This window comes from Pseudomonas sp. RIT357 (genome assembly GCF_000632245.1).
Classification (GTDB): Bacteria; Pseudomonadota; Gammaproteobacteria; order Pseudomonadales; family Pseudomonadaceae; genus Aquipseudomonas; species Aquipseudomonas sivasensis.
Genome location: NZ_JFYX01000020.1, coordinates 1 through 57,671 on the forward strand (window position 1 = coordinate 1; position 57,671 = coordinate 57,671).

Annotated in this window: 48 protein-coding genes (1 of these 48 running past the window's edge); 31 read left to right on the forward strand and 17 right to left on the reverse strand. The window is 60.8% G+C overall.

Going from position 1 to position 57,671, the window contains the following annotated elements:
• Positions 1–1,553: 1,553 nt before the first annotated feature.
• Positions 1,554–1,976 (reverse strand): MAPEG family protein, encoded by a 423-nt coding sequence (locus BW43_RS13390; protein WP_032887164.1) that lies wholly within the window; start codon positions 1,974–1,976, stop codon positions 1,554–1,556.
• Complete coding sequence (locus BW43_RS13385) at positions 1,969–2,274, reverse strand: DUF2834 domain-containing protein (protein ID WP_032887165.1); 306 nt, start codon at positions 2,272–2,274, stop codon at positions 1,969–1,971. Before BW43_RS13385 ends, BW43_RS13390 begins: the two co-directional genes overlap by 8 nt.
• Positions 2,275–2,357: 83 nt before the next feature.
• On the opposite strand from BW43_RS13385, the gene BW43_RS13380 reads away from it, so the two are divergent.
• Together BW43_RS13380 and BW43_RS13375 are read left to right on the forward strand one after the other, a co-directional pair.
• Positions 2,358–3,146, forward strand: a complete 789-nt coding sequence (locus BW43_RS13380; RefSeq protein ID WP_032887167.1) for a helix-turn-helix domain-containing protein — start codon at positions 2,358–2,360, stop codon at positions 3,144–3,146.
• Between the two features lie 57 nt (positions 3,147–3,203).
• Entirely contained in the window at positions 3,204–4,910 is a 1,707-nt protein-coding gene (locus BW43_RS13375) for an amidase (protein WP_032887168.1), read from the forward strand.
• Between the two features lie 134 nt (positions 4,911–5,044).
• Here BW43_RS13375 and BW43_RS28805 read toward each other — a convergent pair whose 3' ends face one another.
• Both BW43_RS28805 and BW43_RS13370 read right to left on the reverse strand, forming a co-directional pair.
• Positions 5,045–5,167, reverse strand: coding sequence for a hypothetical protein (locus BW43_RS28805; RefSeq protein WP_256226401.1), 123 nt, complete (start codon positions 5,165–5,167; stop codon positions 5,045–5,047).
• Complete coding sequence (locus BW43_RS13370; RefSeq protein ID WP_032887169.1) at positions 5,164–5,382, reverse strand: DUF6434 domain-containing protein; 219 nt, start codon at positions 5,380–5,382, stop codon at positions 5,164–5,166. Before BW43_RS13370 ends, BW43_RS28805 begins: the two co-directional genes overlap by 4 nt.
• A gap of 246 nt (positions 5,383–5,628) precedes the next feature.
• On the opposite strand from BW43_RS13370, the gene BW43_RS13365 reads away from it, so the two are divergent.
• Positions 5,629–6,054 (forward strand): nuclear transport factor 2 family protein, encoded by a 426-nt coding sequence (locus tag BW43_RS13365; protein WP_032887170.1) that lies wholly within the window; start codon positions 5,629–5,631, stop codon positions 6,052–6,054.
• Positions 6,055–6,068: 14 nt separating this feature from the next.
• On the opposite strand, the gene BW43_RS13360 is transcribed toward BW43_RS13365, so the two are convergent.
• The gene (locus BW43_RS13360) at positions 6,069–7,394 is read right to left on the reverse strand and encodes a PLP-dependent aminotransferase family protein (protein ID WP_032887171.1); all 1,326 of its coding nucleotides are present in this window, start codon (positions 7,392–7,394) and stop codon (positions 6,069–6,071) included.
• Between the two features lie 90 nt (positions 7,395–7,484).
• Here BW43_RS13360 and BW43_RS13355 point away from each other — a divergent pair, with 90 nt between their 5' ends.
• A complete protein-coding gene (locus BW43_RS13355) occupies positions 7,485–8,375 on the forward strand; it encodes a DMT family transporter (RefSeq protein ID WP_032887172.1) in 891 nt (296 codons plus the stop codon).
• Here BW43_RS13355 and BW43_RS13350 read toward each other — a convergent pair.
• Complete coding sequence (locus BW43_RS13350; RefSeq protein ID WP_032887173.1) at positions 8,372–8,929, reverse strand: YceI family protein; 558 nt, start codon at positions 8,927–8,929, stop codon at positions 8,372–8,374. The two genes, BW43_RS13355 and BW43_RS13350, sit on opposite strands and share 4 nt — an antisense overlap.
• An 86-nt stretch (positions 8,930–9,015) precedes the next feature.
• On the opposite strand from BW43_RS13350, the gene BW43_RS13345 reads away from it, so the two are divergent.
• On the forward strand, positions 9,016–9,504 hold the full coding sequence (locus tag BW43_RS13345; protein WP_032887175.1) for a PaaI family thioesterase: 489 nt from the start codon (positions 9,016–9,018) through the stop codon (positions 9,502–9,504).
• A 44-nt stretch (positions 9,505–9,548) separates the two neighbouring features.
• A complete protein-coding gene (yghX, locus tag BW43_RS13340; RefSeq protein WP_032887176.1) occupies positions 9,549–10,436 on the forward strand; it encodes a YghX family hydrolase in 888 nt (295 codons plus the stop codon).
• 459 nt (positions 10,437–10,895) lie between these two features.
• Here the strand turns inward: yghX and BW43_RS13335 are convergent, their stop codons facing one another.
• A complete protein-coding gene (locus tag BW43_RS13335) occupies positions 10,896–12,080 on the reverse strand; it encodes a DUF2252 family protein (protein WP_032887177.1) in 1,185 nt (394 codons plus the stop codon).
• Positions 12,081–12,283: 203 nt separating this feature from the next.
• Between BW43_RS13335 and ampC the strand changes: the two genes are divergently transcribed.
• A complete protein-coding gene (ampC, locus tag BW43_RS13330; RefSeq protein ID WP_032887178.1) occupies positions 12,284–13,438 on the forward strand; it encodes a class C beta-lactamase in 1,155 nt (384 codons plus the stop codon).
• A gap of 89 nt (positions 13,439–13,527) precedes the next feature.
• On the opposite strand, the gene BW43_RS13325 is transcribed toward ampC, so the two are convergent.
• Both BW43_RS13325 and BW43_RS13320 read right to left on the reverse strand, forming a co-directional pair.
• Positions 13,528–14,805, reverse strand: coding sequence for an ATP-binding protein (locus BW43_RS13325; protein ID WP_032887179.1), 1,278 nt, complete (start codon positions 14,803–14,805; stop codon positions 13,528–13,530).
• Positions 14,806–15,513, reverse strand: a complete 708-nt coding sequence (locus BW43_RS13320) for a winged helix-turn-helix domain-containing protein (RefSeq protein ID WP_032887180.1) — start codon at positions 15,511–15,513, stop codon at positions 14,806–14,808.
• A 157-nt stretch (positions 15,514–15,670) separates the two neighbouring features.
• Between BW43_RS13320 and BW43_RS13315 the strand changes: the two genes are divergently transcribed.
• Positions 15,671–16,870 (forward strand): MFS transporter, encoded by a 1,200-nt coding sequence (locus BW43_RS13315; RefSeq protein WP_032887181.1) that lies wholly within the window; start codon positions 15,671–15,673, stop codon positions 16,868–16,870.
• Here the strand turns inward: BW43_RS13315 and BW43_RS13310 are convergent.
• Positions 16,826–17,428 carry a tRNA-(ms[2]io[6]A)-hydroxylase gene (locus BW43_RS13310; protein WP_032887182.1) on the reverse strand — a complete coding sequence of 201 codons (603 nt, stop codon included), beginning with the start codon at positions 17,426–17,428 and terminating at the stop codon, positions 16,826–16,828. The two genes, BW43_RS13315 and BW43_RS13310, sit on opposite strands and share 45 nt — an antisense overlap.
• 150 nt (positions 17,429–17,578) lie before the next feature.
• Here BW43_RS13310 and BW43_RS13305 point away from each other — a divergent pair, with 150 nt between their 5' ends.
• Entirely contained in the window at positions 17,579–18,442 is an 864-nt protein-coding gene (locus BW43_RS13305) for a universal stress protein (RefSeq protein WP_032887183.1), read from the forward strand.
• A 72-nt stretch (positions 18,443–18,514) separates the two neighbouring features.
• On the opposite strand, the gene BW43_RS13300 is transcribed toward BW43_RS13305, so the two are convergent.
• Entirely contained in the window at positions 18,515–18,985 is a 471-nt protein-coding gene (locus tag BW43_RS13300) for a DUF1289 domain-containing protein (RefSeq protein ID WP_032887184.1), read from the reverse strand.
• 396 nt (positions 18,986–19,381) lie between these two features.
• Between BW43_RS13300 and acnB the strand changes: the two genes are divergently transcribed.
• Complete coding sequence (gene acnB, locus BW43_RS13295) at positions 19,382–21,991, forward strand: bifunctional aconitate hydratase 2/2-methylisocitrate dehydratase (RefSeq protein WP_032887185.1); 2,610 nt, start codon at positions 19,382–19,384, stop codon at positions 21,989–21,991.
• 529 nt (positions 21,992–22,520) lie between these two features.
• Here acnB and BW43_RS13290 read toward each other — a convergent pair.
• Positions 22,521–24,170 (reverse strand): SulP family inorganic anion transporter, encoded by a 1,650-nt coding sequence (locus tag BW43_RS13290; RefSeq protein ID WP_032887186.1) that lies wholly within the window; start codon positions 24,168–24,170, stop codon positions 22,521–22,523.
• Positions 24,171–24,314: 144 nt separating this feature from the next.
• Positions 24,315–25,592, reverse strand: a complete 1,278-nt coding sequence (locus BW43_RS13285; protein ID WP_032887187.1) for a serine/threonine transporter — start codon at positions 25,590–25,592, stop codon at positions 24,315–24,317.
• Positions 25,593–25,829: 237 nt separating this feature from the next.
• Here BW43_RS13285 and BW43_RS13280 point away from each other — a divergent pair, with 237 nt between their 5' ends.
• From BW43_RS13280 to BW43_RS13255, 6 genes are all read left to right on the forward strand, one after another.
• On the forward strand, positions 25,830–26,024 hold the full coding sequence (locus BW43_RS13280; protein ID WP_032887188.1) for a hypothetical protein: 195 nt from the start codon (positions 25,830–25,832) through the stop codon (positions 26,022–26,024).
• A 139-nt stretch (positions 26,025–26,163) separates the two neighbouring features.
• Positions 26,164–27,117 carry a 2-hydroxyacid dehydrogenase gene (locus BW43_RS13275; protein WP_032887189.1) on the forward strand — a complete coding sequence of 318 codons (954 nt, stop codon included), beginning with the start codon at positions 26,164–26,166 and terminating at the stop codon, positions 27,115–27,117.
• Positions 27,118–27,246: 129 nt separating this feature from the next.
• Complete coding sequence (locus BW43_RS13270) at positions 27,247–28,314, forward strand: phosphotransferase family protein (protein WP_032887190.1); 1,068 nt, start codon at positions 27,247–27,249, stop codon at positions 28,312–28,314.
• A gap of 23 nt (positions 28,315–28,337) precedes the next feature.
• Positions 28,338–29,105 carry an SDR family oxidoreductase gene (locus tag BW43_RS13265; RefSeq protein WP_032887191.1) on the forward strand — a complete coding sequence of 256 codons (768 nt, stop codon included), beginning with the start codon at positions 28,338–28,340 and terminating at the stop codon, positions 29,103–29,105.
• Positions 29,106–29,175: 70 nt separating this feature from the next.
• Positions 29,176–30,609 carry a PLP-dependent aminotransferase family protein gene (locus tag BW43_RS13260; protein WP_032887192.1) on the forward strand — a complete coding sequence of 478 codons (1,434 nt, stop codon included), beginning with the start codon at positions 29,176–29,178 and terminating at the stop codon, positions 30,607–30,609.
• A gap of 84 nt (positions 30,610–30,693) precedes the next feature.
• Positions 30,694–31,095, forward strand: a complete 402-nt coding sequence (locus BW43_RS13255; RefSeq protein WP_032887193.1) for a cupin domain-containing protein — start codon at positions 30,694–30,696, stop codon at positions 31,093–31,095.
• Positions 31,096–31,246: 151 nt separating this feature from the next.
• Here BW43_RS13255 and BW43_RS13250 read toward each other — a convergent pair whose 3' ends face one another.
• Positions 31,247–31,876: a DNA-3-methyladenine glycosylase I gene (locus BW43_RS13250; protein ID WP_032887195.1), complete on the reverse strand. Its 630-nt coding sequence runs from the start codon at positions 31,874–31,876 to the stop codon at positions 31,247–31,249.
• A 217-nt stretch (positions 31,877–32,093) separates the two neighbouring features.
• Here BW43_RS13250 and BW43_RS13245 point away from each other — a divergent pair, with 217 nt between their 5' ends.
• The 3 genes from BW43_RS13245 to BW43_RS13235 all read left to right on the forward strand — a co-directional run bounded on the left by BW43_RS13245 (position 32,094) and on the right by BW43_RS13235 (position 34,972).
• A complete protein-coding gene (locus BW43_RS13245) occupies positions 32,094–33,419 on the forward strand; it encodes a C4-dicarboxylate transporter DctA (protein ID WP_177326439.1) in 1,326 nt (441 codons plus the stop codon).
• Positions 33,420–33,567: 148 nt separating this feature from the next.
• The gene (locus BW43_RS13240; RefSeq protein WP_032887198.1) at positions 33,568–34,269 is read left to right on the forward strand and encodes a FadR/GntR family transcriptional regulator; all 702 of its coding nucleotides are present in this window, start codon (positions 33,568–33,570) and stop codon (positions 34,267–34,269) included.
• 16 nt (positions 34,270–34,285) lie between these two features.
• Positions 34,286–34,972 (forward strand): GntR family transcriptional regulator, encoded by a 687-nt coding sequence (locus tag BW43_RS13235; RefSeq protein WP_032887200.1) that lies wholly within the window; start codon positions 34,286–34,288, stop codon positions 34,970–34,972.
• A 108-nt stretch (positions 34,973–35,080) separates the two neighbouring features.
• Here BW43_RS13235 and BW43_RS13230 read toward each other — a convergent pair whose 3' ends face one another.
• Entirely contained in the window at positions 35,081–39,949 is a 4,869-nt protein-coding gene (locus BW43_RS13230) for an NAD-glutamate dehydrogenase (RefSeq protein WP_032887202.1), read from the reverse strand.
• Between the two features lie 501 nt (positions 39,950–40,450).
• Between BW43_RS13230 and BW43_RS13225 the strand changes: the two genes are divergently transcribed.
• The 12 genes from BW43_RS13225 to BW43_RS13175 all read left to right on the forward strand — a co-directional run bounded on the left by BW43_RS13225 (position 40,451) and on the right by BW43_RS13175 (position 56,896).
• The gene (locus BW43_RS13225) at positions 40,451–40,804 is read left to right on the forward strand and encodes a hypothetical protein (RefSeq protein ID WP_032887204.1); all 354 of its coding nucleotides are present in this window, start codon (positions 40,451–40,453) and stop codon (positions 40,802–40,804) included.
• Positions 40,805–40,941: 137 nt separating this feature from the next.
• Positions 40,942–43,515: a S8 family serine peptidase gene (locus BW43_RS27970; RefSeq protein ID WP_050442836.1), complete on the forward strand. Its 2,574-nt coding sequence runs from the start codon at positions 40,942–40,944 to the stop codon at positions 43,513–43,515.
• A gap of 186 nt (positions 43,516–43,701) precedes the next feature.
• Positions 43,702–44,661: a MoxR family ATPase gene (locus tag BW43_RS13220; protein ID WP_017739127.1), complete on the forward strand. Its 960-nt coding sequence runs from the start codon at positions 43,702–43,704 to the stop codon at positions 44,659–44,661.
• Positions 44,662–44,666: 5 nt separating this feature from the next.
• Complete coding sequence (locus BW43_RS13215; protein WP_032887206.1) at positions 44,667–45,599, forward strand: DUF58 domain-containing protein; 933 nt, start codon at positions 44,667–44,669, stop codon at positions 45,597–45,599.
• On the forward strand, positions 45,596–46,090 hold the full coding sequence (locus BW43_RS13210; protein WP_032887208.1) for a DUF4381 domain-containing protein: 495 nt from the start codon (positions 45,596–45,598) through the stop codon (positions 46,088–46,090). The genes BW43_RS13215 and BW43_RS13210 overlap by 4 nt, the downstream gene beginning before the upstream one ends.
• On the forward strand, positions 46,083–47,171 hold the full coding sequence (locus BW43_RS13205) for a VWA domain-containing protein (protein WP_032887209.1): 1,089 nt from the start codon (positions 46,083–46,085) through the stop codon (positions 47,169–47,171). The genes BW43_RS13210 and BW43_RS13205 overlap by 8 nt, the downstream gene beginning before the upstream one ends.
• Positions 47,168–48,907 carry a tetratricopeptide repeat protein gene (locus BW43_RS13200; RefSeq protein WP_032887211.1) on the forward strand — a complete coding sequence of 580 codons (1,740 nt, stop codon included), beginning with the start codon at positions 47,168–47,170 and terminating at the stop codon, positions 48,905–48,907. Before BW43_RS13205 ends, BW43_RS13200 begins: the two co-directional genes overlap by 4 nt.
• Positions 48,904–50,544 (forward strand): BatD family protein, encoded by a 1,641-nt coding sequence (locus tag BW43_RS13195; protein WP_032887212.1) that lies wholly within the window; start codon positions 48,904–48,906, stop codon positions 50,542–50,544. Before BW43_RS13200 ends, BW43_RS13195 begins: the two co-directional genes overlap by 4 nt.
• Positions 50,545–50,725: 181 nt before the next feature.
• Complete coding sequence (locus tag BW43_RS13190) at positions 50,726–51,262, forward strand: hypothetical protein (protein ID WP_032887214.1); 537 nt, start codon at positions 50,726–50,728, stop codon at positions 51,260–51,262.
• A 167-nt stretch (positions 51,263–51,429) separates the two neighbouring features.
• Positions 51,430–52,671 carry an exonuclease SbcCD subunit D C-terminal domain-containing protein gene (locus BW43_RS13185; protein WP_032887216.1) on the forward strand — a complete coding sequence of 414 codons (1,242 nt, stop codon included), beginning with the start codon at positions 51,430–51,432 and terminating at the stop codon, positions 52,669–52,671.
• On the forward strand, positions 52,668–56,306 hold the full coding sequence (locus tag BW43_RS13180) for an AAA family ATPase (protein WP_032887218.1): 3,639 nt from the start codon (positions 52,668–52,670) through the stop codon (positions 56,304–56,306). The genes BW43_RS13185 and BW43_RS13180 overlap by 4 nt, the downstream gene beginning before the upstream one ends.
• Positions 56,303–56,896, forward strand: a complete 594-nt coding sequence (locus BW43_RS13175; RefSeq protein ID WP_032887219.1) for a glutathione S-transferase — start codon at positions 56,303–56,305, stop codon at positions 56,894–56,896. Before BW43_RS13180 ends, BW43_RS13175 begins: the two co-directional genes overlap by 4 nt.
• A gap of 33 nt (positions 56,897–56,929) precedes the next feature.
• On the opposite strand, the gene BW43_RS13170 is transcribed toward BW43_RS13175, so the two are convergent.
• Together BW43_RS13170 and BW43_RS13165 are read right to left on the reverse strand one after the other, a co-directional pair.
• The gene (locus BW43_RS13170) at positions 56,930–57,109 is read right to left on the reverse strand and encodes a hypothetical protein (protein WP_032887221.1); all 180 of its coding nucleotides are present in this window, start codon (positions 57,107–57,109) and stop codon (positions 56,930–56,932) included.
• Positions 57,110–57,265: 156 nt separating this feature from the next.
• Positions 57,266–57,671, reverse strand: partial view of a lactonase family protein gene (locus BW43_RS13165; RefSeq protein ID WP_032887222.1) — the 3' portion only. It continues 770 nt past the right edge of the window; only the last 406 of its 1,176 coding nucleotides appear in the window; the start codon falls outside the window, past its right edge; its stop codon occupies positions 57,266–57,268.

The following is a 57,671-nucleotide window of genomic DNA, read 5'->3' on the forward strand; positions in this document are numbered from 1 at the left end:
CCCGCGCGAGGCAAGCTCGCTCACTACAGAAGTAAGCGGGATGCCGCTGAACTTCATACAAGCCTTAAACAGGTCATCGCGCCAAGCCCGAGCAAACAAATCACCCCGACCCCATACGACTTCAAGGCCAGTTAAAGGTCATGGCGTATCAAGACAACCAAAGGCAGGCGATGGGTTTGAGTTAGTAAGGCGCTTTTGTGGTGAGCGGGCTTGCCCCGCGCGAGGCAAGCTCGCTCACTACAGAAGTAAGCGGGATGCCGCTGAACTTCATACAAGCCTTAAACAGGTCATCGCGCCAAGCCCGAGCAAACAAATCACCCCGACCCCATACGACTTCAAGGCCAGTTAAAGGTCATGGCGTATCAAGACAACCAAAGGCAGGCGATGGGTTTGAGTTAGTAAGGCGCTTTTGTGGTGAGCGGGCTTGCCCCGCGCGAGGCAAGCTCGCTCACTACAGAAGTAAGCGGGAGGCCGCTGAACTTCATACAAGCCTTAAACAGGTCATAGCGCCAAGCCCGAGCAAGCAGATCACCCCGACCCCATACGACTTCAAGGCCAGTTGCAGGTGACGGCGTATCAAGACAACCAAAGGCAGGCGATGGGTTTGAGTCAGTAGGCGCTATTGTGGTGAGCGGGCTTGCCCCGCGCGAGGCAAGCTCGCTCACTACAGAAGTGAGCGGGATGCCGCTGAATTTCAGACAAGCCTGCAACAAGTCATCGCGCCAAGCCCGAGCAAACAGATCACCCCGACCCCATACGACTTCAAGGCCAGTTACAGGTCACGGCGTATCAAGACAACCAAAGGCAGGCGATGGGTTTGAGTCCGTGAGGCGCTTTTTGTGGTGAGCGGGCTTGCCCCGCGCGAGGCAAGCTCGCTCACTACAGAAGTGAGCGGGAGGCCGCTGAATTTCAGACAAGCCTGCAACAAGTCATCGCGCCAAGCCCGAGCAAACAGATCACCCCGACCCCATACGACTTCAAGGCCAGTTACAGGTCACGGCGTATCAAGACAACCAAAGGCAGGCGATGGGTTTGAGTCCGTGAGGCGCTTTTTGTGGTGAGCGGGCTTGCCCCGCGCGAGGCAAGCTCGCTCACTACAGAAGTGAGCGGGAGGCCGCTGAATTTCAGACAAGCCTGCAACAAGTCATCGCGCCAAGCCCGAGCAAACAGATCACCCCGACCCCATACGACTTCAAGGCCAGTTACAGGTCACGGCGTATCAAGACAACCAAAGGCAGGCGATGGGTTTGAGTCCGTGAGGCGCTTTTTGTGGTGAGCGGGCTTGCCCCGCGCGAGGCAAGCTCGCTCACTACAGAAGTGAGCGGGAGGCCGCTGAATTTCAGACAAGCCTGCAACAAGTCATCGCGCCAAGCCCGAGCAAACAGATCACCCCGACCCCATACGACTTCAAGGCCAGTTAAAGGTCATGGCGTATCAAGACAACCAAAGGCAGGCGATGGGTTTGAGTTAGTAAGGCGCTTTTGTGGTGAGCGGGCTTGCCCCGCGCGAGGCGAGCTCGCTCACTACAGACGTAAGCGGGATGCCGCTGAACTTCATACAAGCCTTAAACAGGTCATAGCGCCAAGCCCGAGCAAACAGATCACCCCGACCCCATACGCCAGCGTTCGCCAAGGTTGCCAACCCGCCAGATACGTCACCGTATGCGCCAGACGGGCCAAGGTAAAACCGCCAAACAACCACGCACTCGCCACAGCGGGCGCCTCCAGCGCAACACACAGCCCTCCCAGCACAAAAAACATGGGGATGTTTTCCAGATCATTGGCCCACGCTCTGCTCGCTCGGCCAACCGGTGGCAGCTCTATCGAATGCCTGGCGCGCTTAAAGAAAGCCGCATCTTCAGCGTTGGTGAATGCCAGGCCTCGAATGCGGAAATACCCTTGGTAGCAGGAAACCGCAAACATCTTCAGGCATAGCACCAGTACACACAGGGCATAGACTGTCAGGAGGTCATTCATCCCTGACTCCCTGCACCACGATATAGAGCAGCGGCCCCACTGACACAAACACCGCCGTCAATAAAAAGTACGGCATCACCGAACGCACTGACCGCCCTCGCCCGCGCGCATCCCGATACATCCATATACACGCCAATACCGCCATCAGGTAAAGGTCGATCACCACTTGCGCGGTGTCCGGTCGAGACATCAGCTCGCGCCCAAAGGCCAGCAGCGATTGCTCGGCAGTCAGCATCGTAACCAGGGTGTATAGCGAAAAACCGAGCAAGCCGGCCAGGGCAATATAAGGTCTGTGCATGGTGTCGTCCTTGGGGTGATGGAGGCCCACCTTAGTGATAAGGTTTGGCCCCTCGCAATGACCTCGGAGGTCATGAACACGTCATGGAAAACCCTGCTAGCGCCGGTGAACACCTGCGCCAACTGCGCCGACAGGCCAAGTTGAGCCAACTGGACCTCGCCCTGATCACCGGGATTTCTCAGCGTCATCTCAGTTGCCTCGAAACCGGTCGCGCCACACCTAGTCCGGGGACACTGCACAACCTGTTGACGGCACTGGAGACCCCACTGGAGCAATCCAACCGCGTGTTCCTCGCCGCCGGTTACGCCCCGCGCTACACCGCGACCCCGCTTGCCTCACCGGCCATGGCCGCGGTTCGCGAAGCGGTCAACCATGTGCTGCACGCCAACAACCCCGCGCCTGCGATTCTGCTGGGCAGCGAGTGGCAAGTGCTGGCGGCGAATGTCAGTACCGGGCTGTTGTTTGAACGGGTGGGCATCAAAGCAGATGCAGCCGATGGCTTGAACCTGCTGACCACCCTGCTGCAAACCGGTGGCCTGGGCGACCACCTGATCAACGCCGAAGAGATCCGCACCCTGGCCTGGCAACGGGCAACCCGCGAGGCGCTGGGCAATCCGGCATTGGCTGCCCTGCTGGCGAGTTTGCCAGCGCCAACTCACACCCAATTACCCACCGAAATGCCGCCGCTGGTGCTCACGCGCATCCGCTCACTCGAAGGCGAGCTGAACTTTCTGTCGACCTTCACCACGTTCGGCATGCCCCAGGACATCACCCTCACCTCGCTGCGCATCGAGCATCTGATTCCGGCTGACGAGGCGACCTGGCAGGTGATGCGCGCTGCCTTCGCGGACTATTCGGCGCTGGTTTTGTGAAATATCTGTACGTAGACTGCGGCCATACCTCCATCTGAAGGCGGCGAAGAAAACGTCATGCAAGTTACCGAAGTCTCCATTGCCCAATTGCGCGCGGCGCTTGAATCCGGCCAGACCACTGCCGTTGAATTGGTCCAAGCTTACCTCGCACGGATCGACGCGTACGACGGCCCGCAGACCGCCACCGCGCTTAACGCTGTGGTGGTGCGCAACCCACACGCGCTCAAAGAGGCCGAGGCGTCCGATGCACGCCGGGCCAAGGGCGAAACGCTTGGGCCATTGGATGGCATTCCCTACACCGCCAAGGACAGTTACCTGGTCAAAGGCCTGACTGCGGCCTCCGGCAGCCCGGCATTTGCCAAACTGACCGCCCAGCGCGACGCGTTCACCATCGAACGCCTGCGCGCCGGTGGCGCCATTTGCCTGGGCAAGACCAATATGCCGCCGATGGCCAATGGCGGCATGCAGCGTGGCGTATATGGCCGCGCCGAAAGCCCCTATAACGCTGACTACCTCACCGCACCGTTCGCCTCCGGCTCGTCCAACGGCGCGGGTACTGCAACCGCCGCCAGTTTCGCGGCATTCGGCCTTGCAGAAGAAACCTGGTCCAGCGGACGCGGTCCGGCGTCCAACAATGGCCTGTGCGCTTACACCCCCTCCCGTGGGGTGATTTCGGTGCGTGGCAACTGGCCGCTGACGCCAACCATGGACGTGGTGGTGCCATACGCCCGCACCATGGCCGACCTGCTGGAAGTCCTCGATGTGGTGGTCGCTGAAGACCCCGACACCCGTGGCGACCTGTGGCGCCTGCAACCCTGGGTGCCGATCCCCAGCGTCGCCTCGGTGCGCCCGGCGTCTTACGCTGAACTGGCTGCGACGGCTGAATCCCTCGCGGGCAAACGCCTGGGTGTACCGCGCATGTACATCAATGCCGACCCCGACGCCGGCACCAGCGAAAAACCCGGCATCGGCGGCCCGACCGGGCAACAGATCAACACCCGCGCCAGCGTGATCGACCTGTGGAAAGACGCCCGCAAGGCGCTGGAAGCGGCTGGCGCCGAAGTCATCGAAGTGGATTTCCCCCTTGTGTCCAACTGCGAAGGCGATCGCCCCGGCGCGCCGACGGTGTTCACCCGAGGTTTGGTGTCCAAGGAATTCCTGCACGACGAGTTATGGGAACTGTCCGCCTGGGCTTTCGATGATTTCCTGCGCGCCAACAACGACCCAGCCCTCAACCGCCTGGCGGATGTGGACGGCCCGAAAATCTTCCCCCACGACCCCGGCACCCTGCCCAACCGTGAAGACGACCTCGCCGCCGGCATGGACGAATACGTGCGTATGGCCCAGCGCGGCATCACGCCCTGGAATGAAATCAGCACCGTGCCCGATGGCCTGCGCGGCCTGGAGCAAACCCGGCGGATCGACCTGGAAGACTGGATGGAAACACTCGGCCTCGACGCCGTGCTGTTCCCCACCGTCGCCGACGTGGGCCCGGCGGATGCCGATGTAAACGAAGCCAGCGCCGATATCGCCTGGAGCAATGGTATCTGGGTGGCCAACGGCAACCTCGCCATCCGCCACCTGGGCGTGCCAACCGTCACCGTGCCGATGGGCGTGATGGCGGACATCGGCATGCCGGTAGGGCTGACATTTGCCGGGCGCGCTTATGATGACTCGGCATTGCTGCGGTTGGCGGCGGCGTATGAAGCGACCGGCAGCAAGCGATTGATCCCCCCGCGCACCCCGCCACTGATCACAAACTAACGATTTACCCTGTGGGAGGGGGCTTGCTCCCGATGGCGGTGTATCAGGCAAAGCTGTTCCAACTGAACCACCGCCATCGGGAGCAAGCCCCCTCCCACATTTTGATCCTCATCGTTTCAGTACCGGCTTTGTCTTCACGACAAATGCCGGCAGCACAAAGCGGCACCTGGCAGCGATTTGGGGGTGAGGGCAAACCACAGGCCGGACGCCAGGTGAATGCCGTAGTTGATCAGTACAACCAGTCCCTGGGTGATCATGGGCGGTTGTCATGGTTCAGGCGCTGCCATTCATCCACCACGTCGCCCAGGGTCTTGGGGATATCGTTGCGAATCCAGGCCATGAAGGGACGATCGAACTTGAAGGTCGGCCCGCAGTGCTCACGCATGAAGCGCCGCACGTTCTGGGTGTTTTTGTAGTGTGCGGTCACCGGGGTGGCGCGGGTGATGGGGTCGCTGTGCCAGTCAAAATCCATTTTGTCACTCGGGCAGGTGTTGGGTCGGCGTTAGCATAGCGATGTGCCAGCCACCCAGGAAGTGCCAAAACCTGCCGCGTACGAGCACCCCGCGTGTTGGGACATCGTATAAGGCGCTAAAACCTAAAAATACCAATCTTGTCAGGGTATTTCAAAATTTTACTTTCCTTAGACCCGGCAAATATTGCATGGTTGTACGACGACTATAGCTGTCGTGCACACCCCAACAACAATAAGGAAACACCCATGCAAAACGTCAAAGTGCTGATCGGTTTTCTGTGCCTGTTCAGCGGCTACGTGGCCGCTGCCCCCGCCGACAACGACGTAGCCCAAGCGGTCGATCACCTGACCCAAGCCATGCTGCACAAAGACATCAAGCAGCTCCAGGCCCTCACCGCCGAGCAACTCACCTACGGCCACTCCAGCGGCAAAATTCAGAACAAACAGGAATTCATCGCCGATATCGAGACCGGTCGCAGCGGCTTCAAGACTCTGGAAATGCAAAAACAAACCATCACTCTGCAAGGCGACACGGCACTGGTGCGCAACCACTTTCACGCACAGGCGGTGAACAGTGGCGTCGAAGTGCCTACCGACATCGAAAACTTCCAGGTCTGGCAAAAGCAGAAAGGCCACTGGCTGCTGATCGGTCGCCAGGCCTTTAAATTCTGATGGCTAGCGGTGGCTCACCACGCCACCACGTTGCGCACCTTGAGCAACGCCTCGCGCAGCGACGGCATGTCCACCGACCCCAACGCCAGGCGTAGCGCATGGGGCACCTGGGCCGAAACGGCAAAGGGCTCAGCGGTGGACACGGAAACGCCCTCGCGCTGCAAGGCCATGGCGACTTGATCGGCGCGGGCATCTTCCGCCAGGGGCAGCCACAAAAAATACGATGACGGGTGGCCGGTGTGGGCCACCCCCTTCAACACCTGCGCAGCCAAGGCTTGCCGAGCCCGGGCATCCTGGCGCTTTTGTGCTTCCAAGTGGGCAACGGTGCCATCCTCGATCCAGGCCACGGCAATCGCGCTCATCACCCCGGGCACGTTCCAGGTGGTCGCCATGATGGTGCGCTCCAACGCCTTCATCCACGCAACAGGCGCCGCGACAAATCCCACGCGCAGCCCTGTGGCGACACTCTTCGACAACCCACCCACATACACCGTACGTTCCGGTGCCAGGCTCGCCAGGGGCGGTGGCGCGTCCTCAACTAAAAACGCGTAGGCCGCGTCTTCAATGATCATCAGGTTGTGCTGGCGGGCGATGGCGACCAGCTGCTCGCGCTGCGCCATGCCCATCACCCAGCCCAGCGGATTGTGCAGGGTCGGCATGCTGTACACCGCGCGAACCGGACGCTTGCGACACACGCTATGCAGATATTCCAGGTCCGGGCCGCTGGCGGTGACGGGAATCGCGACGATTTCCAGATGCAGGGTCTCTGCCAACACCTTGAACCCCGAATAGGTCAACGCGTCCACCGCGATCACATCCCCCGGTTTGAGCAACGCCATCATCGCCACCGCCAACCCATGTTGGGCGCCGCTGACCACCAACACCTGCTCGGCCTGCACTGTCAGCCCTCGGCTCAGCAGGTGGCGGGCAATGGTGGCGCGCTCATGCAGGCGACCGGCGTGGGGCTGATAACGCAGCAGCGCTTCGAGGTCACCGGACAGCGCCAATTGGCGCAACGCAGTGCGCAGCAAGTCCGCCTGACCCGGCAACGAGGGGTAATTGAAGTTGAGGTCGAGCATGCCCGCCGCAATGGTCATCTGCCCACTGCCCTGCCCTGGCGGCAACGCAATCTCGCGCACGAAGGTGCCGCGCCCGGTTTCTCCGCTGACCAGACCCATGGCCTCCAGCTCGGCGTACACCCGACTGGCGGTGACCAGCGCCAAGCCATGATCCGCGGCCAATTGGCGATGGGTAGGCAATCGCATGCCGGGGGGCAGTTTCCCGCTGCGAATGTCTTCGGCAAAGGTGTCGACCAGTGACTTGTAACGGGCGCGGGACATTGGCGATGTATCCATGACAATTTTTTGATTGTCTTGATTCTCGATCCTAGGATGGGCACCACGCAACTCTTCTTTTTCGGGACAGCCCCCATGGAACGTACGTCTCCCCTCAACGCCCTGGACAACAGCACTCAGGGTTGGATCAATGGCTTTATCGGCGTGGTGATTTTCAGCGGCTCACTGCCCGCTACGCGCTTGGCGGTCATGGAATTCGATCCGGTGTTTCTGACGATGATTCGCGCCGCCATCGCTGCCGCATTGGGGCTGCTTCTGCTGTGGCTGTTCAAGGAAAAACGCCCCGCGCGCACTCAATGGGTGCCCCTGCTGATCGTCTCCCTCGGCGTGGTGATCGGCTTCCCCCTGCTCACCGCGCTGGCCCTGCAATACGTAACCTCCGCCCATTCCATTGTGTTTATCGGCCTGCTCCCCCTGGCCACGGCGGTGTTTGGCGTACTGCGCGGCGGCGAGCGGCCGCGACCGGTGTTCTGGGTGTTTTCGATTCTGGGCAGTGCCCTGGTGATGGGTTATGCCTTCGCCCAGGGCGTGAGCGCCGCACCGGCCGGCGATTTGCTGATGCTCCTGGCGGTGTTGGTGTGCGGCTTGGGCTATGCCGAGGGCGCGAAACTGTCGCGCAGCCTGGGCGGCTGGCAGGTGATCTGCTGGGCGCTGGTGGTGTCGCTGCCAGTGGTGCTGCCGTTAGGCCTGCTCCTTGCTCCGCCAAGCTTTGCCGGCATCAGCCTGACAGCCTGGCTGAGCCTGGGCTATGTGGCGCTGTTCAGCATGTTGATCGGCTTTGTGTTCTGGTATCGCGGCCTGGCTCAAGGTGGCATCGCGGCCGTCGGCCAGTTGCAGTTGCTGCAACCGTTCTTCGGCCTGGCGCTGGCAGCGGGCCTGCTGCATGAACAGGTCAGTCTCGGCATGGTGCTGGTGACGGTGGCGGTGATCGCCTGCGTGGCCGGTGCGAAGAAGTTCGCCCGCTAGCGCTGCGGTGCGACCATCTTGAATTTGATATGGATGTCGTTGGAAACCACGCTGTTGCCGGCCCATTCACCCTCACCGATCTTGAAATCGCCGCGATTGAGGATGAATTCGCCGTCGAACACGCCAATGCCATCCAGCTCCTTGAGCACCACCTTTACATCAACCGGGCGTGTGGTGCCCTTGATGGTCAGGTTGCCGCTGATCCTGAAGCGGTTATCCCCCAGCGCCTTGACCCCAGTGGATTCATACACCCCGACCGGATAGGTCGCGGTGTCAAACCAGGACGCGCGTTGCAGGGTGTCATTGGCATCGTCACTGCCGGCGCTGATGCTGGTGAGCTGGATCTTGAGCAGCGCGTGTCCCGCCTCCGGCGCCTGCGTATCAAAGGCCAAGGTGCCCTCGAATTCCTTGAACGTCCCATACATCCGCTGCCCCAGTTGTTCGTAGGTGAAACTGATCTGGCTGGCAGTGTGATTGACGTCCTTGTACTCCACCGCCTGGGCGCTGGCGATAAAGCCCAGGACAAGCGCAACCGGCAAAAATCCACGTTTCATGCACCACTCCGCAAAGTCTGGATGTATTCCCATCACGCGTTTGTCCTGCTAAACAGAATAGTCGCCCACAACAATAAGGACGTTGCATGCAAGCGCTACAAGACATCACCGCCCCGGAAGGCATCTGCTACGGCTGCGGGGGCAGCAACCCTCACGGGCTGCACATCAAGAGCCGCTGGGACGCAGACGGCATCCATTTGATCGCCCAACACGCGCCAGAAGCTCACTTCACTGGCTGGCCGGACCTGGTCTACGGCGGCCTGATCGCCATGCTGGTGGACTGCCATTCCAACTGGACCGCCATGGCCTACCACTACCGCACCGAGCAACGCGAACCCGGCAGCCTGCCACGCATCGACTGCGTGACCGGCAACCTCGGCATCAAATTCATCAAGCCCACGCCCATGGGTGTCACCCTCACCTTGCGCGCCAGGGTCGAAGGCGATGTGGAGCGCAAAACCCGCGTGGTCTGCGAGGTATACGCCGGCGACGTGCTCACGGCAATCGGCGACTCGGTGTTCGTGCGCGTCGACACCGGGCAACTGGCCGCTGCCGCCCATGGCCGCGAGGACTGAAGCTGGTCTACATTGACTGTCACCGCTAATCGAGGATTGCACCGATGACTCGTCTCACCGCGAAAGACTTTGCCCCCGAACTGCTGGAACTCTACGACGGCTACGCCCACGGCAAGATCAACCGCCGTGAGTTTCTCGACCGCGCTGCGCTGTTCACTTTTGGCGGCCTGACCGCTTCCGCTCTGCTCGCCTCCCTGAGCCCTAACTACGCCCTGGCCGAGCAAGTGAAATTCACCGACCCGGACATCGTCGCCGACTACGTCACCTACCCTTCACCCAAGGGCAACGGCACGGTACGCGGCTACCTGGTACGCCCGGCCAAGGCTGCGGGCAAGTTGCCGGCGGTGGTGGTGGTCCACGAAAACCGCGGCCTGAACCCGTATATCGAAGACGTCGCCCGACGCCTGGCCAAAGCCGGCTTCATCGCCCTGGCCCCGGACGGTCTGACCTCGGTCGGCGGCTACCCCGGCAATGACGAAAAAGGCGTAGCGCTGCAACAGACCGTCGACCCGACCAAACTGATGAACGACTTCTTCGCCGCCATCGAATGGCTGATGCACCACGACAGCAGCACCGGAAAAGTCGGCATCACCGGCTTCTGCTACGGCGGTGGCGTGACCAACGCAGCAGCGGTGGCCTACCCCGAACTGGGCGCAGCCGTCTCCTTCTACGGCCGCCAACCGGAAGCCAAGGACGTACCGCGGATCAAGGCGCCGATCATGCTGCACTTCGGCGAGCTGGATACACGTATCAACGAAGGCTGGCCGCCCTACGAGGCAGCCTTGAAAGCGGCCGGCACAACCTATGAAGCGTTCATCTACAAGGGCGCCAATCACGGCTTCCACAATGACTCGACGCCACGTTATGACGAAGCAGCCGCCAACCTGGCATGGGAAAGAACACTGGGGTGGTTCAACAAATACCTGGCATGACTGGCGCTGCTCTGGCTGTTGCTCCTGCTTTGGATCTTGATCCAAAGCGCCCCGTCAAACGCGCTGGCCGAACGCAGGCTTGAATCCGTGGGCAACCCGGCAGGACGCCGGGTTAGCCGCACTGGGCCATAGATCCAAGCCGGAGTGAGGGCATGCCGATTCCAGACGAAGCACCGAGTGTTGGGGCGAAGGCCTTTTGGTTACTTCTGGCTGGGCCGGCATTCCGGCCTTTCCGAAAGTGCCCCGCTGTAAGCGCGGAGCCCTAAGCCGCCGTTACCGCAGAGATGGCTATGTACCCCAACCAACATATGAGTCGACTGTCAGGCCGCCATCGGGAGCAAGCCCCCTCCCACATTTGGATAGGGGACCATCAGTCAAATGGCGTAACCCTGGCCGCCGTTGACGCAGAAACAGACATCTACCAGCTCTCCTACGCAAAACCCATCATCCCCCTCGACATCAATGCTCCAAAGCATACCGCCGGCAATGATCCAAATACCCCTGCTCATGACTCCCCACCAGCTGCACCACGCTGGTCCACAACCACGAAGGCGCATCCAACTCCCTTGACCGGTTTTCCTGCAAAACCGCCATCCAATCCTTACGAGTCGCCCGATCCATCTGCCGGGCATGAGCAACGCCAACCACCCGAGCCAAATAACCCGCAGCGTGCATCGCGTCGGTCTCACTCAACTCATCCAACTCCAACTTCATGTCCTGAGGCAGCAGTTCGCGAATAAAAAACCCGTGATCCAGAAACCGCGTCGCCACCATCCGCTCTCCAAGGCCCGGCGACAACTGACGCGCAGCTTCCACAACCCGGCGGGCGTTGTCCCTCGGCATCTTCGCCCGTGCGGCCCGGGGCGCAGCGGCGCCGACCGCCTCCTTGATATCGATCAGGCAATACGCCTGATCATCCTTATCACCAACACCGAGCAAGGCCGCGTAGCGCAACAAGCCAAGGGAGCTGCAGCCCTTGACCCAATAAGCGCAATCCAAAAGTTCGACCTTGGCATCCTTGGGCCGGCCTTTGAGCGAAGTAACCAACTGGTGGATCTCGTCCGACGCGCAGACGACTTTCAGCGCACTTTTTTCGGCCCGCGACAACGGCCAGAAATGCTTGCCTAACGGGATGGTCGGCCGGGCGCTTTCGATGCGCTCACGGGCCAAGTGCTTCCAGGTACGCGCCACGGCGTTGCGCATCCCCGCCTTGACCTGGGACGGGCGTGGCGGCGTTTCATCGGGCTTGTCTTTGAAGGCTTGTTCGTAGCCCACCATCATTTCTTCAAGCATGCGTGCGGTGGTTACCCCCGGCAGGTCCGAGCCTCGCGCGGCGGTCGCCAGGGACAAGGCCAGGCGCACCAGGTCGTGGGCCGGGTTGCCAATCACTGCCTGGTCCAGGTCGCGGATATGCATATCGATGCGCCCCTTGGTATCGCCGGTGGGGCCAAGGTTGCCAGCGTGGCAGTCGCCGCAGATCCAGATCGCTGGCCCGCGGGGCAAACGGCGTCCAGGCAAGCTGTGCAGCCACTCGTAGAATTGAACAGTACTGCCGCGCACATAAGCGTGAGCCGAGCGCGCCATCTTGAGGTTTCGCAGTTGGGTCAGGTGGGGCATGCGAGCGGAGGGGCGCGGTGTTTTCATGGAATAACTCAGTACAGGTGTAGCGGTAGAGCGGTGCGCCTCGGAGAATGTTTCATTATGTTTCTAAAAAAATTATCACGTTGGCCTTCTCCCGTTATACCCAGGCAAGAGACTTCATCGTTTGCCCAGAGCAGGCGAACTGCCTATATTTGCCTCCCCCGCGAGGGTTTTTTTTAATCGATCACTTTCATGGAAACACTCTCATGCCCCTATCTATGTTCTCAGGCATGCGCAATCTCACGGCGGCAGCCGCTCTTTTCGCTACCGGCCACTGCCTGGCCGCGACCGATCTGCAGGCGGTGGTGGACGCGAGTGTCAAGCCGCTGATGCAGCAACAGGCCATTGCCGGTCTTGTGGTCGGCGTGGTTCAGGACGGCAAAGCGCACTATTTCAACTACGGCGTCGCCTCCCAGGAGACGGGGCAGCCCGTCAGCGAGAACACCCTGTTCGAAGTCGGGTCGGTGAGCAAAACCTTCACCGCCACCCTCGCCGGTTATGCGGCGGCCACCGGCAAACTCAAGCTTTCGGCCCCGGCCAGCGACTACCTGCCAGCCTTGGGTGGCGGCAAGTTTGATCACATCAGCATTCTTAACCTCGGCACCTACACCGCCGGCGGCCTGCCTCTGCAATTTCCACCGGAGGCTGACAACAATCAGCACATGATCAGCTACTTCCAGCAGTGGAAACCCGACTTCGCCCCAGGCACCCAGCGTTTGTATTCCAACCCTAGCCTGGGCCTGTTCGGCTACCTGACGGCGCAGAGCCTCAAGCAACCGTTCGATCAGGCGATGGAAAAAACCCTGCTGCCCAAACTTGGGCTCAAGCACACCTTCGTCAAGGTGCCGCCGAGTCAGATGAGCCTCTACGCACAAGGCTACGGCAAGGATGGCAAACCGGTGCGCGTCGGCCCCGGCGCCATGGACAGTGAGGCTTACGGCATCAAGACCAGCGCCTCGGACTTGCTGCGTTATGTGCAAGCCAACATGAACCCGGCGAAGCTGGAAAGCGCCGTGCAACGCGCGGTCAGCATCACTCATACCGGCTACTACACCGTCGACGGCATGACCCAAGGGCTGGGCTGGGAAATGTATCCTTATCCCATCACGCTCGATGCGTTGACTGACGGCAACTCCACACCAATGGCCATGGAACCGCACAAGGTGAACTGGCTAACCCCTGCCCAGACGCCCCACGCCAACACGCTGGTGAACAAGACCGGCTCCACCAATGGTTTTGGCGCCTATGTGGCCTACGTGCCGAGCAAGGGATTAGGCGTGGTGATTCTGGCGAACAAGAACTACCCGAATGCAGAGCGGGTGAAAGCCGCCCATGCAGTGTTGAGTGCGCTGGACCATTAAAGCCGGACACGAGCCCACCCTGTGATGAAGGGCTTGCTCAGCCACAGCAAGCCCTCCACCACATTTGACCTTCATCGTGTTCATAAACGTTATTCAGCATTCGCCCACGTCATCCGAAACGACGCCCCGCCCCGCTCCGAATCCTGCACATGCACCTGCCCGCCATGCCATTGGGACACTCGCTGCACCAGCGCCAGGCCCAGGCCGAAGCCGCCGGTACGGCGATCACGGCTGGCATCCAGGCGCATAAAAGGTTGGAAGATCTTCGCCCGGCTCTCCTCGGGTACACCCGGGCCGTCGTCACATACCCGCACTTCATAACCATTGCCGAATTTGATCAGTGAAATGTCCACACGGTGCTCGGCGTAACGGATGGCATTGCGCAGCAGGTTGATCACCGCTCGCGCCATGAAACGCGGCTCGATCTGGATCACGTCCACTTCGCAGGTGCGCAACGACAGGTGTATGCCCGCCGCCTCCGCCTCCAGGGCCACGCTACCGATCACGCTGTCGAGCCAGCTATGGGCTTCGATGCGCTCGCGAGTGACCTGGGTCGCGCCGCGTTCCAGGCTGGCGTAGGTCAGCAGTTCGGAGACCATTTCCTCCAGCTCGCCCAGGTCGGCGTACATATCGGCGATCAATTCGCTGCGCTGACGCGGGTCGGCCTGCTGCTTGAGTTGGTCGAGCTCAAACGACAATCGTGCTATTGGCGTACGCAGCTCATGGGACACCGCATTGGTGAGTTCGCGCTGGTTGGCGATCAGGCTCTCGATACGCTCGGCCATCTGATTGAAGTGCCCGGCCAGTTCGCGCACGGTGGAGCGGCGCGGCAGCAGGATGCGCGAGCCGAGGTCGTTGTCGCCAAAACGTTGTGCGGCCAGACGGATGTGCTCCAAGTCACGCCAATGCGGACGCACCCAGAAATACAGCACTACCGCCAGGCACAGACCCAGCAGGCTGTAGGCCCACAGGTATAGCCATTTCGGCTCTGCCGGCAGTTTGATTTCGAGCAGTTGTGGACCGCTGTCGACCGAGGCGATGAACTCCATGAAATCGCCACGCACTACCAAGTGGCCGGCCGCCAACAATTGTTGTTCACGGGGGGTCAGGGCCAATTCATCACGCTGGACCAGTTTCAGCAGCAAACCATAATGTGGCTGCAATTGGGCCAGCCGCGCCGGACGCGCATCGGCCGGCAACGGGCGCAACTGCTCCACCAGACCGTACGCCGGGCCACGCATGGCTTCGCGATTATAGGTTTCGTTGGCTTCGGGCAGCAGTTCATCAAAGGTGTAGTTGACCAGCCAAATCGCCCCCGCCAACCCCAGCGCGAGGATGATGTACAGGCGCATGTATAAGCGCAGCATCTAGACCTCCCAAGCAAACGGATTGAACAGATACCCCTTGCCCCAGATCGTCTTGATACACACCGGCTCACGTGGGTTGTCATTGAGTTTGCCGCGCAGTTTGCTGATGTAGACGTCGACGCTGCGGTTAAGGCCGTCGAACGCGATGCCGCGCATGCGGTTGAGAATGTCATCGCGAGAAAGAATGGTGCCGGCGTTGCTGGCCAGCAACCACAGCAATTCGAACTCCATGGTGGTGAGGTCGATCTTTTCGTCCCCCAGGCTGACGACCCGGCAACTGCGGTCGATGGCCAACCGACCGAACGCCAGCGCCCCGCGTACAGTAGGCTCCGGCAATTGGCGGCGTTGCAGCGCACGCAGGCGCGCCAGCAGCACCGGCGGTTTGATCGGTTTGATCACGTAGTCGTCGGCGCCGGATTCCAGGCCGAGGATATGGTCCAGGTCATCCTCCTTGGCGGTGAGGATCACGATGGGAGTGTCGGACACACTGCGAATCTCGCGGCACACCTGTAGGCCGCTCTGGCCCGGCAGCATCAGGTCGAGTACGACCATTTTCGGTTTGAACGCCAAGAACGCCGCCAGGGCTTCATCACCTCGGTGTACCACGCGAGGCTCGAAGCCATGTTGTGATAAAAAATGCGCGATCAGCCCCGCCAGCTTCTCGTCGTCCTCAACAAGCAGAACCTTACCCTGACCCAGGTTTTCCATACGTTCTCAGTGCGCGCACGCGGATTGAAGAGGCGGCATTATAGGTGGCAAGCTGGGCAACTGAAGCAGATAGCCAACGGGCGTCCCTGAAGCTTCATGTTTTTAAGAGTTTTTTACAAATAGCCTGCATTCTTTAACGCCAACCACAGGGAGTTGTATGCGTAAGGATTACCTGGCGTTCTTTGTTTCGCTGTTCCTGTCGCGTCTGGCGGATCAGATCCTGTTGTTTATCGTGCCGCTGATCGTATTTCAAACCACCCAAAGTGCGTCGTGGGCAGGCCTGGCCTTTTTTATCGAGTCGCTGCCACGCTTCCTGGCCTTCCCGGTGTCCGGCGCCGTGTGCGACAAGTATTCGCCCGTGCGTATCCTGCATATCAGCCAGGTCTACCGGGCGCTGGCCTGTGTGGTGGCTGTGGCGCTTTACGGGATGTTCGACGGTATCTACTGGCTGGTGCTGCTGTCCGCGCTATGTGGGGTGCTGACCACCCAAGGCATCATGGCCCGGGAGGTGCTGATGCCGCATATCTTTGCGCAATACAGCTATGCCAAGACGTTGTCCTACTCCCAGATCGCCGACCAATCCGGCCTGGTACTGGGGCCGTTGTTGGCCGCGCTGATGCTGGAGGTGTGGGCCTGGCATTGGGTAGTGCTGGGGGTTGCAGGGCTGTTCGTGTTGGCAGACCTGGCGATGCGCGCGTGGCAACGTAACACCTCAGTCAACCCGCAGCCCCATCAGCAGCACCGTGATATCTGGCTGCAACCGCTGCGCATCGCCGTCGCGCATATCCGCAACCTGCCGGGGTTGAAACGCCTGATTGCGCTGACGGTGGGCGTGAACCTGCTCATTGGCGCCACCCTGGCTACTTCCGCCGCCATGGTCACTGGCGATTTCAACGCCGACAAGGATGCCTACGCGCTGCTGCAAGCGGCAGGTGCGCTGGTGACTATCGTGATTCTGTTTTACCTGTCGCGCACGACCTTGCCGTTAAAACGCCTCGGCGGCGTGTCTTACGGACTGATCACTGTGGGCGCGCTGATCATGGCGGTCAGCCCCAACCTGTGGGTCTACAGTCTTGGCTTCCTGCTGGTTATAGGCTTCGACAAGATGTACAGCGTGTATATGCGCAGCGTTCGCCAGCAGGTCATCCCGGTAGAGGACTTTGGCAAGACCGTCGGCATGATCACCCTACTCAATAACCTGCCACAGCCCCTGGCCGGCCTGGTGATTGCCGTGCTGGCAGCGCCCTTGGGCACGCAAACGGTGATCCTGCTGCTGACCGGGATCACCGCACTGATCGGCGTGGCCGTCGCCTCAGGCCGGCACACCACTGTGAAAGCGAAACTCGACGTCAGGTGACTCGATCAATTCCTGCTCGGCCGCCCTCACCCGCTCGATTACCTGAGCGATATCCTTTGCATCGCCATACTGGTAGGCCAGCTTCAGGTAACCCTGGAAATGCCTCGCTTCGCTTTTCAGCAGGCCGAAGTAGAACTTGCTGAGTTCTTCGTCCAAATGCGGCACCAACGCTTCGAAACGCTCGCAACTGCGCGCCTCGATAAACGCCCCGACTACCAACGTATCCACCAATTTCACTGGCTCATGGTTGCGCACGACTTTGCGCAAGCCCGAGGCATAACGGCTGGCGTGCAACTGGCGCAGTTCAATCTTGCGCTTTTTCATCAGGCGCATGACCTGTTCGTGGTGCACCAGTTCTTCGCGGGCCAGGCGCGACATCATGTTAATCAGGTCGACATGGCCGTGATACTTGGCGATCAGGCTCAAGGCGGTGCTCGCGGCCTTGAATTCGCAGTTCTTGTGGTCGATCAGCAGCGTTTCCTGATCGGCCAACGCGGCCTGGACCCAGGCGTCGGGGGTGCGGCAACCGAGGAATTCGTGGATTTCTGGCAGGTTCATCGGGCTCACGGGCAAAAGGATCACAAAAGGCCGGCGATTATACCGACCACGCCGCAGACCACCAGCCACCGGCCTTGATGTGCATCAACATGACGGCTGCCGGGCAGCAACTATAGTTATTCCACGCCCACTCTTTTGGAGATCCCGACCATGCAAGCCATCCGCAGTATCCTGGTGGTCATCGAGCCCGAGCATTCGGAAAGCCTGGCCCTCAAGCGCGCCAAGCTGATCGCCGAGGTAACCGGCGCGCACCTGCACTTGCTGGTCTGCGATAAAAACCATGAGCATTCGGCGCTGTTGAGCCTGCTCAAGGCCGGATTGCAGGAGGATGGCTACAGCGTGACCACCGAACAGGCGTGGAATGCCAGCCTGCATGAAACCATCATTGATGTGCAGCAGGCTGAGGGCTGCGGTTTGGTGATCAAGCAACATTTTCCCGACAGCCCGCTGAAGAAGGCGCTGCTGACACCGGCGGACTGGAAGCTGCTGCGCTTTTGCCCGACACCGGTGTTGCTGGTCAAGACGTCCACGCCATGGGCTGGCGGGGTGATCCTGGCAGCAATTGATGTGGGCAATACCGACAGCGAGCACCGTTCGCTGCACAATTCGATCATTGATCATGGCTTCGACATCGCCAGCCTCGCCAAGGCGCAGTTGCATGTGATCAGCGCCCATCCGTCGCCGATGCTGTCAGCGGCGGACCCGACGTTCCAACTCAAGGAAACCATCGAAGCGCGCTACCGCGAGCAGTGCCAGGCGTTCCAGGCTGAGTTCGACGTGGATGACGCGCACCTGCATATAGAGGAAGGCCCGGCGGATGTGCTGATTCCCTTCGCGGCGCACAAGTGGCAGGCAGCAGTGACCATCATCGGTACCGTAGCGCGCACCGGAATTTCCGGTGCACTGATCGGCAACACGGCGGAGGTGGTGCTGGATGCTGTGGAAAGTGATGTGTTGGTGCTCAAGCCGCAGACATTGATGGATCACCTGGAAGAGCTGGTCACCAAACCCTGACGCCTATCCTCCAGATAACCGACGTCCAATGTGGGGGGCGGCTTGCCCCCTCCCACATTCCGATTTTTGCCGTCAGGTAGAGAGCGCATCCCTGAGGAACCCTGGGGCGATATAGCGCTGGTAGTGGGCCTCGGACAGGATAAAGAACTCACGGTCGATGGCATCGCGCAGTTCCGGCAACGCCCAATCACGAAACTCCGGCAACAGCACCATGCCGTACGCCTCCAGGTTATTGATGACCCGCGCCCCGCGCGCAATCAACTGGTATGCCCAGCAGTACTCGGATTGGTGCGGCACGAAGCGGATCTTGCGCTGCTCCAACTGACCGCGCAGGGTCTTGGGGTCGAAAATCTCCAGTTTGCCGGCCATCACCTGCACCAGCAGTTGCTCCAGGCGCAGCCATACCGCACGTTTTTCTTCTTCGCTATAGCCATTCCACAGGATTACTTCGTGGTGGAAGCGCTTGCAGCCACGGCACACCAGATCGCCGTAAACCGTGGAGCACAGGCCGACGCAGGGGGTCTTGATGGTTTGGTTGGACATGGGCAACGACACGCAAATCAGCGAAACAGTGCGCCATGTTAGCCCTTTGTCTAAGGTTGATCACCCAGCAAACTTGCCATGGCAACTTACCTTTAGAAATTTTTTGCCGTAGAATCATCCGGCCTTGTAAGGCGCCAATAATCCGCTGGAAGCTGTTTTCAAAGCGTCACGAGCACAGTCGTTCCTTCAGAACGGTGTTGGCGCGGACTTGACCCCGGTAGGTCAACAACCGCGCCAACCCTCATCAGCTCCGTTCTGCAGGCGTAAAACTTTGAAAGCAGCTTCTGTGAGGAATGCCGGCAGCGCTGGCTTTGCGGCCCAAAAAGCCCCCGAGCGCATGCGTGCCGTTCATTTCTGGATGAGCGTCCCGTGGGACCACTGATGAGGGTAATAACTGTGCTTGAAGCCTACCGCAAACATATCGAAGAGCGTGCAGCCCTGGGTATTGTTCCCCAGCCGCTTAACGCCGAACAAACCGCAGGCCTGGTCGAGCTGCTGAAAAATCCTCCAGCCGGCGAAGAAGAATTCCTCGTTGACCTGATCACCAACCGCATTCCACCTGGTGTTGACGAAGCTGCCTACGTCAAGGCCGGTTTCCTGTCTGCCCTGGCCAAGGGCGAAGCCACTTCCCCCCTGATCGACAAGAAACGCGCTGTTGAACTGCTCGGCACCATGCAAGGCGGCTACAACATCGTGACGTTGGTCGAGCTGCTGGACGACGCCGAGCTGGCGCCTGTCGCCGCGGCCCAACTCAAGCACACCCTGCTGATGTTCGACGCGTTCCACGACGTCGCCGAAAAAGCCCGCAACGGCAACGAGCACGCTAAAGCCGTAATCCAGTCCTGGGCTGACGGCGAATGGTTCCGCAACCGCCCTACCCTGGCCGACAAGATCAGCCTGCGCGTATTCAAGGTCACCGGCGAAACCAACACCGACGACCTGTCCCCTGCTCCGGACGCCTGGTCCCGCCCTGACATCCCGCTGCACGCCCTGGCCATGCTGAAAATGGCTCGCGAAGGCATCGTGCCGGACGAGCAAGGCAAGACCGGCCCGATGAAGCAGATCGAAGAAATGCGCGGCCAAGGCTTCCCGATCGCCTACGTCGGTGACGTGGTCGGTACCGGCTCTTCGCGTAAATCCGCTACCAACTCGGTACTGTGGTTCTTCGGCGACGACGTACCTTACGTACCGAACAAGCGTGCCGGCGGTTTCTGCTTCGGCAGCAAGATCGCTCCGATCTTCTACAACACCATGGAAGATGCTGGCGCACTGCCAATCGAATTCGACGTGACCAACATGAACATGGGCGACGTGATCGACCTGTATCCTCATGCTGGCAAAGTCTGCAAACACGGCACCGATGAAGTCCTGACCACCTTCGAAATGAAGACCCCGGTCCTGTTGGACGAAGTTCGTGCCGGCGGCCGTATCCCGCTGATCATCGGCCGTGGCCTGACCGACAAGGCTCGCGCCGAATTGGGTCTGGGCCCTACCGACCTGTTCAAGCTGCCTGAAGCACCGGTCGACACTGGCAAGGGTTTCACCCTGGCCCAGAAAATGGTCGGCAAGGCCTGCGGCCTGCCGGAAGGCAAAGGCGTTCGTCCAGGTACGTACTGCGAACCGAAGATGACCACCGTGGGTTCCCAGGACACCACCGGTCCTATGACCCGTGACGAACTGAAAGACCTGGCGTGCCTGGGCTTCTCGACCGATCTGGTAATGCAGTCTTTCTGCCACACCGCGGCTTATCCAAAGCCGATCGACGTGACCACCCACCACACGCTGCCTGACTTCATCATGACCCGTGGCGGTGTATCGCTGCGTCCAGGCGACGGCATCATCCACAGCTGGCTGAACCGCATGCTGCTGCCGGATACCGTCGGCACCGGTGGTGACTCCCACACCCGCTTCCCGATGGGCATCTCGTTCCCAGCCGGTTCCGGTCTGGTCGCGTTCGCCGCAGCCACTGGCGTAATGCCACTGGACATGCCGGAATCGATCCTGGTGCGCTTCAAAGGCAAAATGAAACCTGGCATCACCCTGCGTGACCTGGTTCATGCCATTCCTTACTACGCGATCCAGTCCGGTTTGTTGACTGTCGAGAAGAAAGGCAAGAAAAACGCCTTCTCCGGCCGCATCCTGGAAATCGAAGGCCTGAACGACCTGACGCTGGAACAGGCTTTCGAGCTGTCCGACGCCTCGGCCGAACGTTCGGCTGCCGGTTGCACCATCAAGCTGTCGAAAGAGTCCGTCACCGAGTACCTGAACTCCAACATCACCCTGCTGCGCTGGATGATCGGCGAAGGCTACGGCGATGCACGTACCCTGGAACGTCGCGCTCAAGCGATGGAAGCCTGGGTAGCCAACCCAGAGCTGATGGAAGCCGATGCCGACGCGGAATACGCCGAAATCATCGAGATCGACCTGGCCGAAATCAACGAGCCGATCCTCTGCGCACCAAACGACCCGGACGACGCTCGTCTGCTGTCGAGTGTTGCCGGCGAGAAGATCGACGAAGTGTTCATCGGTTCGTGCATGACCAACATCGGTCACTTCCGCGCTGCCGGTAAGTTGCTGGAGCAGGTCAAGGGTCAGCTGCCTACCCGTCTGTGGCTCTCGCCGCCGACCAAGATGGACGCTCACCAACTGACCGAAGAAGGCTACTACGGCATCTACGGCAAGGCTGGCGCGCGCATGGAAATGCCGGGCTGCTCGCTGTGCATGGGTAACCAGGCACGTGTAGAACCGAACTCGACTGTTGTGTCGACCTCGACCCGTAACTTCCCTAACCGTCTGGGTGATGGTGCCAACGTCTACCTGGCCTCGGCTGAGCTGGCGGCAGTAGCCTCCACCCTGGGTCGCCTGCCGACCGTCGAAGAGTACATGGGCTACGCGGCGAAACTGGACACCATGGCCAGCGACGTCTACCGCTACCTGAACTTCGACCAAATCGCTGAGTTCCGCAAGATCGCAGCAAGCGCCAACATCCCGGTGATTCAAGCCTAAGGTGTTGATGTAACAAAAACGCCGCGTATCGCAAGATACGCGGCGTTTTTTTATGCCTGGAATATAAACACATTCAATTGATCCCTCTGTCACTGACCCACCGCTATCGGGAGCAAGCCCCCTCCCACAGTTTTGACCTCGACGAGCGTCCTTATACCTTCAACCGCACCACCGTCTGATCCTCAAGGTGGGCTGGCTGAAGACACCGATCCAAATGTGGCAGGGGGCTTGTCCCCTCCCACAGCTTTGACCGCAACGGGCGACCTTATACCTTCAACCGCACCACCGTCTGATTCTCAAGGTGAGCTGGCTGAAGACACCGATCCAAATGTGGGAGGGGGCTTGCCCCCTCCCACAGTTTTGACCCCAACGGGCGACCTTATACCTTCAACCGCACCACCGCCTGATCCTCAAGGTGGACTGGCTGAAGACACCGATCCAAATGTGGGAGGGGGCTTGCCCCCGATGGAGGAGTGTCAGTTGATGCATCTGCCACTGACCCACCGCTATTTGGAGCAATCCCCACGCGTCACGCCTTGCTCACCTCCAGCGCCAGCTGCACCGCGCCATCGACGCTCAAGCCACTGAGCAGCACATGGGACGCCAATGCTTCGGGCAGCCCCTGCAACACCTCGCGCGCGTCATGCCGCACGCGGGCAAGTACCAGGCGCTTGCCCCCCCCGTGTACTTGCGCAAAAAAAGCCGCCAGCGCTTCGATGCTGGTGCCGTCGAGGTCCGGCGATTCTTCCAGGCTCAACACTACCGCCTGCGCCTGGGAATGACGCATCAGGCGCAAGGCCGCGCCCAGGATGCGCTCGGCGTTCGCAAAAAATAGCGCTTCGCTGGGCCGCACGATCAATACCCCCGGGACGGCCAGGGCATCGGCATGGTGCAGGCGGTCGACAAAATCATGGCTGTCACCGAGGCGGCCCAGCACTTGAATGTCGGCTGATGACATCTGGCGCAGCATCAACATCACACTGATTGCGACCGCGAGTAGCAAACCATCCAGCACGCCCAGCACGAGCACCGCCGCCACCGCACAAATCACCAGCACGCGATCGCGGCGCCACAGGAAATAACGCCCCAGCGGCTGCAAACTCAAGCCTCGACCCAGGGCATAGATGACGACGGCCGCCAACACCGGCTCCGGCGTGAGCGCGACATAGGGCAGCACCGTCAGCACGATCAGCAATATCACCAGCGCCGCGACAATCCCCGCCAGGCGCGAATAGGCGCCGGCCGCCTCGTTGGCCGACGTCGCCGAATACCCGGCACCGGCCGGCATGCCGTGGAACAGACCGGAGACCAGGTTGGCCACTCCCAGCGCAAGCAAGTCACGGTTGGAGGACACGCGGTCGCCATGCTTGAGCGCGAACGAACTGATAGAGCCGTAGGACTCCGCGTACAGGATCATCACCAGCGCAAACGCCAATTCCCCGAGGCGCAGCCAGTCGGCAAACGGCAGCACCGGCAAATGCCCCAGCTCCAGGCGCAGGTCGATCATGCCGATCTGCGCCACGCCATAGGCCTGCAGGTCCAAGTACTGCCCGGCAGCGATGCCGAGCACCACGACCACCAAACCACCCGGCAGACGCGGGAAGCGTGCGCACAGCCACAACACCAGCAACGCCAGCCCCGCCACCAGTGCCGCAGGCCAGTTCCAGCGCGGTAGCTGCTCCAGCAACTGCGGCAGAAAACGGATCAGGTTGTTATCGGTCAGGTGCACGCCCACCACACTGGCCAATTGCTTGAGGATGATGGTCAGCGCCAGGCCGAAGGCGAAGCCACGCAACACGGGCTTGGCGATAAACGAAGTGACGCCGCCAAGTTTCAACAGGCCGGCCAACAGGAAAAACACCCCGGTGAGCAGTACCAGCCCGAAGGCCAGGGAAAGCCTCAATGCCGGGTCATCTCCCGCCAGGCTCGCCGTCGCCGCCGCCAAAACGGCCGCCGACGACGAGGTAGCCGAAACAATCGCAAAGCGGCTGGTGCCGAACAGGCCGTAGCACACCAGGCCGGCAAATAAAGCGATCACCCCGGCCTGGGGCGGCAGCGCGGCGATACTGGAATAGGCGACGGCTTCCGGCAGCAGCAAACCCGCGATGGATAGGCCAGCCAGCAGGTCTTGGATGCGGTTCGACGGTACGGCAACGGGTGCATCGGTTTCAGTCTTCAATCGGCCCAACCCATCCTGGCAAAAAGCGTGCGTAAGCTTAGCCCTCATTGCTCGGCTGCGGTTGAGCCGCATCAGCTTTTGCGCGGGCAAAAAAAAGCCGATTCGCGCTATGCGCGAATCGGCTTGCTTGCGTGAGCCCTGGGTTCAGGACAGCAGCGAGTAAATCAATGCAGTAATTGCCACCAGGCCCACTGCGGTGACAAACACGTTGGACGCGTGCCCACGGTACTTGGCCATGGCCGGCACCTTGCGGATCGCGTACATCGGCATCAGGAACAGGATCGACGCAATGATTGGCCCGCCCAGGGTCTCGATCATACCGAGGATGCTGGGGTTCAGCGTGGCGACGATCCAGCACACCACCAGCATGAAGCCCGCAGTCATACGGTCCAGCGTCTTCGCAGCTGGACGGCGACCGCTTTTGAGCACCAGACCCTTGAGGCCTTCGCTCGCGCCGATGTAATGACCGAGGAACGACTTGGCAATCGCCACGAACGCGATCAACGGTGCAGCGAACGCGATGGTCGGGTTGTTGAAGTGGTTGGCCAGGTACGACAGGATCGACAGGTTCTGCGCCTTCGCTTCAGCTAACTGGGCCGGCGACAGGGTCAGCACGCAGCTGAACACGAAGAACAGCACCATCACCACCATCAACAGGTGCGCGCGGGACAGGATCTGCGAACTGCGCTCATCGGCGTGTTCGCCGTACTGGCGCTTCTGGTCAACCGCAAACGCCGAGATGATCGGCGAGTGGTTGAACGAGAACACCATCACCGGAATCGCCAGCCACAGGGTATTGAGCAAGGCCGAAGGCGCCGGGACCACACTCGCGGTGCTGAGGATGCCACCGTTCCAATGCGGGATCAGGTACACCGCGAGGAACAGCAAGGCGACGATAAACGGGTACACCATCATGCTCATGGCCTTGACGATCACTTGTTCGCCGCAACGCACCACCGCCAGCAGGCCGAGGATCAGCACAAACGCCAGCAACGCCCGTGGCGGCGGCATGATGTGCAACTGGTGTTCCATAAAGCTGCTGACCGTGTTGGTCAGGGCCACGCTGTAGATCAGCAGGATCGGGAAAATCGCGAAGAAGTACAGCAAGGTGATCAGTGCACCCGCTTTGATACCGAAATGCTCTTCGACCACATCAGTAATGTCCGAACCTTCACGGCCGGAGAGCACAAAACGGGTCAGCCCACGGTGGGCAAAGAAGGTCATCGGAAACGCCAGCACTGCCAGGATCACCAGCGGCCAGAAACCGCCCAGGCCGGCGTTGATTGGCAGGAACAAGGTACCGGCGCCAATGGCGGTGCCGAACAGGCCAAGCATCCAGGTGGTGTCCTGGCGGCTCCAGCTTGTGAGGGTTGCAGGTGTCGTTGCATAGCGTTCGTCGACGCTATTGGCCTGATCATTCATCCGGTCGGATCTCCGCATTTACACGGCCGGGACGAGTCAGAAAAACCTGACAGGCAGCGCCCCGACCATAGAAGGGGCCGGATTGTCCGGGATTCTTTTGAATAAGCAAAGACTTAGCTGAGGAATGGTTGTACGAAGCAGATTAATCCAATTGACGACAATTTGTTCCAGTCAGGAACGTGACGCCTGTTTCGCCCACTCAGAGGGAGCCTTATCACGAACCTTGGAGATTCAACCATGACGATTTCAAACCTCAATCTGTCCCACGCCGGCCACTTGGTCGACAGCGTGGCGATGCATATTGCCGATCAAATCGCGGCACAAGATAAGCCCAAGCCACAGCAGCCTCCCAGCTTCCCTTTTAACGGCATTGAATACGCTGCTGCGCCCAAACCGAACAACACAATGATCCCAATGCCTCGCATCGGCTAAGACTGCGCGACTCACCAGGGCGTGGATCCATGCTATGGATTCACTGCCCTCTACCCGCCCCCTGCGGACCTTGCATCACCGCCCTATAAAATGTCGCATACTCTCTCTTCCATCCCGCCCCACAAGGAAGAGCCGTCCGATGACCACCACTGTTCTGGTCCTGGTTGAAACCATCAACGACTACCTGCAAATCATCGAGAGCAATGACTTTCATGTGATCCTGGCGCCAACTCCAGCCGAACGAGCCCAAGCCATCAAGCGCTATGGCGGCCAGATCAACGCCGTGTTGACCCGCGGCCCCCTGGGCCTCTACGCCGACGAAATCGCCGCGCTGCCGCTGCTGGAAATCATCTGTGTGATCGGCGCCGGTTACGAACATGTTGACCTGCAGGCCGCCAGCAATCGTGGGATTGTCGTGACCAACGGCGCCGGGGTGAATGCGCCGTCGGTGGCGGACCACGCTATGGCGCTGTTGCTGTCCCTGGTGCGCGGCATCCCGCAGACCGACGTCGCCGTGCGGCGCGGTGAATGGCCCAAGGTGATGCGCCCTTCCCTGGGCGGCAAGCAACTTGGCATTCTTGGCTTGGGCGCCGTGGGCCTGGAAATAGCCAAGCGCGCCGCCCTCGGATTCGGTATGGAAGTGAGCTATCACAACCGTCAGCCCCGTGATGATGTGGACTACACCTACTGCGCCAGCGCCGTGGAGCTGGCGCGCACTTCGGACTTCATGATCCTGGCCACGCCCGGTGGCCCGAGCACCCGTCACCTGATTGATCGTCACGCCCTGGATGCTCTGGGGCCGAATGGCTACCTGGTCAATATCGGCCGTGGCAGCGTCGTGGTTACCGCCGACCTGATCACCGCCCTTGAACAGCGCCGCATTGGCGGGGCTGCGCTGGATGTATTCGACGACGAACCCAAGGTGCCCGACGCCCTCAAGCACCTGAGCAATACCGTACTCACCTCCCATGTGGCCGGCCTTTCACCGGAAGCCGCTCACGACACCGTGCAACGGGTGGCCGACAATCTGGTGGAGTACTTCGCCGGCCGACCAGTGCTCACGCCGGTCGTATTACCCGCGCCCGTAAAATGACCAATCAGGCACGCTGATCATCATCCAACACGCTAACCTATTAAGCCGCCCCGACCTTGTCGCTGGGCGGTCGTGCGCATTAGATTAGGAAATAGTCCAAGGCCTTTAGAATAAGCAGAAGGGATAAGCATGGCGCTGAACGACCAATCGACCCAGATTCGCCCAGGCGAAGAACTTGATGCTGGCCTGATCGATCCCTATCTCAAGGCCCATATCCCGGGCCTGAGCGGCACGCCTGCGATCAGTCAGTTCCCCGGCGGCGCGTCCAACCTGACTTACCTGTTGGAATACCCTGGGCAGGAATTCGTCCTGCGCCGCCCGCCCTTCGGTCACAAGGCCAAGTCAGCCCATGACATGGGCCGTGAATTCCGCATTCTCAATCAGCTAAAAGATGGCTTCCCGTATTGCCCCAAAGCCTATGTGCATTGCACCGATGAATCGGTGATCGGCGCTGAGTTCTACGTGATGGAACGCGTCAAGGGCATCATCCTGCGCTCCGACCTGCCGCCTGAGCTGGGACTGGATGCAACCAAGACCGAAGCACTGTGCAAAAGCTTTATCGACAAGTTCGTCGAGCTGCACCAAGTCGACTACAACGCCTGCGGACTGGCCGACCTGGGCAAACCCGAAGGCTATGTGGCACGCCAGATTCGCGGCTGGAGCGACCGCTACGAAAAGGCCCTGACCCCCGATGCGCCCAAATGGGAGGCAGTGCGGGCCTGGCTCAACGACAAGATGCCGGCCGACCACCCGACATCAAGCATCGTGCATAACGACTACCGCTTCGACAACGTGATCCTCGACCCACACAACCCGATGCAGATCATCGGCGTACTGGACTGGGAGCTCACCACACTCGGCGATCCGCTGATGGACTTGGGCAACACCCTAGCCTACTGGATAGAGGCCGCCGACCCCGCGCCGGTGCAACTGATGCGCCGCCAGCCGAGCAATGCGCCCGGGATGCTCACCCGCCGCGAGTTCGTCGACTACTACGCCGAACGGTCGGGCATCCAGATCGATAATTTCGACTTCTACTACACCTACGGCCTGTTCCGCCTGGCCGGCATCGTGCAGCAGATCTACTACCGTTTCTTCCATGGCCAGACCCAGGACAAACGCTTTGCTCAGTTCATTCACATGAACTCACTGCTGGAGCAAATGAGCCTGAAGGTAATCGCTAAATCAGCCCTCTGATCGCACAAAAACAAGGAACCCCCATGTCCAAGACTCATCTGTTCGACCTCGACGGCAAAATTGCGTTTGTCTCCGGCGCCAGCCGTGGCATCGGTGAGGCCATCGCCAAGTTGCTGGCCCAGCAAGGCGCCCATGTGATCGTCTCCAGCCGCAAGCTAGAAGGCTGCCAGCATGTGGCCGACGCAATCATCGCCGACGGCGGCAAGGCCACTGCGGTTGCCTGCCATATTGGTGAAATGGAGCAGATTAGCCAGGTGTTCGCCGGCATTCGCGAGCAGTTCGGCCGCCTGGATATTCTGGTCAACAACGCAGCCACCAACCCGCAGTTCTGCAACGTGCTGGACACCGATCTGGGCGCGTTCCAGAAGACCGTTGACGTGAACATTCGCGGCTACTTCTTCATGTCGGTGGAAGCCGGCAAGCTGATGCGCGAAAACGGCGGCGGCAGCATCATCAACGTGGCCTCGATCAACGGCATCTCGCCGGGTGTCTTCCAAGGCATCTACTCGGTGACCAAGGCCGCGGTGATCAACATGACCAAAGTGTTCGCCAAGGAATGCGCTGAATTCGGCATCCGTTGCAACGCCCTGCTGCCGGGCCTGACGGACACCAAGTTCGCCTCGGCGCTGGTGAAAAACGATGCGATCCTGAAAATGGCCCTGGCGCAGATCCCGCTCAAGCGTGTGGCCGACCCAAGCGAGATGGCCGGCGCGGTGCTGTTTCTGGCGAGTGACGCGTCCAGCTACACCACCGGTGTGTCGCTGAATGTAGACGGTGGTTTCCTCTCCTGACTTCGCCCGGGTTTCTACAGGTCGATTTACGCGTAACCTTGGCGTAGATCGATTTGTCTCAGAGTGAAACATGGAACTGCACATCGTCATCAAAGGCCGCAAGGACCTGGCGGCTCAGCTTTATCAGCAATTGCGCGAAGCCATTGCGTCCGGGCGTCTCGCGGCAGGCGCGCAACTGCCGCCCAGCCGCCTGCTGGCCGAGCAGTTGGGCGTATCGCGCAAGACCGTGTCCGATACCTACGCCACGTTGACCTATGAAGGCTTGCTGGTGGGAAAGATCGGTCGTGGCACCTTCGTTAACGCTTGGGCGCCCCCTGCGGATCGCCTGCAAACTGCCACCGACCTGGCCTGCGCCAACAACCTGGCTAAATGGCAGGCGCTGCCCTCGCCGATGCGCCACCCCACACGCGACAACCTCCTGCGCTACGAATTTCTCGGCGGCGCCACCAGCCGCAATCAGTTCCCACAAGACGAATGGCGACGCTGCACCCAGGACGCGCTGCGCCGCATTGCCCAGAACAGCGGCTTCTACAGCCAACCCGAAGGCTTGCCGGCACTGCGCAGCGCCATCGCTGGGCATATCGCCTTTTCCCGAGGCGTCAAATGCCGCGATGACGACATCGTGGTCACCAATGGCGCGCAACAGGGGCTGGACCTGCTGGCCCGCGTGGTGCTGGAACCAGGCAGCATCGTCGCCATGGAAGACCCTGGCTACAGCCCCGCACGCCAGTTGTTCCAAGCGATGGGCGCCCGCGTCGCCAGTGTGCCGGTGGATGACCAAGGCATTCAGGTGGATCAGATCCCCGACGGCACCCGCTTGATCTATGTGACCCCCTCCCACCAGTTCCCCCTCGGCATGCCCATGAGCCTGGCGCGCCGTGAAGCCTTGCTGGTCCGCGCCTTCGACCTGGGGGCGATCATCATCGAGGACGACTACGACAGTGAATTCCGCTACGAAGGCCGCCCCACCGATTCCCTGCAAAGCATGGACACACGCGGCGTAGTCACTTACGTCGGCACCTTCTCCAAAACCCTGCTGCCCGAACTGCGCCTGGGCTATCTGGTGCTGCCGCCGGCGATCCACGGCGCGGTACTCAAGGCCAAGCAATTGACCGACCAGCACAGCTCCACCTTGCCGCAATGGGCGCTGGCCAAGTTCATCAGTGAAGGCTACCTGCTCAAACACATCCGCCGCTGCCACTCCGTATATGCCGGGCGTCGTGAGCGCATCCTGCAACGACTGGCCGGGGATTTGTCGCCGTGGTTCGAAGCCGTGCCCACCGTGGCGGGGTTTCATATGGCGGCGCTGTGCAAGGTGCCGGTGAGCATTCCGTTGCTGATGACATTGGCGCGTGAGGCCGAAGTGGGTTTATACCCGCTTGATGTGTTCTTCCACGACGCACCGGTGCGCCCTGGGCTGATTATTGGATTCGGCGCCATCGAAACCCTGGATATAGACCCGGCGCTGGACAAGGTGCGCGACATTCTCAAACAGATTGGCTAGGGGCTTTTCCGGCGGATTGGTCATTGGTCGGCCAGGTTCTGCGGCGTAGGGTGGACAGGTCTAGAACTACTCGGAAACCCGAACATGAATCGCCTGCTCGCCACCACCCTGATGCTCGCCTCACTCAGCGCCTTTGCCCACGAACCGGTGTACAACCAAGAGTCGATCAAGGTGCTGCAGGAGCACGCCCTGACCAACGTGCCCGGCAAGAAAACCATCATGCTCACCGTTGATTACGCCCCCGGCCAGGCCACCGTTCCCCATAGCCATACGGGGACGGCGGTGGCCTATGTGCTGGAGGGCGCGATCACTTCGCGGGTCAATGATGAGAAAGCGATAACCTACAAGGTCGGCGAATCGTTCTACGAGCCCGCGGGTTCGCGGCACTTTGAATCCAGCAACGCCAGCCAGACCCAGCCAGCGAAGTTACTGGTGGTGATGGTGTTGGATGACAAGGCCGAGGTGCTGACCCCTCTTCCAAAATAATCAGCTAAGACATCCATCAGAAGTATGGGCGGTCGCTATGTGTGTGAGGGGCTTGCTCCCGATAGCAATGGGTAGTCGACACCCATTTGGCTGAACTACCGCTATCGGGAGCAAGCCCCCTCCCACAGTTTTGACCGCGTTGAGTCAGGGACTAGGGGCGTTTGAATAGGCAGCGCAGTTCTTCGATTCTTGACCGGCACGCACAGCCCTCAAGGTGATCATTGACCATCCCCATCGCCTGCATCAGCGCATACATCGTGGTCGGACCTACAAAGGTCCAGCCACGTTTTTTAAGGGCCTTGGACAGTCGCACCGAGGCCGGTGAGGTGGGGTTGCCCGTCCAGTAAGCCAGGTCCACCACTGCCGGGCGCTCTTCATCACCCGGCTCGAACGCCCACAACCACCGCGCCAGCGATCCGGTTTCATCCACCAGCTCACAGGCCCTGCGCGCGTTGTTGATGGTGGACACGATTTTGGCCCGATTACGCACAATCCCCGGATCCTGCATCAGCCGCTCTATATCAGCCTCGCCGTACTGCGCCACCCGACGAAAATCAAAGCCCTCGAACGCCGCACGAAACTGCTCGCGCTTGCGCAAAATGGTGATCCACGCCATCCCCGCCTGAAAGCCTTCCAAGCAAATTTTCTCGTACAGCTGGACATCGTCCGCCACCGGCACACCCCACTCCTGGTCGTGGTAACGCGGATATTCCGGCGCCGAGGTGCGCCAGCTGCAATGGGTGTGGCCCGCTGCGTCAGTGGTCAATCCTGGAGTGTCCATCCATCACCTCATAAGCCGAGCGGCGGATGATAGACGAAAATTTTTCCAGCCCGCCAACCGCTCAAGCATCGCCCTCAGCGACCAACTGGTCAGACCGGGACTTGTCAATCAACCAATAATGACTTGTGATTTCGAAAAAACCCGGCGTAGACTGGCCCCGCACTGGACTTACCGGTATGACCACAACAATTAAGCCCTGGAACCACCAGGGCACCGAATAGAGATCCCTCCCATGCTCAGATGGTGCTCGCGTTCGATTTTCCTGCAAGTCGTAATTGGCCTGATGCTTGGCATCATCTGCGGCCTGGCCCTTCCCGAATTCTCCTCGCAACTCAAACCCCTGGGTGACGGCTTTATCAAGCTGATCAAAATGCTGATTGGCCTGATCGTGTTCTGCGTCGTGGTCAGTGGCATTTCCGGCGCCGGCGACTTGAAGAAAGTCGGACGAATCGGCCTCAAGTCGGTGATCTACTTTGAAATCCTCACCACCATCGCCCTGGTGATCGGCCTGGTCATGGCCTTCAGCACCGGTATCGGCCAAGGTGCCAATATCCACCTGGAGCAGCTCTCCTCCGCCGGCCTCAATGAACTGGCCGACAAGGGCCAGCACATCAAGGGCACCAGCCAGTTCCTGATGGACCTGATCCCCAACTCGGTGATCGGCGCCTTTGCCGACAACAACGTGCTGCAAGTGCTGCTGTTCTCGGTGCTGTTTGGCAGCGCGCTGAACCTGGTGGGCGAAGCGGCCTCAGGCATCACACGGCTGATCAATGAGCTTAGCCACGTGATCTTCCGCATCATGGGCATGATCGTGCGCCTGGCGCCAATCGGTGTGTTCGGCGCGATTGCCTTCACCACCAGCACTTACGGCCTGGACTCCCTGCAACACCTGGGCAGCCTGGTTGGCCTGTTCTACCTGACCTGCTTTGCCTTCGTCGGACTGATCCTGGGCCTGGTAATGCGCCTGTCGGGCCTGCGCATGCTGCCGTTGCTTAAGTACCTGCGCGAAGAACTGCTGATCGTAATGGGGACCGCCTCCTCCGATGCCGTGCTGCCGCAGGTCATGCGCAAACTCGAACACCTGGGCATTGGTAGCTCCACCGTCGGCCTGGTGATTCCAACGGGGTATTCGTTCAACCTAGACGGTTTCTCGATCTACCTGACCCTGGCCATTGTGTTTATCGCCAACGCCACCGGCACGCCGCTGTCGATGACTGACTTGCTGACCATCCTGCTCGTGTCGTTGATCACCTCCAAAGGCGCCCACGGGATTCCCGGCTCTGCGCTGGTGATCCTGGCGGCAACGCTGACAGCAATCCCGGCGATTCCGGTAGTGGGCCTGGTGTTGGTATTGGCGGTGGATTGGTTCATGGGCATCGGCCGCGCACTGACTAACCTGATCGGCAACTGCGTCGCCACCGTGGCCATCGCACGCTGGGAAAAAGACATCGATATCCAGCGCGCCAACAAGGTATTGGACGGCCAGCAAGGGTATGCCTTCCAGGCCAAGAAACCGGTGCTGCCGGCCCACCAGGAATTCTAACGCTGTCTCATGGGCAACACTGGCTAATGTGGGAGGGGGCTTGCCCCCGATGAGGACGGTCAGTTGATAGATCTGTAACTGATCCACCGCCATCGAGGGCAAGCCCCCTCCCACATGACTGTATTAGCAACATTAAGGAAGTATCGACGTGATCAGCACCTCAACGGTCGTCAATTCAGTCGTAGAAAAACTCCGCGCCGCCCTGGCGCGAGGTCAGTGGCGCCGGGGCGAAATGCTGCCCGGCCAGCGCGAACTGGCCGAACAGATGGGCATCAGCCGCCCCAGCCTGCGCGAAGCGGTGATCGTGCTGGAAACCCTCGGCCTGGTGCGCTCCATGCCCGGCAAAGGCGTGGTCGTGCTCGAAACCAGCGTCAGTGAGCCCCAATCCAGCGACGCCGTGGCCGAAGCCAGTCTCGAAGACCTCCTGCAACTGCGCTACACCCTCGAACCCTTCATCGTAGGCCTTGTGGCTCAGTCCATCAGCAGCAAGGAAGTTGGCCAATTGCGCTTGACCCTAATGGACATGCGCGAGGCTCTCGACGCTGGTGACGCCGAAGCAGGCATGAACGCCTACATTGGCTTTCACGAAGAACTCTTTGCGCTCACGTCCAACCCGATTTTCCAGAACGTGGTGCAACAGACCAGCAACGCCCTCAAGCAAAGCGCCCAGGTTCTGCGCAACTCTCCTGAACACCTGGCCGAGCGCCTGCAGGAAAACGACGCGGTGGTGCGCGCCATACGCAACAAGAACAGCGCCTTGGCCAGCGCAGAAATGCGCAAGCACATCCTCCAGGAAGGCCTGCGCATGGGCATTCGCTTGAACATCCCGGACGACCATCTGGGCAGCTGACTTTTTGGAGACGACCATGACCGCCCACGCCCTGCACCGCGAGCCCTTCCTCCCCGCCCTGCGCCTGGTAGCCGGTAAAAAGCCAACGGTGGATGACATTTACCCACGGCTGTTCGACGCGATCCTCGAACAACGCATCGCCCCGGCCAGCCGCTTTACAGAAGAAAGCCTGGGTGAAACCTTTGGCGTGAGCCGCAGTGTGATTCGCCGCGTATTGGCCAAGCTGTCTCATCAGCAAGTGATCATCCTGCGTCCCAACCAGCGCGCTCAAGTGGCGGCACCGGACGCACAGCAGACGCGGCAGATCCTCGAAGCACGGCGCATGACCGAAATCACCGTGGTGCAACTGGCGTGTGCCCAGGCCACGGCGACGCAGATACGCCAACTGCGCGAGTTGATTGCTCGCGAACGCGAGTGCATTGAACGCGACCAGCGTGGGCCGGCGATTCGCTTGTCGGGGGAGTTTCACCTGCAACTGGCGGTGATGGCGGGGAATGGTCCGTTGGCGCAGTTCCTCAACAGCCTGGTGCCGTTGACGTCGTTGATCATTGCCCAATTCGAAGCAAAAGCCTGCACGTATTGCGCGTGGCAGGAGCATGTGGCGATTGTGGATGCGGTGGAGCAACGCGACTCAAGCACCGCAGTGACCCTGATGACCCAACACCTGGATCACCTGGAAGCCAAGTTGCTGAAACACCATTAATCTCCAGATAAAACGAGATAAAAATGTGGGAGGGGTGTTTGATAAAGGGCATTCCAACAAAAAGCCCCTGCATCTCACAATGCAGGGGCTTTTGTTTCAGGCGCTAAATCAAGCCGGTTGCAGTACCGACGGCCCACTCAAGGCCAAGTCCAGCAACTCACGGTTCGCGACCGCATACATGGCGTAGTCCGTACCGACCGCAGCACGAATCTCCACCATCATGGCCACCCAACGATCCGCCATGTCCTTGTGCTGCTCAAGCCACAGGGCCACGCGGGCTTCCATGTCTTGTGGCGCGTCGGCCATTTGCAGGACAGAAATGGTAATCGCCCGTTGCTGCCAGTCCACGTCGTCGCGGAACGCTTCGCGAGCCGCAGCCTGCCAGTTGTTGGCCACTGGCAGATCGCTGATCTGCTGCAGGTACCATGGCAAGTCCAGAGCGCTACCTACGGCGAAGTAGGCCTTGGCCACTTCGGCGGCGTCATGCCCGGTTACGTCAGCGGCTTCGATGATTGGCAGCAGGGTGTACAGGTGAGTAGTGCCTGCAACCATACGCGCCAACAACTCCGGCACGCCCGCTTCGGTGTAAGCCTGATAGCGTTTCTGCCAGCCTTCGCGGGTCGGTCCTTCCAGCAGTTCGTCGAGCTTGAGGCCCAGTGCGGCCAGGTGCGGACCGAAGTGCGCGGTGTCACGCCCAGCGTCCTGCTCGTTGCGACGGCTGCGTAGGAACCAACGCGTAGCGCGACGGCCCAGGCGCATCAGCTCATCCATCAACTGCAATTGCACGTCAGCGGAGACCTGGTGGTCCAGGGCTTCGATCTGGCGGAACCAGTGCGGGAGGTGGAAGATGTCGCGCACGATCACATAAGCGCCGGCCACGTTCGCCGGGCTCATGCCGGTCGACTCTTTGAGTCGTTGAACGAAGGTGATGCCCATGTGGTTAACCAGGTCGTTGGCGATCTGGGTGCTGACGATCTCACGCTTCAGGCGGTGACGACGCATGGCCTCGCCGAACTTGGCGACCAGGCTCGGTGGGAACGCGGTCTCCATGTCACGTGTCAGGTACTCGTCATCCGGCACCAGGGACTTGAGCAATGCTTCCTTGAGGTCGATCTTGCTGTACGAGATCAGCACCGACAGTTCCGGACGGGTCAAGCCCTTGCCGTTGGCGGCGCGCTCGGCGAGCTGCTCCTCGGTCGGCAGGTACTCGATGGCGCGGTCCAGCTTGCCACGGCCTTCCAGGTCGCTCATCAAGCGTTTGTACTCGGCTGCTCGCTCGTAAGCCTTGCGGGCAGCCAGGGACAGGGCCTGGGTTTGCTTATAGTTGTTGCCCAACACCAGGTTGCCGACTTCGTCGGTCATGCTCGCCAGCAACTGGTTGCGTTGCTTGTCGGTCATGTCACCGGCCTGCACCACTTCGTTGAGCAGGATTTTGATGTTCACTTCGTGGTCGGAGCAGTCCACACCACCGGCGTTGTCGATAAAGTCGGTGTTGGAACCGCCGCCATTGAGGCCGAATTCCACACGACCCAGCTGGGTCATGCCGAGGTTACCGCCCTCGCCCACCACCTTGCAGCGCAGTTCGTTGCCGTTGACGCGCAGCGCGTCGTTGGCCTTGTCGCCGACATCGGCGTGGCTTTCGGTGCTGGCCTTGACGTACGTACCGATACCGCCGTTCCACAACAGGTCCACCGGCGCCTTGAGCAAGGCGTTCAGCAGTTCGGTCGGGGTCAGCTTGTCGGCCGAGATGTCGAAGCGTTCTTTCATCTGCGGCGAGATGGCAATGCTCTTCGCGCTGCGCGAGAAGATACCGCCGCCTTCGGACATGATGCTGGTGTCGTAGTCGGTCCAGGCCGAACGCGGCAGCTCGAACATGCGCTGACGCTCGACGAAGCTGGTCGCCGGGTTCGGGTTTGGATCGATGAAGATGTGCAGGTGGTTGAAGGCTGCGACCAGTTGCAGCTTGTCGGACATCAACAGGCCGTTACCGAACACGTCACCGGCCATATCGCCGACGCCCACCACGGTGATGCTGTCTTCCTGCACGTTGATGCCGCGCTCACGGAAATGACGCTGCACACCGACCCACGCGCCTTTGGCGGTGATGCCCATTTTCTTGTGGTCGTAACCGGCGGAACCACCGGATGCGAACGCATCACCCAGCCAGAAGCCGTAGTCGATGGCGATGCCGTTGGCGATGTCGGAGAAGGTCGCGGTGCCCTTGTCCGCTGCGACGACGAGGTACGGGTCATCGTCGTCATGACGCACGACGTTGGCCGGCGGCACCAGAGCGCCGTCCTTGAGGTTGTCGGTAATGTCCAACAGGCCCGAAATGAAGATGCGGTAGCAGGCAATACCCTCGGCCGCGATTTCATCCCGCGTGCCGCCCAGTGGCAAGCGACGCGGCAGGAAGCCGCCCTTGGCGCCCACCGGTACGATCACCGAGTTCTTCACTTGCTGAGCCTTTACCAGGCCGAGCACTTCGGTGCGGAAGTCTTCTTCACGGTCGGACCAGCGCAGGCCGCCGCGGGCGACGTTACCAAAGCGCAGGTGCACGCCTTCGACCCGTGGCGAGTACACGAAGATTTCAAACTTCGGCACCGGCTTAGGCAGCTCGGGAATGGCGCGCGGGTCGAACTTGAAGCTGAAGTACGACTTGTTCTGGCCGTTGGCGTCGGTCTGGTAGAAGTTGGTACGCAGGGTGGCCTTGATCAGGTCCAGGTAGCGACGCAGGATGCGGTCTTCGTTGAGCACCTGGACGTCGTCCAGGGCCGTGAGGATCGCTTGCTCCAAGCGTTGCTGCTTGTCTTCAAGGTCATCGGCGGTGAGCTTGCGCGCCAGGTAGAAGCGGGTTTTGAACAACCGGGTCAACTCGCGGGCGATGTCGGTGTGGTTGTTCAGGGTGCTGGCGATGTAACCCAAGTCGAAGCCCAGGCGGATCTGCTTGAGGTAACGGGCGTAGGCACGCAGCAGCGCGACGTCGCGCCATGGCAGGCCGGCGGTCAATACCAGACGGTTGAACGCATCGTTCTCGGCATCGCCGTGGACGATGTGCACGAACGCATCTTGCAGGGTGTCGTTGAGCTGCTGGATATCCAGGTTCACGCCTTCGGCGGCGATGAACGCAAAATCATGGATCCAGAACTCACGGCCATTGGCGTGGCGCAGTCGGTAAGGGAATTCACCCAACACGCGCAGGCCGAGGTTTTCCAGGATTGGCAGTACGTCGGACAGCGCCAGCGGGGTGTCGGCGTGGTAGAGCTTGCAATGCAGCTCACGTTGGCCGGAGACCTGGCCCAGTGGCTGATAGAAGCTCATCACCAGCGGGTTGGCTTCGGTCAGGCTGTTGAGGTGCTGCATGTCGACGACGGCTGAATGCGCGGCAAAACGCTCGCGGTAGCCGGCCGGGAAGCCTTTCGGGAAGTCCGCCAGCACATTGGTGCCCTGGGCTTCGCCGAAGCTTTCCACCACCAGGCTGGAGTAGTCGTCCTGCCAGCTGCGGCAGGCCTGCACCACTTCTTTTTCCAGTTGCAGCGGGTCGATGTCGAGGCGGTTCTTGGGGTCTACCCGCAGAATCAACTGGACACGGGCCAGTACGGACTCGGAGAAGAAGGTCCAGAACTCGCAGTCCGAGGCTTTCAGGCGATCCATCAGCACTTGCTGGATCTTCTGGCGCACTTCGGTGGAATAGATGTCGCGCGGCACATAGGCCAGGCAGTAGCAGAAACGACCGTACGGGTCTTTGCGCAGGAACACACGGATCTTGTTGCGTTCCTGAATCTGCACAATCGACATCACAGTGCTGAACAGCTCGTCGACCGGGGTCTGGAACAGGTCGTCACGGGGCAGTACTTCAACGACCTGGGCAAGCTCCTTGCCCAGGTGCGCCTTGGCCTGGAAGCCCGAACGGCGTTCGATTTCGGCCACTTTGCGACGAATGTACGGAATGACTCGCACGCTTTCGCCATACACCGACGAGGTGTACAAGCCCATGAAGCGATGTTCCTTGATGACCTTGCCGTCGGCATCGATCTCACGGATCGATACGTAGTCCGGGTAGGCCGGGCGGTGAACACGGCTTGGGTGCGCAGCCTTGGCGAACGACAGCACGGTCGGTTCACGCAGGTAAGACACAGCGTAGTCTTCGATGCGCAGGTCATCGGCGGTGAGGCCAGCACGCAGCAGCTTGGTCAGACCGAGGAAGGAACTGGCGTCATATTGAATATGACCACCGTCCGCCTCGTCACGTACCACAAATTCTTCATAGCCCAGGAAGGTGAAGTGGTTGCCCACCAGCCACTCCAGGAAGTTCTTGATCTCGGCTTTTTCTTCGCCATCGATGCCGAACTGGCTGGCGTCGATACCGGCCAGCAGGTCCTGGACCTTGGCTTTCATCGGTTCAAAATCGGCCACGGCCACGCGCACTTCACCCAGAACCTGCTCAAGCTCTTTGCTCAGCACGTTCAGTTCGGCGGCGTTGGCGCAGCGGTCGATTTCCAGGTACATCAGCGATTCTTGCTGGATGTCGTCGCCCTGCGTGCCTTTCGGCAGGATTTCCAGCAACTCGCCTTTGCTGCCACGACGCACACTCAGCACGGTGGTTTGCAGGGTGTGAATGCTGTAGCCGCGACGGTTCAGCTCGGTACGCACCGAGTCCACCAGGAACGGCAGGTCATGGTGCAGCACTTCGACCGCGGTATGGGTCGACTGCCAGCCATGACGTTCGTAATCGGGGTTGTAGACCCGCACTTGTGGCTGGGTGTGATCAAAGCGCTCAAGCAGGCGCCAGGCAGACAGGGTGCAACCGGCCAGGTCGGAAAGGCGACGCTGGGTCAGTTCGTCCAGGGAAATGATGCCGAAGAATTGTTCAGCGAACAGCGCCACTTGTGGCAGTGCCTGTTCGCTGATGTGCTGCGCCAGTGCCGCTTGCAGTTGATGCTGGAAGTCGGCCTTGCTGGCTGCGGTGAAGAACGCCATCTGTGGTACTCCGCTTGGGCTTGTTATTGATGGAAGCGTCGCGTGTTATCCCCTTGCGGGGAGACCGTCAGCTCTGTTCGCCGGTAACTAAAGCACCATAGACGAATCAGGATGACAGGAGGGTGAAGCTGGACAAGACAATGAGGTCACATACAACTTCCATAAGATGCGCACCCTGCCGGGTGACGGTACGACGGGCAGGTCAGACGCCTGGCAGGCTGTGGAACGAGAGCTGCATCCGTTGCGCAGCTTAACGACTGAGGGAAGCGCGCTGCTTGCGAAGCTGCGACATATTCGGTCATCGGTAAGCAGGCTCGCGGTTGCAACTTGGGCAACCCGTGATTTCGGGTGAAAAAACCGCCTGATTGTTCGGGGGTGAGTGTCGAAAATGACTGATTCTCCATGCCAGGTCATGCCCTGAGTCTGACACAGGAAGAAGCACAAAATTCGCGGCAATGGCACAATTGCCCACGCGATGCCCTCCCCCAGACAGGATTCCCCATGCTGCAAATCAAAACCGACGCCCTGATGGCCACACCCTGCGACGACGAAGAAGACAACATGGCCATGCTCTGCTGCCACGGCAAGAACGGCGAAATGTTCATGTTGACCCGCTACCCCGATGAAGACGAAGTGGAACTCACCTGGGACTACGGGCCTTCAACCCTCGATGGCCTGAAAATCACCCTGAGCGACACGACCCTGACCGTGGAACTGGCCGCCGGCGATGCCGACGCCCTCGGTGGCAAGGATAAATTGGAGATCAGCCACGCCACAGCAGTGGCAGATATGGCAGAAGTGGAAGCAACCCTGCAGAACATCCTCAAGGGCACTGGCACCTACGTTCGCGCCTGAAACCGGGGCCTTCAACCCCCTGCGCAGTCAAGATCGAGGGCCTTGACCGTTTGTCGTGACTGTTATTTCTAACAGTATCCCGCCTTCGGTTTTGCGCCTTAGCTGATTGAAATCACGGTGACTGCACAGGTGCTCCGATGAAATCCATCAGCAAGCTTCTCGCCATCGTCCTTTTGGGCGCGGCTTCCTCGGCGTTGTCGGCAGCGCCTGCCAACGCTGGTTATTCACATCTGGTCCTGCTGCTCAAGGACGATGGCTCGACGTCGAGGCATTTCCAGGACACCTACGACCCCTCCAGTACCTTCCAGACCCATGTACCCAACATCAAGGCGCTGGTGCCGCCTTCCAAGACGCGTACGCTGGAGGCATTTCAGGCCTTGCAGCGGCATCGACTGGACCGCTATTACATTATCGACACCCAGCACCTGACACCTGACCAGGCCCAGGCACTGGCTGCGAAGCTCAAGCAGGACCCGGCGATTGAAGACGTCGACTTCGAGCCGCAGGTCGATGGAATGGAAAACGATAACGGCACGCCGGCGATGGAAAGCCTGCGTAGTGACATCCCGGACCACACTGCTCGCCAAGGCTATCTGTATGACAGGACTGCGCTAGCGCCCTACAGAATAGGCGGTGTAAATGCTACGCAAGCCTGGAAAATTCCTGGCGGCAAGGGCGAAAACATGCGAGTAGTTTCTTCGGAAATCAGTCATTGGTCCTACAACCATCTGGACTTGCCTAAGCCTTTTCTGGAAATCAGCCAGGGTGCCGTCGTTGGCGCCCATGACACGGCTAGCGTCGGCACCATCGCCTCCAGGGAAAATGGATTCGGAACCACCGGCATCGTCCCCGAGACGCAGTTGGGCTACACCCAATATGGCGACTCACGACTGCTGCAACTGGCCGAGGGCTCCCGTCCAGGCGACGTCGTACAGTTAGGCGTGCACTTCAAATATGTGACATTGCCCGGCGTAGGCTGCGCCGCCGATTGCTTCATGCCCCTTGAGTACAGCAAGGCCGTCCGTGACATCATCACCTTCATGACAGAGGAAAAAGGTTTGCACGTGGTATTGGCGGCGGCGAACGGCAACATCAATCTTGATCACCCCTACTTCAACGGCTGGTTCGATCGCAACATATTCGACTCCGGCAGTGTCTATGCCGGCGCCGTCGAGCCGAAGACCGGATTGAGGTCGTATTTTTCCCAATACGGCAGCCGGGTGGACGTGTTCAGCTGGGGCGGTTCCGTGACCACGACCACGTGGAGTGCTTCCAACCCCACCACCGGCTATAGCCACACGTACAGCGGCACCTCGTCAGCCAACCCGATCATTGCCGGGGTGATGGCGTCGTTACAAGGCGTGGCGCGAGCCAACGGGCTGGGCAACATCCCGCCCAAGGAACTGCGCAGAATCCTCGTCGAAACCGGCTACCCACAGGCCAACGGCAATCGCACCGAGATCGGCGTGCAGCCCGACCTGGATTTAGCGATCAAGAAACTGCTCGCCGACGGCGCAGGCCAGCCGCCCACCGGCCGCCTGGCCCTGCCCGAAGAGGTTAAGTCGGGTGCGGCATTCACCGGGCAGGTCTACGCCGAATCACCCACTAACAAACCGCTGACGTATCGCTGGACTGCCACGGGTTTCACGCCCGCGACCGGTGAGGGACCGACCATTGCGCTGGCGGCACCCGTGATGCCCGTCGACACCCGCACGTCGATATCAGTGCTGGTGTCCGATGGCACACGCAGCATCACGCTGGTCGAAAACCTCACGATCAAAGCCACCGAAACGCCACCGGTCGGTGACTGCGTCGCCGCGTGGGTCGCCACCAAGGCGTATTCCAATGTCAGCGAAAAAGTCTCCTACAGCGGTTACAACTATCAGGTCGCGCACTGGTCCCAGGGCGCACGCCCGGACCTGAATTTTGTTGAAACCGGCGCCGCCAAACCCTGGCGTCGCCTGGGCACCTGCGGTGGCGAATCACCCGTTGTCGCCAGGATCACCGCGCCATCCACGGTTGAAGCCGGCAAGCAGCTGCAAGTGTCGGGCGTTTCGTCCACCGGCCAGGACCTGCGCTATGCATGGACCGCATCGGGCTTTACCCCGTCAACGTCGACGCAGCCCACCGCTACGCTCGTCGCGCCAAACACGGACGGTACGCGCAGCATCACGCTGACCGTCACCGACGCACGCGGCGCCAGCGCCAGTGCCAGCCACACTGTCAAAGTGAACGCCAGCGCCCCCGTCAACCGGCCGCCGGTGGGCAGCCTGCAGGGCGATGAGACGGTCGAATCGGGCAAAACCGCGAATTTCACCGCCAACACCAGCGACCCGGATGGCGACCCCATGACGTACGCTTGGACGCTCCCAACCGTCCTCACCGCCACCGCCCTCAATACCCGCACCCTCAGCGTGACTGCCCGCCCGGTCAGCAGCGACACCCGCGCGACCATCAGCGTGGCGGTCAGTGACGGGCGCGGAGGTACGCTAAGGCTGGACCGGCCGATCACCGTCAAAGCAGCATCGGACTCCGATGACTGCAGAAACACCCCGGCGTGGTCGCCGACCAAGACCTACCAGACCGCCAGGGAGAAAGTCTTGTACAAAGACAAGGTCTACGAACATAACTTCTATAGCCAGAACAAGCCGCCGGACCTTTACTCCGCGCAATGGGGCAAAGAATGGAAAATCGGGGTGCCATGCCCTTGAAGCATCCGGGGTGAGCGGACAAGCCCGCTCACCCCATTCCTGCTTCCTAAACAAAATTCCTACAAGTTTTCCTGAAAATACCCCGCGCGCCGTTAGTCGCCACCCCCCGCCATGCATTAAAGTAGTCGCCCCAGCCCGACGTTTGCTGCATGACGTAGAGGCTCATCTCTCCAGGAACCGTCATCGATGGAACATCGTGAAGCGCTGCTCGCGCTGCGAACCTTTCTTTCTACGCAGATTCTCGGCCAGGAAAAACTCATTGATCGCCTGCTGATCGCCCTGCTCGCCGACGGCCATATGCTGGTCGAAGGCGCGCCAGGCTTGGCCAAGACCAAGGCCATCAAAGAGCTGGCCGAAGGCATCGAAGCGCAGTTCCATCGTATCCAGTTCACCCCAGACCTGCTGCCCGCCGACATCACCGGCACCGAGATCTATCGCCCGGAAACCGGTAGCTTCGTATTCCAGCAAGGGCCTATCTTCCACAATCTGGTCCTGGCCGACGAAATCAACCGGGCCCCGGCCAAAGTGCAATCGGCTTTGCTCGAAGCCATGGCTGAGCGCCAAGTCAGCGTAGGACGCAGCACCTACGAGCTGTCGCCGCTGTTTTTGGTGATGGCCACGCAAAACCCCATCGAGCAGGAAGGCACCTACCCGCTGCCCGAAGCCCAGCTCGATCGTTTCCTGATGCACGTCAAGATCGGCTTCCCGGACGCCGCCGTGGAGCGGCGCATCCTGCAACAAGCCCGTGGCGAAGCCCTCAATGGTGAAACCAAGCCCGAACGCCGCGTCAGCCAGCAGGCGATTTTTGCCGCGCGCAAAGAAATCCTCGGCCTGTACATGGCCGATGCGGTGGAGGAATACCTGGTGCAATTGGTCATGGCCACACGCACCCCGGCCAAGTTCGACCCAGAGATGGCCGAGTGGATCGCCTACGGCGCCAGCCCCCGCGGTTCCATCGCCCTCGACCGCTGCGCCCGCGCCCACGCCTGGCTGGCCGGACGGGACTTCGTGAGCCCGGAAGATATCCAGGCGGTGTTGTTCGACGTACTGCGCCATCGCATCATCCTGTCGTTCGAAGCCGAAGCGGCTGGCATCGACCAGGACCGTGTGGTGCAACGCATCCTCGACGTCGTTGCCGTCGCTTGAACTCGATGAATGCCAGCGATGGAATCCGCGTCACGCTCAGCGAGTTGATTGAGATGCGCCACCGCGTGCGCGAAGTGCAGCTGTTTTCCACGCCGAGCCAGCGCAGCCCGCTGATCGGCTTGCATCACTCCAAACTGCGCGGGCGCGGAGTCGACTTCGACCAGGTGCGCGTATACCAGGCTGGCGACGATGTGCGCACCATCGATTGGCGCGTGACTGCCCGCACCCAGGAACCACACACCAAACTGTTCCACGAAGAGCGCGAGCGACCGATTTTTATCATGGTCGAGCAAAGCTGCCGGCTGTTTTTCGGCTCGGGCCAGATGTTCAAATCCGTGCTCGCGGCCCAGGCGGCGAGCCTGATCGGCTGGGCCGCGCTGGGGCATAACGACAGGGTCGGCGGGCTAGTGTTTGGAGACAATGAGCACTACGAAATCAAACCCCGGCGCAGCAAGCAAAGCCTACTGCAACTGCTTAACCGCCTGGTGCGCGTCAACCAGAGCCTGGACACCGAAAGCCGCCCCGAAGCCGATGCCTTGGGCATGGCCCTGCGCCGTGGCCGCGAAGTGCTGCGCCCTGGCAGCCTGGTGATTGTGATCTGCGATGAACGCGCCCTCACTGAGGGCGCCGAGCAACAGTTGAGCCTACTGTCACGCCATTGCGACCTGCTGCTGTTGCCGATTTCCGACCCGCTGGACCACGCCCTGCCCGCCGCGGGGCTGCTGCGTTTTGCGCAAAGAGGGGCGCAACTGGAACTGGACACGCTGAATTACGACTTGCGCCAGGCCTATAAGGCCCAGGCTGAAGCACGCATCGCCCGTTGGGAACTGCTCGCGCAAAAACTGCGAATACTGCTGATGCCCTTGAGCACCCAGAGCGAAATGGTCGAGCAACTGCGCGAATACCTCAACCCGCAACGCCCGGCCAAAAAACAATGAGCAGCCTTGACCAACTGCAACCGCTGATCGCCCCGCCAAGCATCGGCTTCTGGCCGCCTGCACCGGGTTGGTGGCTGTTGCTGCTGGTGATCCCGTTGCTGGGTTGGGGGCTTTGGTCCTTGCGCCGCTTCCTCCCTGCGCGACGCCCAGTGGCACGCGCCGAACAACCCTTGGACCCGCTGCGCATCGCCGCACTGGCAGAACTGGCCCTCATGCCCAAACCCTATGACGGCGCGCCCGCCGGTGCCTGGCTGCAACAACTCAATGGCCTGCTCAAGCGCCTGTGCCGCAACGACTACCCTTACAGCCAGAGCCACACCCTCAATGGGCGCAAATGGCTGGCGTTCCTCGACAACCGCTGCCCGGCTGCCGGCCTCACCCGCTGGATGGTACTGGTGGAAGGCGCCTATAAACCCGAATGCAAACTCGACGACAAGGCCATCGCCGGCCTGACCCAAGCCGTCGACACCTGGATTCGCAAACATGTTTGAGTTCGCCTGGCCGTGGATCTTCGTCCTGTTGCCGTTGCCTTGGTTGATGCGGCTTATCCTGCCTGTGGCCGACAGCGGCGAGCCGGCGCTGAAAGTCAGCTACCTCAGTGATCTCGAAGGCCTGGCCAAGCGCCGCGCCCGCGTCAACTTGCCGGGCTGGCGCCAACAAGCCCCTTTTGTGGTGCTGTGGCTGCTGCTGTTGACCGCCGCCGCACGTCCTGAGTGGCTCGGCGAACCACTGCCGATTGCCGCCAGTGGTCGCGACCTGCTGGTGGCGGTCGACGTGTCCGGTTCCATGGATTTCCCCGATATGCATTGGCGGGACGAGGACGTGAGCCGCTTAACCCTGGTCAAGAACCTCCTCGGTGACTTCCTTGAGCATCGCGACGGCGACCGTGTCGGCCTGATCCTGTTCGGCAGCCAAGCCTACCTGCAAGCGCCGCTGACGTTTGACCGCCGCACCGTGCGCACCTGGCTGGATGAAGCGCGCATCGGCATCGCCGGCAAAAATACCGCCATTGGCGATGCCATTGGCCTGGCCCTCAAGCGCCTGCGCCAGCGCCCGGCGCAAAGCCGTGTGCTGATTCTGATCACGGACGGCGCCAACAACGCGGGTCAAATCGATCCACTGACCGCCGCGCGCCTGGCTGCCGAAGAAGGCGTGAAGATCTACCCGATCGGTATCGGCGCTGACCCTGAGCAAACCGGATCCCTGGGCATTCTCGGCGTCAACCCAAGCCTGGACCTCGACGAACCGGCGCTCAAGGCCATTGCCAACGCCACCGGCGGGCAATACTTCCGTGCCCGCGACGGCGAAGAACTGCAAACCATCAAGGAAACCCTCGACCAACTGGAGCCCGTCGAACAGCAACCAACCCAAGCCCGCCCGGCGCTGGCGTTGTACAGCGGCCCGCTGGCCCTGGCGCTGCTCCTGAGCATGTTGCTGGTGATCCAGGAACGCTGGCCGAACAACGCCCTGCAACGCTGGTTCAGCAAATTGTCGAGCAAGGGGATCTTCCTGCAACAAAGCCCTGAATGGCGCCAGCGCCTTAAACGCCTGCGTTTGCGGAGGCGTCGATGATCGACCTCTGGCCGCACTGGTTCCGCCCCTGGTGGCTGTTGCTGTTGCCGTTGCTCGGCTGGTTGCTGTGGCAACTGTGGCACCGCCAAAAACGCGCCGGGCGCTGGCAGATGATCCTGCCGCCGGCCTTCCACGCCGTGCTGCTCAGCGGTGGCAACGGCCGCGAAAGTAAATCGCCGTGGGTGGTGCTCGGTATCGCCTGGCTGTTGGCCGTGCTGGCATTGCTTGGCCCCAGTTGGCAACGGGTTGAACAAACCAGTCAGAAGCCGTCCGACCCGTTGGTGGTACTGCTGGAACTGACCCCGGAAATGCTCGCCACCGACAGCCCGCCCAACCGCCTGGAACAGGCACGCCGCAAGCTGTATGACTTGTTGCAAGCGCGCACTGACGCGCAAACCGCCATCGTTGTGTATGCCGGCAGCGCACACACCCTGGTGCCACTCTCGGACGACCTGGGCACCAGCCGCAACCTGCTCGAAGCGTTGCGCCCCTCGATCATGCCCGAACCCGGCCACCGCGCCGACCTGGCAGTACAGAAAGCCCTCGACCTGCTCAAGCACAGCGGTCTCGGCCAAGGGCGCCTGCTGCTGATCGGTTCATCCCTGTCCAAGCAGGAGCGCCAAGGCATTCGCCTGCTGCTGCAAAGTAACCAGTCGCCACCCCTGTCGATCCTCGGCATCGGCAGCCGCGAAGGCACGCCGGTCACCCAGGAAAGCGGCGAATTTCTCAAGGACGAACACGGTGCGATTCTGGTACCACGCCTCGACAGCCCCACGCTCAAAGCCTTCGCCAGCGAAATGGGCGGGCGTTACCGTGCCGCACGCCTCGACGATAAAGACCTGCGCCAGCTCGGCGTACTCGACCCGCCGCAAGCCCTGCGCAATGACGGCCAGTTGCTGCACCTCGACACCTGGGCCGACCAGGGTTACTGGCTGCTCCTCCCGTTGCTGCTGCTCGCCGCTTGCGCCGGGCGCCGTGGCTGGTTGTTCTGCCTGCCCTTGCTGCTAATGGCAGCGCCGCAGCCGAGCTACGCCTTTGAACTCCAGGATTTGTGGCTGCGTCCCGACCAGCAAGGCCAATACCTGCTGAAGAAAAAACGCCCCGCCGAAGCCGCCGAACACTTTCAGGACGTGCAATGGCAAGGCGTTGCCCTGTACGAAGCTGGCAACTATGCCGAAGCCATCAAGCGGTTTGCCGAAGGCAATGACGCCTACGCTCACTACAATCGCGGTAACGCGTTGGCCAAATCCGGCGAACTGGAAGCGGCTATCGATGCCTACGAACAAGCCCTGGAAGCCCAACCTGACCTGCAACCCGCCCTGAAAAACAAGGCTCTGGTGGAATCCCTGATGCAGGAACAGGCAAAGCCCGAGCCAGAACAGCCGGCAAAAAACGAGGATGACGAATCCACCCAACCCGGCCAAACTGCGCAACCGGGCGCCAGCGGGCAGAATGCCACTGGCGGCGAGCAGTCGTCCCAGGGCCAAGGCGAAGCAGGCACCGGTGATACCCAGACTGGCGCCACACCGCAAACCGGCGGCAACGAAGTGCCGGGCAGCGAACTGGGCGACGAGCAAACCACCACCCCGCCGCTGCGCCCTAACGACGCAAGCCTCGACGGTGAACGTCGCCAAGCCCTGGAACAATGGCTGCAGGAGATCCCGGACAACCCCGGCGAACTGCTGCGACGCAAATTCTGGTACGAACAGCAACAACATCAGGACAAGACTCGATGAGCCGCCGCACCACCCTTCTGCTTCTGCTCGCGTTGACGGCAGGCCACGCCCAGGCGGCGAACCTGGTCGCCAGCGTCGACCGCAGCCGCCTCAATTCCGGGGAAACGGTGGAACTGACGGTGGAATCGAGTGACGTCACCCAATTCGGCAAGCCCGACCTTTCGCCCCTGGACGCGCAGTTTGAAGTCAGCGGCACCCGCCAGCTCAACCAGCTCACCACCCTGGGCGGCGATAACCACGCCACCACGCGCTGGATCATTACCCTGCTGCCCAAGGAAAACGGCACGGTGGTAATCCCCCCCTTGCAAGTGGGCGACTACACGACCCAACCCATCAGCCTGCAAGTGGTGGAAACCGCCAGCCAGAACAGCAATGCCGAATTGGCACCCGTCTTTATCGAAGCCAACCTCGACCAGACCAGCGTGTACGTGCAGGCCCAGGCGCTGCTGACCGTACGTGTTTACCACTCGGTGTCGCTGTATGACGACAGCAGCCTCACGCCGTTGCAGATTCCGGATGCCCGCGTGGAGCAACTGGGCGAGTCGCGCACGTACGAAAAAGTCATCAACAGCATCCGCCATGGCGTGATCGAAACCCGCTATGCGATCTACCCACAACACAGCGGCGCCCTGGAACTGCCGACGCAGACCTTCAGCGCCACGCTGGTGGAATCGCGCCCGCCTCAGGAAAACACCCTTCAGGGCACCAAGCCCGGCAAGCTGATCCACGTGAGCTCGGCGCCGCTGACGTTGCAGGTCAAACCCAAGCCCGAGTTGTATCCCGCCGACACGCCCTGGTTGCCGGCGCGCAGCCTGACGCTGACCGAGGCCTGGAACCCAGAACCTGAACATGTGCAAGTCGGCGACTCCTTGACCCGCAGCCTCACGGTCAAGGCCGAGGGCCTGTCCAGTGCCCAACTGCCAGCCTTGCCCAGCACCGACATCAATGGCCTGCGCCGCTATCCCGACCAACCGGTGCTCGGCAACCAGACCAGCGACCGTGGCCTGATCGGCAGCCGCGAAGACCGCGAAGCCCTGGTGCCCAACCGGGTCGGCCCGCTGGAACTGCCGTCCGTGGAAGTGGTGTGGTGGAACACCCACGAAGACCACCTCGAACGCACCAGCCTGCCCGCCCGCACGCTGCAAGTGGCCAACAACCCCAGCCTGGTGGTGGACACCCCCGCCACGCCGACCATCATCACCGCGCCGGACGACAGCCGTTTGTGGCTGTGGCAACTGAGTACGCTGATCCTGGCCTGCACCACGCTGCTGGGCTTCGGCCTGTGGTGGCGTGCGCGCCGGCAACCGGCGGTACTGCGCGCCGCACAAACCGGCCCGAGCCCGCGCACCTTGCTCGACGACCTCAAACGCGCAACCCAGGCCAACGACCCTCAGGCCACCCGCCAAGCGCTCGACGCCTGGGCACGCCAACAACCGGAAACCCTGGCCGACATGGCGGCGCGCTTTGTGCCGTTGTCGGACGCGTTGGATGGGCTCAACGGCGCGCTGTACAGCGAGAGCGGCCAATACTGGCTGGGCGAAGACCTATGGCGCGCGATAAAAGCCATCCCAATCGCCGAACGCGAGCTGGACTCAACGACCGACACCACCAGCCTGCCGCCGCTCTATCCCAAGTAGCCCATTGCCCAGCAAAAAAACCTCGCGATTGAGAGCCCACACGCCAGTCAATTTCCTACACGGGAGTTGACGCTTTCTGAACCAGCAGATTAGTCCGATTCAGCAAATACCTCCCCGCCAGTCAAACTTCTGCAGCGGTCGGCAATACCTGCCGTACGCTTGAAATCAGAGGATTTATTGGATGGACTTTTACCGAGGTGACGACCGCAACCCAGCGGACAGCGTGATTCGTAAACAAGGGTTCACCGCAAAACCGCCTATCCCGACCATGAACGGCAACCAGGCACGTCTATATCTCGCTCAACAATTCATGAAAGGAAACATGCGTCTTTCATGCCATGACGTGGGCATGACGTGGCGCGAACAAACCCCTGGCGGGCTGGTGGCCACCGCTCAAACGCAGGAGGGCGCATTCGCGAAAAGCTATTTCTACAAGATTTCAATCCCCGACCGTGAGCTGATGGCGTGGGAACTGACCAACAAGGGCGATCGAGAACGACAGATACCGTTGTCGAACGTCGGTACCACCCGCAAATACTGCATCATTCACAACGGCAACACCTATGAGACGGCAACGATTATCGCGCTTTGTCATCCGGTACATACCCGGGAGGCCACCTTCCTGACGGCGATTCCCGCGCAATACATTGTAGGAACGCGAACAGGCAAGGATGTCCTGAATGAAAGTTTGCCGTTTTCCCCCTTCACTCCGGCGTAAGCCAGCCAGCAAGCTGCCCGCCCCCGCCAGACACCTCACTCAGTCGACAAAGTTGCGTCGTTGGCTGAGTAGGTTCACTGCTCTGTAAGGTAAACTCCCCTCCTTTTCACCGCCATTCTCTGTATACGGCGGCCATTCACATCTCTATTTTTTTCACGGAGTTCGCCTTGCGTTTGTTCCACACCTCCGACTGGCACCTTGGCCAAAACCTCCACGGCCAGGAACGCGACTACGAACACGCTTGTTTCCTGGAATGGCTGCTGCGCCAGATCGGCGCCCAACATCCCGATGTGCTGCTGATCGCCGGCGATATCTTCGACACGGTCAACCCGCCGCTCAAGGCACAGGAGCGGCTGTATGACTTCATCATCAGCGCCCACGAGCAAAACCCCAAGCTGACCATTGTGATGATCGCCGGCAACCACGATTCCGGTTCGCGCATCGAGTTGCCTGCACCGTTGATGCGCCGTTTGCGCGCCCATGCTCTCGGGCGCGTGCTGTGGCTCGATGACGGCCAATTGGACGCCGAACGCCTGCTGATTCCACTGCCGGATGCCAAAGGCAAGATCGCCGCGTGGTGCCTGGCATTGCCCTTCTTGCGCCCGGCGGAAGTGACCGGCGCGCACCTGGGTGACGACTACCTGCGCGGTATCGGCCAGGTACATGAATGGTTGATCGCCGCCGCCAACGCCAAACGCAAAAGAGGCCAGGCGCTGATTGCCATCAGCCACGCCCATATGGCCGGTGGTTCAGTGTCGGAAGACTCCGAGCGCAGCCTGATCATCGGCAATGCCGAGGCGCTGCCCGCCAACCTGTTCGACAAAAGTGTCGGCTATGTTGCCCTCGGCCACTTGCACAAGCCGCAAAAGGTGAACGGCGAAGAACGCATTCGCTACAGTGGCTCGCCGATCCCGCTGTCGTTTTCCGAGATCGGCTACAAACACCAGATTCTCGACGTGACGTTCCAGGGCGAACGACTGGTCAGCGTTGAACCGCTCCTGATCCCGCGCTCGGTCAACCTGCAACGGCTGGAGGCCGCGCCCTTGGCCGACATCCTCAAAGCCTTGGCGGACTTGCCCGATGTCGACCTGCTCGCCGAAACCCAGCGCCACCCCTGGCTCGAAGTACGTGTGCGCCTTGACGAGCCGCAGCCTGACCTGCGCCAGCAAATCGAAAGCGCCCTGCAAGGCAAGGCCGTGCGCCTGGTGCGCATCGCCGCCGAATACGCAGGCAAACGCGGCAGCGATGCCACTGACGAAGAACGCTTGATCGAACTCGACCAACTCACGCCGCAAGAGCTGTTCAGCCGCGCCTGGCAGGACAGCTACGGCAGCGAAGTGGATGAACAGACCTTGAAGGACTTCGCCGTGCTGCTCCAGGAAGTGCAACAGCAGGAGGAACAGCCATGAAAATTCTCGCCATCCGCCTGAAGAACCTCGCCTCCCTGGCCGGCCCATTCGAGATCGACTTTACCGCCGAGCCCCTGGCCAGCGCGGGCTTGTTCGCAATCACCGGGCCCACCGGCGCCGGTAAAAGTACCCTGCTCGATGCGCTGTGCCTGGCGCTATTCGGCGCCGTGCCACGGCTGGGCGATACCGGCCAGGCGAAAATGCCAGATGCCGACAGCGATATTTCCATCGGCGACCCGCGCACCCTGATCCGTCGCGGCACCGGCGGCGGTTATGCCGAAGTGGATTTTGTCGGTGTCAGCGGCCGTCGCTATCGCGCGCGCTGGGAAGCCAATCGTGCCCGCGACAAAGCCAGTGGCAAACTGCAAAACAGCCGTCAAAGCCTGATTGACCTGGACAGCGACCAACTGCTGGCCAGCCAGAAGACCGAATACAAGACCCAGCTGGAACTGGCCCTGGGCCTGAATTTCGAGCAGTTCACCCGCGCCGTGCTGCTGGCGCAAAGTGAGTTCAGCGCGTTTCTCAAGGCCAACGACAACGAGCGCAGCGAACTGCTGGAAAAGCTCACCGATACCGCGTTGTACACCCGGCTCGGCCGTCGCGCCTTCGACAAGGCCAAGGAAGCCAAGGACGCGCACAAACAGTTGCAGGACCAGGCCACCGGCGTGGTGCCCCTGGCCGCTGAAGCACGCGCCGAACTGGATCAGCAACTGACCGACGCCCAGCAACACCTCAAGGCCCAGCAGGCCCAGCTCAAGCAACTGGAGTTGCAGCACACCTGGCTTAAGGAGTTGCGTGAGTGGCAGGATCGCCAACGCGCTGCCACCGAGCAGTTGCAACGCGCAGAGACAGATTGGGCTAACCAGGGCTCAGAGCGCCAGGACCTCAATCGCCTGGAGCAATTGGCACCGCAGCGCCATCATTTCGCACGTTTGAGTGAACTCGACACGTTGATTCAGCCATTGGCCGTGCAGATTCAGCAGCATATCGAGCAGCAAAACGCCCTGCATAGCCGTCAGCAACAAGCCCAACAGCAACAATCGAACGCGCAAACGGCCCTGGCCCAGGCCTTGAAAAACCAGGCAGACGCTGTCCCGCTATTGCGCCAGGCCTTTGAAGCACAAAGCACCCTGGCTCACTTGACTCGGGATTTGAGCAAGCGCGCCGAGGAAAAACAGCAGCAGGAACACGCCTGCACCGAAGGCCAGGCCCTGCTCAAGGGCCTGCAAGACAAACACACCCACGTCGCCGAGCGGCTGCAACGCTTGTCGGCCGAGCTTGAGCGCAATGCCGCCCTCGCCCCTCTGAGCGATGCCTGGAACGCCTACCGTGACCGCCTGCAACAGCTGATGCTGATCGGCAACCGCCTGAAAAAAGGCCAGGCCGAACTGCCTCAACTGGAACAGCGCGCCACCACCGCCGCAGAGAAATTTTCCCAGCAACGCGAAGCCCTCGACCTGCTCTATCAAGAAGCCGGCGCCGAACCCCACGCCGTGGCCGAACAGGTGCAGTTGCTGGCCAGTCTGTTGCACGACAACCGCAAACAACAACGAGCCTTCGAAGACCTGATACGCCTGTGGGACAGCCAGCAGCAGTTGGACCAGCAAGCGGCTGCGCTCACGCAAAAGCTCGCCGATGCCGCGCAGAAACGGGAGCAGTTGAACCAGACAGGCCTGCAAACCAAGGCCGAACTGGCCGTGGCCGAACAGACCCTGACGGTGACCAAACACCTGCTGGAACGCCAGCGCCTGGCGCGCAGTGCCAGCGTCGAGGAACTGCGCGCACAGTTGCAGGATGACCAGCCGTGCCCGGTGTGCGGCAGCCATGAGCACCCGTATCATCAGCCCGAAGCGTTGCTGCACAGTCTCGGCCGCCATGATGAAAACGAAGAGGCCAGCGCGCAGAAAACCGTCGATACCCTCAAGGAAAAACTCAACGAACTGCGTGGTGAAGTGGGCGGTTTGATCGCCCAGCAAAAGGAATTCCTGCACCAGCAGGAGCAGTTGGCAAACCAGCAGCAGGGCCTCACACCCAGCCTTGAGGCGCACCCATTGTCCGCCTCGCTGTTCAACCAGGACGTGGCCAAGCGAAGCAGTTGGTTGACCCAGCAACTGAGCCAACTGACCGAACGCACCACCCAGGACGAGCAACGCCAGAGCGCCCTGCTCAACCTGCAACAAAATGCCGGACGCCTGCAGCAGCAACTGCAGATCGCTCAGGATGCGAGCCAGCAGGCCCGCCAATTGATGCTGGATCAGCAGCGCGAACTGTCCAACGACCGCGAGCGCCTTGAAGAAGAACTACACGCCTTCGCCAGCCTCTTGCCGGCCGAGACCCTTGAAGGCTTGCGCAGCGAACCGGCCGCGACCTTTATGCTGCTCGACCAGCAGGTCAGTCAGCGCCTTGAACAACTGGGCCAACAACGCGATGAGCTGGTCGAGCAGCAGGAACGCCAGCAGGCCATCGAGAAAGAGCACACCCATCAGCAACATCGTCTGGCGCAGCTCGAGACACTGAACCAACAAGTCAGCGAGTTGGCAGCGCAACAACAGGCCGCCCAGGAAACTCTCGGCACCTTGCTGGGCGAGCACGCCAGCGCCGAACAGTGGCAGCAGCAACTGGAACAGGCCGTGGTGCAATCGCGCCAGAGCGAAACCGACGCCAACCAACAGTTGCAGGTCCTGCACAACGAACTGATCCAACTGGCGGCCGATCTCAAGGCTCAACAGGAGCGTGCGCAAGCGCTGCATGCCGAGCAACAGGCCCTTGATACGCGCCTGGCTGAGTGGCGTGCCCAGCACCCGGAACTCGACGACACTGGCCTCACCCGCCTGCTGGCCTTCGACGACGCTCAGGTCAACGCCCTGCGCCAGCATCTGCAGGCCAGCGAAAAGGCCGTCGAACAAGCCAAGGTGTTGCTGCTGGAGCGCGAACAACGCCTTGCCGAGCACCAGGCCCTGCACAACGGCAACCTCGACGCCGAACAACTGGACAGCACCCTCGCCGCCCTCAACCAGCAATTGGCCGAGGGCGAAAAACAGGTCGCTGAATTACGCGCGCGCCAGTCCGAAGATCAGCGGCGCCAAGAAGCCAACGCGGCGCTGGCGCTGACCACCGCCAACGCCTATGAGGAATGGCAGCGTTGGGCACGTCTCGAATCGCTGATCGGCTCGGCCAGCGGCGACAAATTCCGCAAGCTCGCCCAGGCTTACAACCTCGACCTGCTGGTGCATCACGCCAACGTGCAATTGCGCCAACTGGTGCGCCGCTATCGCCTCAAGCGCGGCGGCAGCATGTTGGGGTTGCTGGTGATGGACACGGAAATGGGTGATGAACTTCGCTCTGTGCACTCGTTGTCCGGCGGCGAGACGTTCCTGGTGTCGCTGGCATTGGCCCTGGGCCTGGCATCGATGGCGTCGAGCACATTGAAGATCGAGTCGCTGTTTATCGACGAAGGCTTCGGCAGCTTGGACCCCGAGTCATTGCAATTGGCGATGGATGCACTGGACGGTTTGCAGGCCCAAGGTCGCAAGGTGGCGGTGATTTCCCACGTACAGGAAATGCACGAGCGCATCCCGGTGCAGATCCAGGTCATGCGCCAGGGCAATGGTTTGAGCACGCTGGAGGTCAAGTGAGCGAAGTGTTGCTGTATTCGTTTCGGCGCTGCCCGTACGCCATGCGCGCTCGTCTGGCGCTGCGCTACTCAGGGGTGTCGATGCGTATTGTCGAGGTGAGCCTCAAGGCCAAGCCGGCCGAGATGCTGGCGCTGTCGCCCAAGGGTACGGTGCCGGTGCTGGTGGTGGATGGCGTGGTCATCGACGAGAGCCTGGCGATCATGCAATGGGCCCTGGCGCAGCACGATCCTGACGATTGGTTGCTACAGGGCAACCCGGCCACGCTGGCATTGATCGCCGAGAATGATCTGGGGTTCAAACAGCACTTGAATCGATACAAGTACCCCGAACGCTACCCCGAGCAGCCGATGGAACATTATCGGGCCGAGGGTGAGGTGTTCTTGCAAAAGCTGGAAGGATTGCTGGCGCAGCGAGATTACTTGCTGGCCGATCACCTGAGCCTTGCCGATGTGGCACTGGCGCCGTTTGTGCGCCAGTTTGCCCATGTGGATCGGGAATGGTTTGCAGGGACGCCGTATCACCGGCTTCAGGCCTGGCTGCAACGCTTTCTGGAATCACCGTTGTTTATCGCGGTGATGGCCAAATCCTGAGCCCTACCACATCAGATCTCACGCACCTGTCGCTCAGTGCTGGGTTTTGTGATCCAGCGCCGCATAGAAGTTGGCACTTTGTTGCAGGTATTTCTGGGTGTACGCGGTGGTGCCGGACTGTTTGCCGCTGACTTCCACGCTGGCGGCGGCAGGCAAGGCAACGGTGGCGGAAACGGCGGAAGCGGCGATGATCGAGAAGAGATTGAAGTTCATGTCGGTAGCCCTTGTATTCGTTTGGTTGAGTGGCCTGGGAAGGCCTTGGAACTCAACTTACGCCCGAGGGTTAAACCTTAGAAATGCTTTGAAACATTAGCCGCTATTAATGCAATTAATACAAAGGCTCAGGCCCCGCACTGCGGGGCCTGTGGCTTATTGACGCACCAGGAACTTGAGGTCGCTGGGCGCATCGATCGGCAATTTCTGCACGGTTTTACCCAGCAGGCCGGTCTTGGGGTCGCGTTCGACGACCACGATTTCATTGCTTTTCTGGTTGGCGAACAGTAGGAACCTGCCGCTCGGGTCTAGGCTGAATTCGCGCGGATGGTCGCCTTCTACGGAACGGCGCTGCAGTTCCTTGAGGTGCCCGGTCGCCGGGTCGATGCTGAATACCAGCAGCTGATTGGCCGTGCCGCGGTTGCTCAGGTACAGGAATTTGCCGTCGCTGGATGCGTGCAACGCTGCGCCGGCCTTGTCCGACACCGGTTGCCCGGCGGCGAAATCTACCAACTGGGTCTGCGTAAGTGTGCCGTCATGGTAGTCAAACACCGCGACCTGG

Bases quoted from the DNA above. Each gene is read 5' to 3' on its own strand.
- ampC (WP_032887178.1), top strand. From the start codon at position 12,284: ATGCCCCTATCTATGTTCTCAGGCATGCGCAATCTCACGGCGGCAGCC.
- BW43_RS13205 (WP_032887209.1), top strand. From the start codon at position 46,083: ATGTTTGAGTTCGCCTGGCCGTGGATCTTCGTCCTGTTGCCGTTGCCT.
- BW43_RS13310 (WP_032887182.1), bottom strand. From the start codon at position 17,428: ATGAACCTGCCAGAAATCCACGAATTCCTCGGTTGCCGCACCCCCGAC.
- BW43_RS13265 (WP_032887191.1), top strand. From the start codon at position 28,338: ATGTCCAAGACTCATCTGTTCGACCTCGACGGCAAAATTGCGTTTGTC.
- BW43_RS27970 (WP_050442836.1), top strand. From the start codon at position 40,942: ATGAAATCCATCAGCAAGCTTCTCGCCATCGTCCTTTTGGGCGCGGCT.
- BW43_RS13200 (WP_032887211.1), top strand. From the start codon at position 47,168: ATGATCGACCTCTGGCCGCACTGGTTCCGCCCCTGGTGGCTGTTGCTG.
- BW43_RS13280 (WP_032887188.1), top strand. From the start codon at position 25,830: ATGACGATTTCAAACCTCAATCTGTCCCACGCCGGCCACTTGGTCGAC.
- BW43_RS13225 (WP_032887204.1), top strand. From the start codon at position 40,451: ATGCTGCAAATCAAAACCGACGCCCTGATGGCCACACCCTGCGACGAC.
- BW43_RS13325 (WP_032887179.1), bottom strand. From the start codon at position 14,805: ATGCTGCGCTTATACATGCGCCTGTACATCATCCTCGCGCTGGGGTTG.
- BW43_RS13260 (WP_032887192.1), top strand. From the start codon at position 29,176: ATGGAACTGCACATCGTCATCAAAGGCCGCAAGGACCTGGCGGCTCAG.
- BW43_RS13250 (WP_032887195.1), bottom strand. From the start codon at position 31,876: ATGGACACTCCAGGATTGACCACTGACGCAGCGGGCCACACCCATTGC.
- BW43_RS13335 (WP_032887177.1), bottom strand. From the start codon at position 12,080: ATGAAAACACCGCGCCCCTCCGCTCGCATGCCCCACCTGACCCAACTG.
- BW43_RS13390 (WP_032887164.1), bottom strand. From the start codon at position 1,976: ATGAATGACCTCCTGACAGTCTATGCCCTGTGTGTACTGGTGCTATGC.
- BW43_RS13235 (WP_032887200.1), top strand. From the start codon at position 34,286: ATGACCGCCCACGCCCTGCACCGCGAGCCCTTCCTCCCCGCCCTGCGC.
- BW43_RS13345 (WP_032887175.1), top strand. From the start codon at position 9,016: ATGCAAGCGCTACAAGACATCACCGCCCCGGAAGGCATCTGCTACGGC.
- BW43_RS13375 (WP_032887168.1), top strand. From the start codon at position 3,204: ATGCAAGTTACCGAAGTCTCCATTGCCCAATTGCGCGCGGCGCTTGAA.
- BW43_RS13170 (WP_032887221.1), bottom strand. From the start codon at position 57,109: ATGAACTTCAATCTCTTCTCGATCATCGCCGCTTCCGCCGTTTCCGCC.
- BW43_RS13195 (WP_032887212.1), top strand. From the start codon at position 48,904: ATGAGCCGCCGCACCACCCTTCTGCTTCTGCTCGCGTTGACGGCAGGC.
- BW43_RS13210 (WP_032887208.1), top strand. From the start codon at position 45,596: ATGAGCAGCCTTGACCAACTGCAACCGCTGATCGCCCCGCCAAGCATC.
- BW43_RS13370 (WP_032887169.1), bottom strand. From the start codon at position 5,382: ATGGATTTTGACTGGCACAGCGACCCCATCACCCGCGCCACCCCGGTG.
- BW43_RS13315 (WP_032887181.1), top strand. From the start codon at position 15,671: ATGCGTAAGGATTACCTGGCGTTCTTTGTTTCGCTGTTCCTGTCGCGT.
- BW43_RS28805 (WP_256226401.1), bottom strand. From the start codon at position 5,167: ATGATCACCCAGGGACTGGTTGTACTGATCAACTACGGCATTCACCTG.
- BW43_RS13360 (WP_032887171.1), bottom strand. From the start codon at position 7,394: ATGTCCCGCGCCCGTTACAAGTCACTGGTCGACACCTTTGCCGAAGAC.
- BW43_RS13320 (WP_032887180.1), bottom strand. From the start codon at position 15,513: ATGGAAAACCTGGGTCAGGGTAAGGTTCTGCTTGTTGAGGACGACGAG.
- BW43_RS13365 (WP_032887170.1), top strand. From the start codon at position 5,629: ATGCAAAACGTCAAAGTGCTGATCGGTTTTCTGTGCCTGTTCAGCGGC.
- BW43_RS13380 (WP_032887167.1), top strand. From the start codon at position 2,358: ATGGAAAACCCTGCTAGCGCCGGTGAACACCTGCGCCAACTGCGCCGA.
- BW43_RS13220 (WP_017739127.1), top strand. From the start codon at position 43,702: ATGGAACATCGTGAAGCGCTGCTCGCGCTGCGAACCTTTCTTTCTACG.
- BW43_RS13215 (WP_032887206.1), top strand. From the start codon at position 44,667: ATGAATGCCAGCGATGGAATCCGCGTCACGCTCAGCGAGTTGATTGAG.
- BW43_RS13275 (WP_032887189.1), top strand. From the start codon at position 26,164: ATGACCACCACTGTTCTGGTCCTGGTTGAAACCATCAACGACTACCTG.
- BW43_RS13270 (WP_032887190.1), top strand. From the start codon at position 27,247: ATGGCGCTGAACGACCAATCGACCCAGATTCGCCCAGGCGAAGAACTT.
- BW43_RS13300 (WP_032887184.1), bottom strand. From the start codon at position 18,985: ATGTCCAACCAAACCATCAAGACCCCCTGCGTCGGCCTGTGCTCCACG.
- BW43_RS13190 (WP_032887214.1), top strand. From the start codon at position 50,726: ATGGACTTTTACCGAGGTGACGACCGCAACCCAGCGGACAGCGTGATT.
- BW43_RS13350 (WP_032887173.1), bottom strand. From the start codon at position 8,929: ATGAAACGTGGATTTTTGCCGGTTGCGCTTGTCCTGGGCTTTATCGCC.
- BW43_RS13180 (WP_032887218.1), top strand. From the start codon at position 52,668: ATGAAAATTCTCGCCATCCGCCTGAAGAACCTCGCCTCCCTGGCCGGC.
- BW43_RS13305 (WP_032887183.1), top strand. From the start codon at position 17,579: ATGCAAGCCATCCGCAGTATCCTGGTGGTCATCGAGCCCGAGCATTCG.
- BW43_RS13285 (WP_032887187.1), bottom strand. From the start codon at position 25,592: ATGAATGATCAGGCCAATAGCGTCGACGAACGCTATGCAACGACACCT.
- BW43_RS13355 (WP_032887172.1), top strand. From the start codon at position 7,485: ATGGAACGTACGTCTCCCCTCAACGCCCTGGACAACAGCACTCAGGGT.
- BW43_RS13255 (WP_032887193.1), top strand. From the start codon at position 30,694: ATGAATCGCCTGCTCGCCACCACCCTGATGCTCGCCTCACTCAGCGCC.
- yghX (WP_032887176.1), top strand. From the start codon at position 9,549: ATGACTCGTCTCACCGCGAAAGACTTTGCCCCCGAACTGCTGGAACTC.
- BW43_RS13385 (WP_032887165.1), bottom strand. From the start codon at position 2,274: ATGCACAGACCTTATATTGCCCTGGCCGGCTTGCTCGGTTTTTCGCTA.
- BW43_RS13230 (WP_032887202.1), bottom strand. From the start codon at position 39,949: ATGGCGTTCTTCACCGCAGCCAGCAAGGCCGACTTCCAGCATCAACTG.